This is a genomic window from Lentisalinibacter salinarum (genome assembly GCF_040706555.1).
In the GTDB taxonomy this organism is placed as follows: Bacteria; Pseudomonadota; Gammaproteobacteria; order Steroidobacterales; family Woeseiaceae; genus Lentisalinibacter; species Lentisalinibacter salinarum.
In genome coordinates, this window is the sequence record NZ_JAPDRH010000002.1 from 1524265 (window position 1) to 1581935 (window position 57671).

Consider the following 57671-nt stretch of genomic DNA (forward strand, 5'->3'; position numbering starts at 1 on the left):
TGGTTTCCGGTTTGCGCAACAACGCGGACCTCGCCATCGCGAACGTCATCGGCAGCAACATAGCGAACGTTTTGCTCGTTCTTGGGGTTGCGGCGATCGTGCGTCCGCTTCCCGTGCAAGATTCGACCGTGGTGTCGGAAATACCGTTCTCATTGACGGCAGCACTTCTGGTCGGATTTCTCGCCAATGCCGCCTTATTTTCTCCCATCCACGAATTGAGCATCAGCAGGCTGGATGGCGCGATACTGCTGTTTTTCTTCGTGCTGTTCATGCTCTACGTCTACAAAATGTCTCGCGAACAGGCAGCGGACACGGTCGAGGCAAGCGCCGCCGAGGGGACTACCCGTGCCTCGATCTATATCGCAGCCGGAATAGTCGGTTTGTATTTTGGCGGTGGCTGGGTCGTCGATGGCGCTGTCGGCATCGCACAGTGGCTGGGTGTCGATGACGCGCTGATCGGCCTGACCGTCATCGCGATAGGCACATCCAGTCCGGAGCTGGTGGCATCGGCGGTCGCCGCCTACAGAAACCAGTCCGATATCGCGGTGGGCAACGTCGTCGGGTCGAACATCTTCAATTTGCTATGGGTGCTGGGACTGACGTCCAGCGTCGTCGAATTGCCGTTCGAGGTCATCAGCAATACAGACCTGGTGATGGTAATTGCCTCGAGCGCGATGATTATCCTTGCCCTGGCGATCAGCCGTAACAGTACCATCCTGCGTTCCCACGGAATTGTGTTTGTCACGTTGTACGCGGCGTACCTCGTCTACGTCCTAAGCCGCTGAGGCGGAGCTTAATGCCCGGCAGCCGCGGAGATCTGTAGCAGCCCGACCTGAAGAGTATCGCCGCGACCGCTTGCTATACTGAGAACCTCTAGCGGCAGCCTACAGGCGAGCCTGAAATGTCGGCACCGGCAGATGACACGGAGCGCCTGGAGAAGGCGGCGCAGCAGCGGATCCTCGCCGCGATCGATGCTCGGCAAATAGCCGACTTCACGGCCCTGCCCAATCGGGAACGGCGTCTGTCCGCCGCGTTCCTGCAACGCCTGATCTCCGGTTCCCACGACACTGGCGGAGAGCTGTGCTGCCCGCTGCGGATCCGCGGTGCGGAGATCATCGGCCTGATGCGAGCGCCTGCCGCGGGTGGGAGCGGAGGCAGGGCCGCACTAGAGTTCCGGCAATGCACTTTCGATTCACCGGTGGATCTGAGCGGCGCCGAGTTTCTCGTCCTGCGTTTCGTCGATTGCCGACTGCCGGCCTTCATCGGTGCAAGCCTGAGTGTGAGAGCCGACCTCGATCTGTCGGGATCGCAGTTCACGGGCGTGAGTGACTATGAATCGGAATTGAGCCAGGTAGGAACCAGTGCGATTCACCTCAACAACGCGCGCATCGGCGGCAAGCTGGTCCTCTCGTCTACGCACCGGTCGCGCTCCAAGGCTTCCCGGACGATTCGGCTCGAGGGTGCGCGCATCGAGGGAGACGTGAGCTTTGCGGGCGCCTTGCTTGACGGCTCCGGCGACGCGGCGCTCAGCGCCCGTTCGATCATGGTGGGCGGTAACGTCGATCTGGGGTCGGCAGCGGGGCACCGCTGCGAGGCGAGGGGGGAGGTCGGGTTCGCCGCGGCCCAGATCACCGGCGACCTCAGGTGTGAAGGTGCGCGGTTCGAGAATCCCGACGGGCGCGCCCTGCACTGCGAAGACCTCAGGGTGGAGTCGGTATTCCTGACGTCGGGTGATGGGGGAGCCCTTCCGTTCGAGGCGCGGGGCCGGCTCAACTTCCTCACGGCGGTGATCGGCGGCAGTTTCTTCCTGACCAATGCGAGGCTGGTGCCGGGTCCGGACTACGGCGGGTTGCTTCGCACCGGTAGCCCGGTAGCGATAAATCTGCAGCAGGCAAGAGTCTCCAACGCCCTCGCGTTCAGCAACATCGGCGCACTCGGTGACGGGGCGGCGCCCGCATCACCGGATGAGAAACCCGTGCCGGTGAGCGGCTGCTTCCTGTTGGGCGGCATACAAGTTAGTACGATACTCGACGACACGGACACCGGCTGGCCGGCACCGGGTTATCTGATGCTGGACGGTGCGACCTACGAGCGTATCCGCCACGTCGGGGACGGTGACCTGACGGCCAAACGCATCGCGTGGCTCAGACGGCAGTATCCCCACGGCATCCCGAGTAAACGGAGGTTCCGGCCACAACCATACGAACAGCTGAGCCGCGTACTGCGGCAGCACGGGTTGACGCGGGAGGCCAATGCGATCGCGGTGGAGAAGATCCGTGTGCGGCTGCAGGCTCGTGTCGACCGCCCCTGGGCCCGGGCGTTCCCAAACCTGCTGATGCTGGTCAGTCAGCATGGCTACTCCTCGAGTCGCGCGGTATTGTCGTTCCTGGTGTTCGTGGTGCTCGGCTCAGCACTGTATGCCACCGCCCTGTTCGGTTTCGGGCAGCCGTTTGTTCCGGTCGAAAGCGATCCGGCGCCCGCCGTCTATGGCCTGCCGTTCGGTCTGGCCGAGGCTACCGCGGAACGCGGTTGCCCGGGGCTCGATGTACTGCACTATGCGCTCGATTCGGCGCTCCCCGTCATCGACCTCGCCCAGGACACGCGCTGTCGCTTCACGCCCGAAGGGCCGTTGCGCTGGTTCTGGCTGCTGCTTCACAGCCTCTATGTGATCGGTGGTGCGGCCCTGTCTGCGGTTGTCGTCCTGACGCTCACCGGCGTGTTGCGACAGGACTGACGTCCGGTGGAGAGTGCCAGCAAAGGCTCCCCGGCTCGATACATCAGCGTGTCTCACTGCCGCTTCCGCAGCCAGTCCACGATGATTTCTGCCTCTCCCTGCCAGGCCTTCGTTCCGTCCCGCCACGCGTAGGCGTCCTCGATGGTGGCGTAGCGGTTGCCGCTGTGGCCGATATTCTCGCGCTCGACGAAAGTTGCCGTGCCCGGTCGCTTACGGTTCACCGTATTGGCGATCAGCTCGTGCCCGTGGCGGCTTTCGAACTGGTCGAATGCGTTGAAGATCACCAGTACCGGAGCATCCAGCTCCGCCCATGCAGCGAGGAAGTTGTGTCCCGCTGCCTGTTGGTGCCAGGCGAACGGCCGCCCGTAGTGGTCCGTATCCCCCATGCCCAGGACGTCCTCGCGGACTGCGGCCATCTCGCTGCTGTCCCTGGCGACCTCGTCGGGATGACGCTTGTTCACGAGATACTCGTAATGGAATCCGGCCCGGCGCAGCATCTCGCCGTGGATGTCGGCCGGGGCCACGGCATCGGGGCGTCGCTCGAGATAGATGCGGTCGAAGTTCAGCATGCGTTCAAGATAGGTGACCGCCCCGCCTCCCTGGACCACGATGCCGGCGATATCGAACCCGGCCTCCTGCAGGCGGATTGCAACCAGAGGTGCCGTCGTCGAACCCAGGCTGGAGCCGTAGAGATAGACCTGGTCCGCGTCGATGAACTCGTCCTGTAGCAGACGCGTGAAGGCCTCGGTGTAATGTGCCAGCTCCGTATCGTAATCCAGCTCCCGGCAGGCCGGGCCGGTGCCATCCAGCGCCGATCGCTCGACGCGCACGAGGGCGAGGCCGGAATCACGAGCCAGAGCGGCGAGCAGCTCGGAGGAGTTCGAGCCGGGCCGGTACGCCACCGAATCGCAGGATACCCACTGGGTGAAAAGCAGCGGATGCCGCGGCTCGGTGTCCCCGGCCGGCCGGCTGATGATCGCCGTCAGGCGTGAGCCGTCGGCCACCTCGACCACGCGGTAGTGCGAGGCGACGCCCGGTATCGACTCTTCGGCCTGAGCGGTGAGTGCGGCGCCGGCGAGGGTCAGGTACAGGATCAGGATAAGTCGTGTCATGGCGGGTCTCCGGAAACAGTCAGGAGACCGAAGGCTAGCCGGCAGCCGGCTGGGCGGTCTTGCCGGATTCTCGAAGAATCCTTGCCGATTTCCGGATTCGGTGCCTTTCAGAACGTCTGCGAAGCGCCGCTGGCCGTATTCCGCCGGTATTCTGTCGGCGTCATGCCGATACGCGCCTTGAACGCACGGTTGAATGCGCCGATGGAGCCGTAGCCGACATTCATCGCGATGGTCAGCACCGGGAGTCGGGCCTGCTCGGGGCTTGCCAGTTCCTCGCAGGCCTCCCGGATGCGCTGTGCATGCAGGAAGTCATTGAAATTGCGAAAGCCCATGCCGCGGTTTATTACCTTGCGCAGCACGTGCTCCCGGGTGCCGAGATGCTCGGCCAGCCTGCCGATGGTGAGGCCTTCCTGCAGGAATACCCGGTCGGACTCCAGCGCCGCTTCGAGCCTTGCGAGAGCGGCGGATTCCGCCCGATTGAGCGCAACTGTCGCAGTCGTGCGCGCCGGGTCGAGCCAGCTCTCGTTGCGCGGCCGTACCAGGAACCCGGCAGCGGTCAGGCAGGCGGCGGCCACCAGCGTCATATTGGCCCACGCTGCCAGCAGCGGTGTGGAGACTCCCTGTAACAGGTTGTAGGACTGCACGCCCAGCGTCGCCGTGAGATAAGAGCCGGTCGCGATCATGAATCCGAGCCGCAGTCGCCGCCTGCGTTCGACGAGGTCGACGGCCAGGTCGCGCCAGGCCTCGCGGAGACCCAGGAGGATGAACAGCAGTAGGATCGCCTCGAAGCCGTAACCGGCGAGTATCTCCCATCCGTTCGCCGTACCCGCGCGAAAATCCGCGAGGAATACCGTCTGCTGCCACGTGCCGGCGACCGCGACGGCGCCGGCGATCGCGGCCTGCCGAATGCCGAGTCGTGCTTCGTCGTTGAACAAGGCCCGGGCAAAGAGCCAGAACCACACGGCTTTCGTGACGCAGAGTGCCGTCAGCAGGTAGCCCCAGCCGCCGAGCGCGGCGCCGCCGCCGGGCACCGAGGTCACGAAGAAAGCGGCTACGGCGAGGCAGAAGAACGCGGCCGGGAGCGCCGCCGGTCGTTGTCTGGCAGACGCGAACAGGAGCGAAGCCAGCAGGATCGCGGTCATAACAGCGACGGTTCTGAGAACGGTATCGAATGGATCAGGCATCGCGCTCACCGGTTAGAGGTGTCCGATGATAATTCGATCGTTCGACGCCGCAAGAGTTTCCGCCACGGACACGACAGTTTTCAGAGCACCCGGAAGTCTAAGGCTGATCGTTGAGGCAGCGGGCACAGATACCGCTTCACTCACTAACGCTACTGATCAGGCCCTCGTAGACCTGCTCTCCGAACGTATTGCGCAGTTCGCGGAGCGAGCGTCTCGGCGCCCCGTGAGCTGTGACGCCAAGTGAATTGGGGTCGTTGTAGTGCCACACCAAATTGCGATGGCACAGCTTGCGTCTCAGCGGCTGGTCTTGGTGCAAAGCGACCGTTAAGTTCGTCTGAGGTATGATTTCCGGGGTCGACCCAAAGCAACCGTTGGGCTATCGAGGCCTTTAGCGGCTGGAAATGATCCATTGCGGTCGTCTCCCTGACCTAAACCTAATGCCAACCGGTCCGCCGACAAATACTTGGCCAACTCTTCCGCGACAAACAATCCAACAGCTTAGCTTGAGTCTGCTTACAGTTTTTGAGCAAATATGTCCGCCTGCCAGATTGCGATCTGATCTGGAGTCAGGTCAGGATATCTCGCTGACAAATTCGACTTCACATATTCGACGTCTTCCGGCCAACATCTGAGGTTGTCTGTCTCGACGGTGAACCCCTCAAAAAGATCAACGAACTCTTGGAGTCTCAGGCGATTCTGGTAGTTCAGATATGTTGAGGTCATCAAGTTCCACGTCCTGTCACTGAGTGTAAGATAGTAAAAGCGAGGGACGCGCTTGTCGGTTATATGATGAAAGTCGTGCATATGTACGCGATGACAATTCATGCCACCAGTTCTCAACAGACGCCGCGACTGAGCCACGATCTTCTCCAGATTTTTTGGCGGAATCCGTTGAAGCGTTGAATAGCTGTAGAACAGATCGACGCTTTCTTCTGGCGCTTGTGTATAAGAAAAGTCCATAGTCACGCGATACTCTATAGACAGCGACTCCAGCAGCTTCTCAAATGGCTTATCAAGCGAGTTCTGAAGCTGTTCAGCACGACTCCTTAGCGTTTCAGAGCAGATTCCATTCCAGCCATTTAGAACGTCCAAATTCTGGAGAATTTCGATTGCTGCTTGGCGGAACAGTTCGCTTCTTAGCCAAGGCCGAGAATCATAAGTCAAGACTCTCTCGGCTCCGCCTAGATAAAATATGATTAGATCGCATCCCGACCAGCCGGTGCCTTGCTCGACTACAACCTTTGGTGGTTCAATACTGTGTGCGGTGAATCGCTCGATCTGACTTTGAAGACGCTCTAAGTAAACACCCTCTGGGCTCCTGCCGCTCCAATGTCCCAACCGCTTCTTGATGTTCTCCTGGGCTACGAAGCCATACGGTATCAGGCCGATGATTTTCTGCGTGACATGTTTTGCGAAGTACTTAGCTTTCGCTGGCCCGCTAAATCTGGTGTCCATGTTGGCGCCAAACTCCTCCTCGGAAACGCAGCCATTCCCATGACAACGCGTTGCGTATGTGAAATCCGCTATTCTAAGTGCTCATAATCTATCGTCCAACTGCTGGACAGTTGGATCACTCTCAATGCACGGCCGCTTCTGGCCGAATTCGGCAGTTCCAATCAGAAAGGTCGGCCTGGTCACCCGGTCCGTTATTGGGGAGATAGCGGACGCGCCCACGTAGGAGTGCCCGCGCTCGCTGGTTCTCGGAAATCGACCCTGCCAGGGATTGGATACGAAGGTGTATTCCGCACGCGTGCCTGAAGTCGGGTCCGGATCCGAAGGATCAACGCCGGGACGCCCGCTCCAGCAGATCTTCCGCCGCCGCCTTCGCGGCAGCATCCGTGCCTGCGACACTCATGGCCTTTCTTGCAGTGGCAGCGGCCTGCCGCAGATCGTCCCGGGCGAGGTGGGTCTCACCGAGTTCCAGCCACAGGTAGGGATTACGCGGTTCGATTCGAATGGCACGCTCGATGTCCGCGAGCGCACGCGAATAATCGCCGCCTGCCCGGGACGCCCGGCTGCTCGCCACGAGTTCCCGCACCGCCTCTCCGGAACCGCTCCCGGTATCAGGTTCCACCGGCTCCCGGGGGACGCTGGCAGGGTCGCCGGCCGCGGGGCTGGGCGAAGTATCGAACGGCAAGTCGGTACAGGCCGACAGACCGAAGAGCAGCACGACCAGCAGACGTCGCATGGTGATCAGTTCCCCAGTGATTCGAATACGTCGCGCATTCGGTCGCCGATCTCGCCGAGCACATTGCTGCAGCCGGGTTGCCGTCGCAGCCGCGTGCCTTCGGGTACGAGGATCTGCACGGCGTCTCCGCAGCGGCGACGGGACTTCAGGCCGGTATCGTAGTCGATCCAAACGGGCTGGAGGTCCGCCGAGTACGCCGGCTCGTAACTCGCCGTTGACGGCATGGCCGCCATCAGCGGTGCCCAGACGGACAATGCGCCGGATGCGCCGGTGAGTCCCGTCGGTTCGTTGTCATCGCGACCCACCCAGACGACGGCCAGGTGGTCGCCGCTGAAGCCCGCGAACCAGCTGTCGCGATACTCGTCCGATGTGCCGGTCTTGCCCGCAACCACGAGGTCTTCGGGGAGCGACGCCTTCGACGACCGCCCGGTGCCGCGCTGCATGACCTCGACCAGTCCCCGATTCAGCTGGTGCACGGCATTCGGGTCGGCGGCCTGCTCGACTTCGAGCGCGGTCCGGGTCACCGGCTGTCCCTTCGTATCGACTACCGAGCGCACTGCGGTCAGCGGTGTGCGGAAGCCGTCGTTCGCCAACGTGCTGTAAAGGGCGGCCACTTCGAACGGTGCGAGATCCACGGACCCCAGCAGCAACGACGGATAGGCGGGTGGTCGTTCCTCGATGCCGAATGCCGCGAGTGTCTCGACCACCGCGTCGACACCGGTCGCGATTCCGAGCCGCACCGTCGCCTGATTGTAGGACGCCGCGAGCGCCTGCAGCAGTGACACCTCACCATGCGACTCGCGAGAGAAATTCTCCGGCGACCACGTGCGCCCGTTCTCCATGACCACGTCGATCGGTGCATCCTGGACGGTGCTCGCGAGCGTGTACTCGCCCGACTGCAGCGCTGCGAGATAGACGAACGGTTTTATTAGCGAACCCACGGGTCTTCTGGCGTCGAGCGCGCGGTTGAAGCCGTCAGTGGCCACCTCGCGACCACCGACCATCGCGAGCACCGCACCGGTCGCCGGTTGCGTCACGACAACGGCGCCTTCGAGAACGGCAGCCTCTTCGTCCTCCGGCTGAAGGCTTTCGAGGCCCTCCACCAGCTGCTGCTCGGCGAGCCGCTGCACCCGGGGGTCCAGGCTGGTGAATACCCGCAAGCCGCTCGTCGCGATGCTCTCCTCCGAGTACTCTGTGGCGAGCTGGCGTCGAACCAGGTCCATGTACGCGGGCTGGTAGCGTGACCCCACGCGGGATCGCGCCGTAACACCCAGTTCCCGGTTGATCGCCTCGCCGGCGGTCTGACGTTCGACGATCCCGAGCTCGGCAAGCGTTCTCAATACCAGGGTACGACGCTCTAACGCACGCTCCGGGTGGCGCCTCGGGTCATAGTACGACGGTCCTTTGACCAGGGCTACGAGCAGCGCCGTCTCGTGCAGTTCGAGCTGCGACAGATACTTGCCGAAATAGAATTCGCTCGCGAGTCCGAATCCATGAATGGCGCGCGCACCCTGCTGTCCGAGATAGATCTCGTTTACGTAGGCGTGCAGCAGCGTCTCCTTGTCGTAGCGCAGCTCCAGCGCCATGGCCATCACGGCCTCCCGGTACTTGCGGCGGAAGGTTCTGCGGCTGTCCAGGAAATAGCTCTTCACCAGTTGCTGCGTCAACGTGCTGCCACCCTGGCGGATCTCGCCGCTGCGCAGGTTCACCCATGCGGCGCGAAGGATCGCACTGAGATCGAGGCCGAAGTGATGATCGAACTTGCGGTCCTCGACGGCTTTGAGCGCATCGACGAGGAGGGGCGGGATCGCGTCCGGTTCGACCAGCAACCGGTCCTCGTGATGGGTGGCGAAGATACTGCCGAGGCGCATCGGTTCGAGCCGCAGCAACGCAATGCGCCGGCCATCGGCGTTCTCCAGTGCGCGCACCCGACCATCACCGAAATCGACGGTGTAGCGTTCCGCCGGGTCGAGGCTGTCCCAGAAGCGGAAGGGCCGGGTCCAGAGCGTCACCCGGCCGGGCTCGACGCCGTACTGTCCGGGACGCGCCACGACCTCGACCTGCTGGAAGCCGAGGCGATCGAGCGCGGCGGCCAGGCCGGGGGCATCGAGGCGCAGGCCGGCATACAGCTCCAGCGGAGCGGCGTAGACGCCGGCGGGGATATCCCAGCGGCGATCCTCGAACTCGCGGATCGCGCCGATACCGATCACGAGCATGTGGATCACGAGCAGGCTCAGCAGGACGGCGGTGATCGACCGCCCGGGCGCCCGCAGGAAGACTCTCTTCAGCTGTTGCATATGCGACGGTCGTCGCCCTGGTCACGAACGGCGCCCAGCATGCCACTATTCGGGCAGCAATCAAGGGCGTTGTCGCGAAACCGCAGCCGGCGCAGTCGGGCTGACGGTAAAGGCAGGCAACTCAATGCCTTTTCCGGCCGGTTGCCCAGGCGTCAGCCACGCAACCCGGCGCTCACACTTTCGAGAAGGCCCTCGTACACCTGCTCGCCGAGGGTATTGCGCAATGCGCGCGGCGCATGCACTGCCTGCCCGTCATGCCTGGAGCCGAGCCGCCGCAGTTCTCCCCACTGCTTCCCCAGATGCGCCCGTACCTCGGCGGTCCGGCAATGGCAGAGAAACTCCTGAAGAGCATCGACACATCGCCGCGACGGGGGACGATTCGCGCTTGCCGTGTGCTGCTCGGTGATCAGCCGATAGTCGGTACCTCCGTACGCTGCGACTGCCCTGATCTCCGCCGTCGACAGGGCCTTGCCCGAAGTGACGTCGTAGAGCCCGACGATGAACACGGTTCCGATCGGTCCCTGACGAGCCACGGCCGAGGGAGACATGGAGCGCAGGCAGTTCCGCATCCTGGAGCCATGCGTGCGAAGCTCGCGATCGGTGGTCAGCGCGGTCACGCGCGTAGCGCCATCCGTGGAAACGTAATCCTCCGGGATCAGGGGCATCAGTATCTCGCGGGCCCGCATCTGCCGGACCCTGTCGCCGGCTCGTGTCCGCGTGAGCTCTTCTGCGAACAGCGTTGCAACATCCCGCAGACCCTGATCCGCCACCTGCAGAACGATCCTGTCGACCGCCTCGGTGATGACCTTGTCGTCACCGTCCCGGGTGGTAGCCCGCGCAGCGCTGATCTCCTCGCGCACGGTACCGGCGAGCGCCGCGCGGAATCGTGTGATCTGCTCGAGGTCATTCCATCGGGGTAGCCAGCGGTCGAGCGTCTGCCTGTCCCCGCGCCTCGACAGGCGAACGCATACCCGCAGCCACTTCAGTGCCGCCGCCGATTCCCAGACCGGCCGAAGAAACAGGCGCTGCCCGGTGGCAACGACCCGATTGAATTCCTCCCACTCTGCCGGATCGTCCCGGGGCAGATCCTGGGGATGCAGGGCATTGAGCGCCACCATCAATCCCCGGGCATCTCTCGCCCATTGCAGACCCACGATGCCCCAGTCCCTGCCGACGAGGTGCCGCACTACACCCGGTCGCACCTCCCAGCGTGCCGCCAAGCCCTTTATCAGCGGCGCACCCGTATCGACGAATGCACGCAGGTCTTCCCCGGAACTCGCCGGCTCCGCGACGACGGCCGTCAGCAGCAGGCTGGGAAACGTGCCGGCGAACTGCAGGCGGTATCGTTGATACTGGCTGTGCACGAGATAGTTGTAGACCCGCAGGTCGAAGCGCGGGCCGGTGGTCGCGATCGGAAGCGCCTCTGGGTCCATCAGCCTGTGGAAGTCCCGCAGCGCCTCGCCGAGACCGTGCCGCAACTGCGCCCGGGCGGTCCACTCGGCCTGCGCGAGCCCGGCCTCGGGGATGCGCCCGCCCGAACGTGTCGCGGCCGGCCCCCTGACCCAACAGAATGCGACCTTCTCGATCTCCCACAGCCGGTCGTCGATCCGACGGACGGGCGGAGGTGCCATGGAAAGCGATCGGACGCCGAGCTCTTTACGGAGCAGGGACTCGACCGATCTCTTCGTGAAAGCATGGTTCGAGACACGGGCGAGGCACGCGCCCGCCGCCCGCAGGCGCTCGTCCGTCCAGCCTTCTTTTTCGAGGACCAGCATCCAGATAGTCGCGTCCTCCAGCCTCATGAGCGCCGCGCTCTTGATGTGGTCGAGGGCCGGCGGCCCGATGAGAAATTCCGGCCTCGGGAATACGACGAGTTCGGTTATCGGACCCAACCCGTCCATGGATGTGTGAATGAGTTTGCTGATTGGTTCCACCGGTTCTCCCTCGAGGCTGACAGGACAAAGGGGTGCCTTGCGGCACACCCGTCCACGCGTGCAATGGACAACAGGAGGCCGTCGTCACGCGCGCATGCGGTGACGTATTTGAGGCAGTCCAGGGACTATCCGAAGTTACCCGAAAAGACGTCGGCGGCAAAAGGTATTTCCGCAGCTTCCGGCAACCCTTTGATTCCACGATCGCCGCCTCTCCATCCGGGCCGACCGGCGCCGGCTTCGTGCGCTGGGACCATGCCGGCACCGCTCACGTGCTGGTTGGGCTGCGAGAAACGGTTGCGTCAGCGCTCCGGCGGGAGTGTCGCGACAGCGGCGATGCGCGCCGCGCAGAACTTGAACTCCGGAATCTTGCCGAACGGGTCGAGCGCCGGATTCGTGAGCGCATTGGCCGGCGCTTCCGCATAGCAGAATGGCACGAATACGACGCCTTCGGGCACGGCGGGGTCTGCCCGGGCGGTCAGTTCGATATGCCCCCGACGGGTCTCGATGCGCACCCGGGCGCCCGGCGCCAGACCGAGACGCTGCAACGCGGCCGGCGACAGGCTGGCGACGGCTTCGGGCTCGAGCGCATCGAGCACGTACGAGCGGCGCGTCAGTGCACCCGTGTGCCAGTGCTCGAGCTGCCGCCCGGTGGTCAGGATGAGCGGATAGTCCTCGTCCGGCGTCTCATCGGGCGCTATGAGCTCCGTAGGCACGAGACGCGCACGGCCGCTCGCGGTCGGGAATGCATCCTCGAAGACCACCGCCCTGCCGGCCGCATCCGGCGCCGTGCAGGGATAGGTCACGGCGCTCTCGTCGGCGAGTCGCTGCCAGGAGATGTTATCGAGCGATCCCATGACCGACTGCATCTCGGCGTGTACCGCCGCCGGCCCGTCGTAGTCCCAGGCCAGGCCGATGCGGCGGGCTATATGCTGGATGATCCAGAGGTCCTGTCGCGCATCGCCGGGCGGGTCCAGTGCGCGCCGTCCCATCTGTATCTGGCGGTTGGTATTGGTGACGGTGCCGTCTTTCTCCGGCCAGGCGGAGGCGGGCAGTACCACGTCGGCGTGGAAGGCGGTCTCGGTGAGGAACAGGTCCTGCACCACCAGGTGCTCGAGTTCCGCGAGCGCCGCCCGTGCGCTGTCGGTATCGGGGTCCGACATGGCGGGATTCTCGCCCATGATGTACATGCCCCTCACCCGGCCGTCGTGGATGGCATGCATGATCTCGACCACCGTCAGCCCGGCCGCCGGTTCGAGCGGCGTGCCCCAGACGTCCTGGAATCGCCGGCGCACGTCCTCGTCGCCGACCGGCTGATAGTCGGGGTAGACCATGGGTATCAGGCCGGCGTCCGATGCGCCCTGTACGTTGTTCTGGCCCCGCAGGGGGTGGAGTCCGGTCCCCGGCCGGCCGACGTTACCGGTGATCATGGCCAGCGCGATCAGACAACGCGCGTTGTCGGTCCCGTGCACGTGCTGGGAGATGCCCATGCCCCAGAAGATGATGGCGCGTTCCGCCTTCGCATAGGTGCGCGCGACGAGCCGGATGGTGTCGGCGTCGATGCCGCAGACGGGGGCCATCGATTCCGGCGTGAACCCCTGGATACTCCGCCGCAGGTCGGCGAAGCCCTCGGTGCGGTTCTCGACGAAGGACCGGTCGTAGAGTCCTTCTTCGATGATGACGTTGAGCATCGCGTTCAGCAGCGCCACGTCGGTGCCGGGCAGGCACTGCAGCATGTGCGTGGCGTGACGCTTCAGCGCCTGGCCGCGGGGGTCCATGACGATCAGCGTGCGCTCTTTCGCCGCCTGCTTGAAGAAGGTGGCCGCGACGGGGTGGTTTTCCGTGGGATTCGCGCCGGTGACCAGAATCACGTCGGCATCGGCGCAGGCGTTGAAAGGGGCGGTCACCGCGGCCGAGCCGATGCCCTCCATGAGGGCTGCAACCGACGAGGCGTGGCACAGGCGGGTGCAGTGGTCGACATTGTTGGTGCCGAATCCGGTCCGCACCAGTTTCTGGAACAGGTAGGCCTCCTCGTTCGAGCACTTCGCCGAGCCGAAACCGGCCAGCGCGCCGCTGCCGTCCCGGTCGCGGATGCGGACGAAACCTGCGGCCGCCCGATCGAGCGCCTCTTCCCAGCTTGCCGTCCGGAAGTGAGTCCGGGGATCCGCCGGATCGACTTCGCAGTCTGCGGCTTTGGGCGCATCGTCACGGCGGATCAACGGCCGGGTCAGCCGGTGCGGATGGCTCACGTAATCGAAACCGAACCGGCCCTTCACACAGAGTCGGCTGGCATTGGCCGGGCCGTCGCGACCCCGCACCGCGCGGATGGAGTTATTCGCCACCTGGTAGGTGATCTGGCAGCCGACGCCGCAATAGGGGCAGACGCTGTGCACCTCCTCGACCGACTCGCGGCGGGCCACACCACGCTCGTCGACCAGCGACGCCTCGACCAGCGCGCCTGTCGGACAGGCCTGCACGCACTCTCCGCAGGCGACGCAGGTGCTGTCGCCCATGGGATCGTCGAAGTCGAACACGACCCTGGATGCGATGCCCCGATTGGCCATGCCGATGACGTCGTTGACCTGTACCTCCCGGCATGCGCGTACGCAGAGCGTGCAGTGTATGCAGGCATCGAGACCCACACGCATGGCGGGGTGGCTCGTGTCCGGCTCGGGCGCCCTGCGGCGCGGGTAACGACTGGCATGGACGCCCATGGAATCCGCCCAATGCCAGAAGCGGGAATCAGGATCCGGCGAGCGGTCCCGCGCCGGCTGATCGGCCAGCAACAATTCCAGTACGCCCTTGCGGGCGGCGCGGGCACGGGCGCTGTCCGTCGATACGTGCATGCCGTCCGACGCTAGCCTCGCGCACGAGGCGGAGAGCACGCGTTCTCCCTCCACCTCCACCATGCACAGACGGCAGTTGCCGTCGGGCCGGTAACCGGGCATGTCCGCGTGGCAGAGATGAGGGATCACGGTGCCGTGGCGTTTCGCGACCGACCAGATGGTCTCGCCGTCGCGTGCCTCGACCGGCATGCCGTCGAGAGTGAACCGGACAGGAGCACTCATTCGAGTTCCTCCGGAAAATACTCGAGCACGCAACGCAACGGATTGGGGGCCGCCTGGCCCAGGCCGCAGATGGACGCATCCGCCATGGTCTGGGCCAACGCGCCCAGCAGCGGCTCGTCCCATACCGGCCGGCTCATGAGTGCCGCCGCCTTTTCGGTGCCGACCCGGCACGGCGTGCACTGGCCGCAGCTCTCGTCCTCGAAGAAACGCATGAGGTTCAGCGCCGCGGCCCTGACGTCGTCGTGATCGGACAGGACGATCAGGGCATGGGAGCCGATGAAGCAGCCGTGCTCCTCCAGGCGGCCGAAATCGAGCGGCAGGTAATCCAGTCGCGCGGGCAGGATGCCGCCCGACGCGCCACCCGGCAGGTAGGCCTTCAGCGTGTGCCCTTCCTGCATGCCGCCGCAATACTCGTCAATGAGTTCGCGCACGCTGATGCCGGCCGGCGCCTGCTTGACGCCCGGTTCGCGCACCCGCCCCGATACGGAATAGCTGCGCAGCCCGACGCCGCCGTTGCGGCCGTGGCCGGCGGCCCACTCGCCGCCCTGTTCCAGGATGTCCCGCACCCAGTAGAGGGTCTCGACGTTCTGCACCAGCGTCGGGCGCCCGAACAGGCCGGTCTCGGCGACGTAGGGCGGGCGAAGCCTCGGCAGCCCGCGCTTGCCCTCGATGGACTCGATCATGGCGGACTCTTCGCCGCAGATGTAGGCGCCGGCACCGCGCCGCAGGTGCACGCTCGTGTGACGCGTCCACCCGGCGGTTTCCAGTTGCGGGAGTTCGGCGAGCAGGATCGTGCGGACCGCGGGATACTCGTCGCGCAGGTAGATGTAGACGGCCTCCGCCTCGACCGCCCATGCCCCGATCAGTACACCCTCCAGGAATCGCAGCGGGTCGCGCTCAAGATAATAGCGGTCTTTGAAAGTCCCCGGCTCGCCCTCGTCGGCGTTCACGGCCATGAGTCGCGGCGCCGGCGCGGAGTGCACGATGTGCCACTTCCGGGCGGTCGGGAAGCCGGCGCCGCCGAGACCGCGCAACGCGCCCCGCTCGAGTTCCGCGAGCACCGTCTCGCGCTCCATGTCGCCGTCCAGGCAGCGCTCCAGCAGGTCGAATCCGCCCGAGCGCCGATAGGCCGCGAGGCCCACGTAGTCGGGCAGGTCCGGCTCGGTCCGGCCGCTGCGCGCCGCCTCGAGCACGCTCCCGGCGTCGGCATCGTCGATCTGGCGCCGGCCGACTACGGCCACCGGCGCGTGATCGCAGCGTCCGACGCACGGGGCACGCAGCACGCGGACGTTCGCCGGCGCATCACGCTGCAGGGCCTCGTGCAGTGCGCTCGCTCCCATGATCTCGCAGGTCAGGCTGTCACAGACCCGGATGGTGACGGGGGGAGGCGGCTCCTGGCCGTCGTCCAGTACATCGAAATGGGCGTAGAACGTCGCCACTTCGTAGACCTCAGCCAGCGGCAGGTTCATGTGTTCGGCCAACGCCGCCAGGTGCGCGGGCGACAGACAGCCGTAACGATCCTGGACGCGGTGGAGATGCTCGATCAGCAGGTCGCGGCGACGGGACTGTCCGTCGAGCAGGGCGCGTATCTCGGCAAGGGCGTGCGCATCGACCTGCCGGCCTCGCGGTACGTGGCGGCCACGGCCCCGGCCGGAACCGGGGTGATGCCGACGGCTGCTCTTCGAGTCGTCTGAGCGCATTTATCCTCCCGGGAGGCGGGTCGCGGACGGCGCCTCTCGCTGCGGGTACCCGCCGGTGCCGTCACGGTTGCCGTCACCGATGCCGTCACCGATCGCGTCATCATAGCGCACGCTCGCCGCCGGAGCGGAGGCCGCCACGGGTCTGCGCGGCTGAAATCTCCGAGCGGTTCTGTCAAGCTGGTCGGCAAGCCACACGGAGACCGAACGACGCCAATGACCCGGCAAGGTAAACAGCTCGATATCGTCCTGTTGAGTGGCGATCCCGCCCTGCCCTACAGGCACGGCATCGATGGCCGGCTCAGCCCGGACGACGTCGCGGCGGCCGAGCGGGCGCTCGCGGCCGTGGACGGTCTCGACGGCTACAGCGCCAGGCACGTCTGTGACCACGAGGAGCTGATCGATCGCCTGCGGCGGGAGCCGCCCGATCTCGTGCTGAATTTCTGCGATACCGGCTACCGGAACGAGCTCGCCAACGAGGCCAATATCCCGGCCCTGCTGGAGCTGCTGGAGATCCCTTACACGGGTGCCGCCCCCGCTGCCATGCATCTGTGCGGCGACAAGGCCATCGTGCGGCTGCTCGCCGCTGCCAACGGCATCCCCGTGCCCAACGAGACGCTGGTCGATCTGCATGCCGACCCGCTGGTCCGGCCCGACCTGTACCCGGCGATCATCAAGCCCAACGGCGGTTGCGGCAGCATCGGCGTCACCCGCGATGCGGTGGTCAACGACGCCGCCGAGGCGGACGCCTATCTGCGCTGGCTGGCCGAGGAGACCGACTGGGGCCAGGCGTTGATCCAGGACTTTCTCACGGGCGCGGAGTATACGATCGGGCTGGTCGGCAATCCGGGGCAGGGATTCACCGTCCTGCCGCCGCTGGAAATCGACTACAGTGGTCTCGATCCGTCGCTGCCGCCGATCCTCACCTACGGCTCGAAGTCGGATCCGGACTCGCCCTACTGGCAGACGCTGCAGTTCAGACGCGCCGAGTTCGACGACGAGACCCTGGCCCGTCTGGTGGAATACAGCGCGTGGCTGTTCGAGCGCCTCGGTTTCCGTGACTACGCCCGCATCGACTTCCGCGCGGGCGCCGACGGCGTGCCGCGCCTGCTGGACCCCAACTTCAACCCGACCTGGGCCGACGACGGCAAGATGGCCCTGATGGCGAGCTGGGCGGGGTACGACTACCCTGAGCTGCTGCGCATGATTCTCACTGCGGCGCGGGGACGGTACGGGCTGTAGGCCACGGGTCTTTCCGGGTCTTTCCTTCGACGATCGCGGTCCGCGGGGAGTCGAATCACAGGAGTCCGCGCGGGATAACCTCGTCCCATTCACGGTGGAATATGATTTCGCCGCCCTCGTAGGCCTCCAGGACCGCCTCCATCCGGAAATTCTCCCGGTCGGCCGAGAGCGCGGTGCGGCATTCGATGCGGATCCGCCAGTCGGCGCGCCGGAAGATCGTCTTCTGCTCCAGTTCCGCTCGCGCGGTCAGCGGCTCGTATTCGTTGATGCGGAAGGTCTTGCGCACGGTGTAGCCGACGGTCAGGTCGATGTCCTCGATGCGGGCCAGGGCGGCACCGCCGAAGTCGCCGCCGTCGCCGAAGGTGGTATAGACGGTCTCCTCGTTGGTGAGGTCGAGCTCGATCATGCGCTGGGCCTCGGCCCATTCCAGCGGGGTGTGGTCCGCCCGGGGCCCTCGCTCCGGCGGCTCGAAGGCGGGCAGATCCTCGTCGCCGGGGCGCGGCGGGCGCACCGGCAGCTCGAGTTGGCTGGCGCCGGTGAACACCGTCAGTTCCACGGGCTCGGGCGCCGGCCAGATCATGGGCCAGTAGGTGCTGGATACGGCCACCCGCATGGTGTGACCGCGCGCGAAGGAATAGGCGATGTCGTTCAGCCGGATCGCCACCCGGTAGCGCCGACCCGGCTCCAGGGGCTCCGGGTGCTCGTGACCGTTGCGATGCGTCAGGTTGAGCACGCCGAAGCTGACGCGCCCGGAGGCCCCGTCCGGCGCCACGTCGTTCAGTCTCACGATGACGTTCGCGACCGGTCGGTCGACCGCGAGCTCCAGGGTGACCACCGGCGAGCCGAGGATCTCCAGGGTCTCGAGCAGCGGATCGGAATCGAATACCAGTGACTTGCCGTCGTCGGGGCGCTGGTCGAGGGGCGCGTCCCCGTCGGCGCCGAATCCGTAGAAGTCGCCGCCGCGCAGGCCGGTGGTCTGCGGCGAGATGAGTCGCACGCGGTCCTCGATGTCCGGATGCTCACCCAGCGACAGCACGTTGAGATACCAGTGGCGCGGCTCGATCCGTGGCGAGGGCCAGTCGTCCTCGGCCACCCAGCGGCCGGGACGCTCGTCGTGGAAGGGCGCAGGCGGCACCCACTCCTCCATCCAGGCCCGCACCGGCGGCTCGTCCATGATGCCGTTGTCTTCGTCCTTCAGCCAGTAGTCCCACCAGCGGACGGCTTCCTGGAAAAAGCCGATGCGCGGCCCCGGCGTCGCCGCGTGCGGGAAGGCGTGAGGCCAGGGGCCTATCAGCGCTTTCTTCGGCGCATTCAGGCCCGCCATCAGGCGCGGGATGGCGTTGACGTAGCCGTCAGCCCAGCCGCCCACCGCGTAGACGGCGCATTCGATGGCGTCGTAGTCCTCGCACACCGAGCCGTGCTTCCAGTAGTCGTCGCGGTTCGGGTGCTGCATCCAGACAGCGGGGAAGGGCCGGTTCTTCTCCAGCCGCTGCAGCCACTTGTCGCGCCAGCCCTCGCCGCTGACCTCGGGATCGGGCGGACAGGCGTTCAGGGAGAAAAAGGCCGAGCCCCAGGTGAGATTCTCGTTCAGCAGGCAACCGCCCTTGTAATGGGCGTCGTCCGCGTAGCGGTCGTCGGTGGAGCACATGGTGATGATGGCCTTCAGCGCCGGCGGGCGCCGGGCCGCCACCTGCAGCGAATTGAAGCCGGACCAGGACAGCCCGATCATGCCGACGTTGCCGCTGCACCAGGACTGGTTCGTTATCCACTCGATGGCGTCGACGGCGTCGTCCTGCTCCTGCTCGAGGTATTCGTCCCGGAGGATGCCGTCGGAGTCGCCGGTACCGCGCACATCCAGGCGGATGCCCGCGTAGCCGTGTCCGGCGAAATAGTGGTGCAGTGGCTCGTCGCGCAAGCGGGTGAAGTCGCGCTTGCGGTAGGGCATGTACTCGAGGATCGCCGGTACAGGCGCCTCCCCGGCGTCGCTCGGCATCCAGATGCGCGCCGCCAGGCGGACACCGTCACGCATGGGGATCCAGACGTTCTCGAAGACCCGGACCGACTCGGGGAATTCCTCGACGATTTTCAAAATGCGGCGATATCTGCTGCCCGGGACATCAGCCGGCGGCCCGGACCTGCTTGTGCGCCTGCAGTTCGTCGACGTGCATGTCGAGCAGTCGCTCCGTGGTCTTCACCAGGGTGCGCGCCACCTTGCAGGTGGCCTCCAGCGAGACGGACTCGTTCGGCGCGTGCGCCTGTTCGATCTCGCCCGGACCATAGACGACCGTGGGCACGTTGGCGTGGCGTACCCAGCCCGACATGTCGCAGCCGTAAGGGGCGGCGGCGATCGGGGTGGTCGTGCGGAATTCCTCCTCGGCCGCCTCGGCGAGCGCGGTCACCAGGGGGTGGTCCTGTTTCGTCTCCGCGGAACCGAAGCCCGACGCCAGTCGACTGATCCTGGGAGGGTTCTGGCTCAGCCAGGCGTCGTCCTTGATGTGCTCCATGATGGCCTTGCGGAAACGTTCCTCGGCCTCGTCGATGGTCTCGTCCAGAGCGACGCCCACGCGCACCTGCGCCTCGAGCGAGTCCATGACGCTCGACGACCACAGCCCGCCGTGGATGGTCCCGACGTTGGTTGCGTAGGGCAGCGGATGCACCTTCATCAGCGGGTGCTCGACGGCTTCGTTCAGCTTCCTCTCGTCCTCGCGCATGGCCTCGTAGACGGTGATGAAATGGTCCAGGGCGCTCTCGCCCTGCAGGCGCTTGCTCGCATGCGCCGACTTTCCGGGCACGTTGATTTTCAGCGACATGGCGCCGGCGTGAGCAATGACCAGCTCCGGCACCCCGTTGGCGCCGAGTGTCGGTTCCGGGATGATGCAGGCGTCGGCGTCCCAGCCACCGCGGATGGCGGCCAGCGTACCGAGCCCGCTGTCCTCCTCGGCCGGCACGGCGGCGAAGATGATCCGCCCCGGGAAATTGCGGCCGCTCTCGGCGAACGCCTCGAATACGGCCATGGCGGCGATCAGACCGGCCTTCATGTCGGAGGCGCCGCAGCCGTAGATGCGGTCGCCCCGCGCCACACCCGAGAACGGCTCGTCGTTCCAGTTGGCGTAATCGCCGGGCGGCACCACGTCCACGTGTCCGGTCAGGAGCACGGACGGTCCGGGCTGCTCCCCGCGCAGCACGCCGACCACCACGGGCGCCCACGCGCGCTCTACCTCGTGGCCCGGGTAGCGGGGATCACGCTGCAGCGAAGCGATGCCGTCGTTCCAGTAGTCGATCTCGGCATCGAATTGCTGCAGCCAGTTCGCGATGTGCGATACCACCGCATCCTCCTGGCCCGTGACGGAGGGAATGCGGATCAGGGAGACCAGATTCTCCCGGATACGGTCTTCGTCGATGAAAGAAGTGCGTCTGGCCATATCTATGCCTCACTGTATCTTCTTGATACGTCACAGTATCAGATCAGCCCAAGTACCGTCGCAAACGCCCCCCGGGCAGCGGGACGACTCGCACTGATCAGTCGCCGAGTCCGGCGTTCGCGATCTCCGCGCTCATCGCCGACAGATCCGGCGCCTGCGCCACCCGTATCAGCTCCGCACGCATGCCCTCACGCCGCTCCGGCGTCTGTCGGCGCCAGTCGACCAGGTTGCGCAGCAAACCGGCGGCCAGCGGCGGGTTGTCGTGATCGATGGCGAGGACGCAGTCGGCCAGCAGCCGGTAACCCGCGCCGTCCGGCCGATGAAAACGGAGCGTGTTCTCGGTACAGAATGTCTCGATCAGGGCGCGTACCCGGTTCGGCTGGCCCAGGGAGAAAACCGGATCGCACATCAGCCGCTGTACCCGTGACAGAGTGTCGGCACGCGAGGATCGCGCCTGCAGCGCGAGCCACTGGTCCATCACCAGCGGCTCGTGCCCCCAGCGCTCCCGGAACTCTGCCAGCCAGTCATCGACCTGCGGATCCTCGCCGTCGGCCAGCAGTGTCAGGGCGGCGAGCCGCTCGCTCATGTTCCCGGCCTCGCGCCATTGGCGCCGGCAGTGCCTCTGCGCCTCGGTGTCGCCGGTTGCAAGCCAGTACCCCAGGCAGACATCGCTGAGTCTGCGCCAGCCGGCTTCGCGCACGGTGGGCGGGCCGGGACGGCCGCTGCCGGGCGGCCGGACCATGGTCCGCCACGCATCGCCCTGGCGCTCGCCGAGCCAGCGCTGCAGCGCGTCGCGGGCGACGTGTATGGTTTCGTAATCCGGCTCGATCTCCGCCAGCGTCAGTGCCTTCTCGCCGGGCAATGCCAGCAGACCGGCCGCCAGACCCGGATCGTCCGGGGCCTGCGCGACGATACGCGAGAAAGCGCCGAGCAGCGCGGCGGGCTCCTCCGGCGTACCGCGGACGGCCGCCTGTACGTGCCGCGCGGTCAGACGCTCGATCGCGTCCCGGCGCGCACAGGCGTCATCGTCGAAACAGGCGATGGTCTCGAGGTCCGCTTCGGAGTAGTCGTACCCGATGCGCACGGGTGCAGAAAAGCCGCGCAGCAGGGAAGGCACGGGCGGCTCCCCGATGCCTTCGAAGCGGAACGTGTGAGTGATCTCGTGCAGCTCGAGCACCGTCGAGTCACGCTCCGCGCTCGGCTCGCCCTGCAGCCGCAGGGGCAGCCGTCGGCCTTCCCGGCTCAGCAGCGCCAGCGCGACCGGCAGGTGCAGTGCCCCGCCGGCGACCGCCGCGCCCGTCTGGGTCACGGTCAGGGCCGCGCAGGCAGACGCCGGATCATGGTCGAGGCGGACCCTGAGAACCGGCGTTCCGGCCCGGTCGTACCAGCTCGCGAACTGACTCAGGTCCCGGCCGGACACGGCTTCCATACAGGCCAGGAAGTCCTCGATGGTGGCGGCGGCGCCGTCGTGGCGCTCGAAAAAGCGGTCCGTGCCGCGGCGGAACACAGCCTCGCCGAGCAGCAGGACGAGCATTCGGATAACTTCGGCGCCCTTGCTGTAGACGGTATCGGTGTAGAAATTGTCGATGCGCCGGTAGGAGGAGGGACGCACCGGATGCGCCAGCGGGCCGGCGTCCTCTGCGAACTGCCGGGTGCGCATGATCGCCGCGTCCTCCAGGCGGCGCACCTCGCCCCAGCCCTGGTCGGCGACGAACTGCTGCTCCCGGAACACGGTGAAGCCTTCCTTGAGCGCGAGCTGGAACCAGTCGCGGCAAGTGACCCGGTTGCCGCTCCAGTTGTGCAGGTATTCATGGGCGACCAGCGCCTCGATGTCGCGATAGTCGCGGTCGGTCGCGGTCTCGGGATCGGCGAGTACATAGCGGTCGTTGAAGATGTTCAGTCCCTTGTTCTCCATGGCACCCATCGTGTAGGTGCTGACCGCCACCGCGTTGAACACCTCGAGGTCGTACTCGCGACCGTAGTGCGCCTCGTCCCAGGCCATGGCGCGGCCGAGCGTGTCGAGCGCATGCCCGCAGCGCTCGCGATTACCGGGCTCGACGTAGACGGTGACGGCGACCTCGCGTGCCGAGGCCGTCTCGACGCGCTCGCTCCGGCTCTGCAGGTCGCCTGCGACAAGCGCGAACAGATAGCTCGGCATCGGGTAGGGGTTGTGCCAGACGACGCGGTGGCGCCCGTCTGCGAGGTCTTCGTGCGCGACCGGATTGCCGTTCGCCAGCAGCACCGGATAGCGCCGGGCCTCCGCTATGAGGGTGGTCGTGAACACCGCCAGCACGTCGGGCCGGTCCGGGAAGAAAGTGATGCGGCGGAATGCCTCGGGTTCGCACTGGGTGCAGAGCATGTCGCCGGCGCAGTACAGGCCCATCAGCTCGGCGTTCCGGTCCGGGTGGATCACGACGGTCGTCGTGAGCTGCAGATGGTCCGCCGTGCCGGGGATCGTCAGGCCCGACGCGTCCTGACTGAACGCGCCCGCCGGCAGCCGCCTGCCGTCCAGTGTGACGGACTCCAGCGTGAGTTCCTCGCCGTCGAGCCGCAGCGGCGCGGCGCTATCGGTAGCGTCCGGATTACGCCGCAGCGACAGCGTGCTGGTGACCCGCGTCGCTGCCGGGTCCAGCTCGAGGACCAGATCGGCGCGATCCGCCAGGAAGGCCGGCGGGCGGTAGTCGTCGCGGCGCACGGTATCGCTCACCGGGCGCAGTCAACGAGCCGACGCTGCGGCGGTATCATGCATACACATGAGTGAGCGCGAAGACGATACTGTTCAGCCGCCGCAGCCCGTTCTGCGGCGCGGCCGGGTGACGCTGCGGCCGAGCACGCGGGCCGACTGCGAGTTCGTCGTGTCGGTGGAGTCGCACCCGGAGAACGCTCGCTTCGTCGGACAATGGCCGCCGCAACGCCACCTGGAATGCATGGCGAGCCCGGACAGCCTGCACTGGGTCGTCGAGTCCGACGGCCGCCCCATCGGCTACGCGGTGCTCGAGGATGCCGACGACCCCAATCGGAGTCTGCTGCTGCGCCGCATCGCCATAGCGGGCAAGGGGCGCGGCCACGGCAGCGCGGCGCTGCGGCTGGTAGCGCGCTACTGTTTCGAGGTGCTCCATTTTCACCGGCTGTGGCTCTATGTGGCCGTGGACAATCGGCGGGCCTACCGCTGGTACCTGAAGCACGGCTTCGTGGAGGAAGGCGTCGCGAGGGACTGCGAGCGCCGCGGCGACGACTACGTGTCGATGCACGTGCTCTCGATACTCGAGGATGAGTACCACGACACCCTCGGCCGGCGCCGCAGCCCGGCGGGTGATGCCCGGCCCTGATTCCACCGTGATCGTGATCACGGCATTCGGACGAATGAGATGCCGCGACGGTGTCCTGCCGACGCGCTGCGGGTCGGTTCCCGGGCGCTGCGCTCACACCAGGATGTTGCCCCAGCTGTTCGGCAGCACGTCCTCGAAACGCAGGTCCAGCACGTCCATGATATTGCGGAACTTCACGTGCAGCTCCTGCTGGTCTTCCGCGCCGATGAAGATATCTCCGATCTCGTAGCTGTAGCTGTCCTGGCCGCGCAGGTCGGAGAGCCGCGTGCCCTCGTCGACCCCGATGTGGATCAGCAGCTCCGGATAGATGCGTTGCAGGGCGGCGATCTGCGCTTTGGATGGCGCATGGGTCACCACCGTGTCTCCGAACACGCGCGGCATGAACTTGCCTGCCATCGGGTAGCGGCCCTCGTTGCGCGGGAAGTCCGGTTTCCTCCCCAGCGCGATGTCGATGGCCACCTCGTGGTGCGAGGCGCCGGTGGCGATCCGGAATATCGGGCAATGGGACTTCGAGATGCGGGGGTTGATCTCCAGCAGCCAGATCCTGTCTTCGTACTCGTCCCAGAAGAACTCCATGTTGAACGGCGTGTTGTCGAGCTCGATGCCTCTGAGGATCGTGTCGGCATGCTGTTTCATGCGCGACTGTACGCCCTCCGGCAATTGCGAGGGATACTGGTAGCTGAAGAAGCTCACCTGGTTCGAGGTCCTCAGCGAATCGACGACGGCGTAGACGTGGGTCTCGCCGTTGTAGACGTAACCCTCCAGTGTGCACAGTCGGCCGCCGATGATGGCCTCGGCGATGCAGGTGGAGCCGTCGCCGCGATCGGGCAGGGCCCCGCGATTGTTGCTGTACTGCAGGATGTTGTTGAACGGCTCCGAGAAGATCGAGATGTTGTCCCGTATGGTCTGCATGGCCACGCGATACTGGTCCTCGTTCTCGATGCGAAACCCGAGATAGGAAGAGAACGAGACGCTCGGCTTCAGCCAGAACGGGTATTCCATGTCCAGATCGCCCACCGGATCGTCGCTGAAGGGATCCAGACCCTGGTAGTCGGGCGTGCACTCCGGCAGCACCTCTTCGCCGGCGCGCCGGTTCCAGTACTTGTGCTCGCAGTAGAGCACGCTCTCCAGTGTCGGCGTCGGCAGGTCGTATTCGCGCCGGAGTATCGGCAGCATGGAGGTGGTGGGGAAATCCCAGTGGCCTATGATGCCGTCGACACCGGGCGCTTCCTTCAGCGTCTTGCGTGCCTCGGCCATGATCTCGTCCATAGGGTAGGACTCGGGCAAGACCATGGTGTCGTAATCGACGAGACCGTGGAACTCGTATTCGCTTGCGTCGCGCACCGTCTGCAGTTCCTTCAGATTGACGTCATCGAGTCCGATTACGAAGATGTGTTTGGTCATGCGCGCCTCCTCGCGTGGTGCGATTCCCGTCGTTTGTTTCCCTTATTCAGCATACATGGCCTGTGGCGCGCTCGCCGCCCGGCGGCCGCGCACCCGGAACAAGCCGGTTGCCGGCACTATTGCCAAAGGTCCGGTTCGGGGCGCAGAATCGCCCACCTTTTTCATTAGGGACAGGTGACGCTTCGGCGTGTATGTCGCATCCGTGTCTGTCGTGCGGCGCCTGCTGTGCCCACTTTCGAGCTTCCTTCCACTGGCTGGAGACCGACGCGGCCGCGGGCGGCCTGACGCCTGCCGAACTGACCGTTCCCGTCTCGAGGCACCTGGTGGCGATGCGCGGCATCGACCGCGATCCGCCGCGCTGCATCGCCCTGGAAGGGCGCATCGGCGAGGCGGTCCTGTGCGCCATCTACGAGCAGCGCGCCTCGCCATGCAGGGGGTTCCAGGCATCGTGGGCCGACGGGCGGCACAACGAGCGCTGCGACCGGGCGCGTGCCGTCCACGGATTGCTGCCGCTGCGGCCGCCATTACCGCCGCCGGCGTTGGGTGAGGCAGCCGCTTGCGACAGCGACATGGCCGTCCCCGCGGCGGCTGGCACCGCCGACGCGTCTGCGATGCCGGGTCTCCCGCCGTAACGACGATGAAACCGGCCGCGGCGTGAGCGCCGTACGGTACGTTCAGGCTGGAGAAGCCCGCAACGACCGCCGCAGACTGAGACCGGGAGGACGCGTCAGTCTCGTCCCACGAATATGTCCAGGGGCAGTATTGCGGTCACGCCGACGTTCGGCACGTCGACGAGCTGGCCGATACGCATGTCAACCGCGACGCTGGCGATCATGTAGGCCTGTGTCCGGTCATAACCGTACTCCGCGACGATGTAGTCGATCATGGCGGCAAGTGCGTTTCGCGCCGCCAGATTGAGATCGGCCGACAGATTGCTCAGATCCGCGATCTTCGGCGACTGCAGATAAACGAGGTCCGCAGGCACGCTGTCCGGCTCCTTGAGGGGGAAGCCGGTGACCGCGTAGAAGCGCTCCGAGGGTATCCCGAGTACCGCCGACGGCCCCTCGTAATGCGGGCCGCGGGACAGGTCCGGCGGGTCATCGACGATACGGGTCGTGACCGTCATCCTGCCGCCCATCTCGATGGCCGTGCCCGCCACCTCGCCATCGCCCTGGGCATAGTGGAAATCGCCCACCGCAAGGCCGCAGCCGTCGACGAGACACGGCAGATAAACCGTACTGCCCACGGTGATGTAGCGGATGTCCATGTTACCGCCGTGTTCCCGAGGCGGGATGGTGCGCAGGCACTCCGACGGCTTCGTTCCCTCGGGCCCGCACAGCGAGGCGGGCGCGGCCTCATCCGGGTCCGGATTCATCACGGCACCGCCGGATTGGAGCAGCTTTGTCTCGCGCGCCAGCGCCTCGGCGAGCAACGCCTCGCCGGGCAGCGTCGTCACGACGCCCGGAAAACTCGCGTTCGGAATACGCACGCCCGGCAGTGCATCGCTGAGGGCGTATTCATCGTTAATGCGCCAGATGATGAAACGCGGGTCCGTGCCGAACTGGTCGCCTGCGAAACCGAATGGTCCGGCCGTGGTCCAGCCGACGTCGTCGGGTTCGAGTGCCTCGATGGTCACCGCCAGCACGTCGCCGGCTTTGGCGCCTTTGATAGAAACCGGCCCGGTCAGCGCGTGGACGATGCCGACTCCCTCCCGGGGAGTGCCACCGGCGCTGGAAAACTCGTCCGGATCCAGCGTGAGATCGAAGGCGTCGCGGCTGTTGAATACGATACGTTCACCGGGCTCCGCGCTGGCAACCATCGGGATATCCGGATGCAGGCGGTTCATACACGCCGGATCCTCGGCGCAGCCCACGCTGCGATCGCCTACGTCGATCTCGGCGGCGACGTTCGTAACTGCTGCCAGGCTCGACAGCAGCCCGACGGACAAACAAAACGAAAGACCCGATTTCATAGGCACGCCCCCCGTCAGGCATCCTTCTGGCGTTCGATTTCCACTGCGAGCATGATGCGGTCGAGTTCGCTCTCTATCGACTCGATCCGCCGCTCCAGCGCCGCCAGATTTTCCGCGGCCGCCGCGTCCGGCCCGTCATCCGACAACGACGACCGGAGGGCAGCCGCCTCGTTGCGCAGTGCGGTCCGCTTCTGTTCCAGTTGGCGCAGCCGGGTGCTTCCTCCCGGTTGCGGATAGTCGTCGTCTTTCATCGAGCCCGGTCCCTCATTGAGCGATCATGCAACAGATTGCCGGCAGCGGCCTTTGTCAGTCGCTGGACGATCCGGCGGCATCGTCCAGTTCGGCTGCGCGGCGATAGGCATGACGATCGGTGATCCGGGCGGCATAGCGCTCGAAGCTCTCTCGCTTCGGAATGGTCCCGAATTGCATTCCCCACGCAATATGGGCGCCGACGTAGACGTCCGCCGCGGTGAAAGCCTCACCGGCAATGTAGGTGGTGCCGCTCACCGCCGTCTCCAGCGTTTCCAGCGTGTTCTGGAGATTCCCGTAGCCGGCCATCATCTGTTTCTCCGCCGGTACCTCGAAGCCGAGCGAGGCGTTCACGATCGCGGCTTCCAGCGGTCCTGCGGCGAAGAACAGCCAGCGATAATAGGGGCCGCGCTTGGAAACAGGCGGGGCCAGTCCCGCGTCCGGAAAGGTATCTGCAAGATAGGCGCAGATGGCTGCGCATTCGGTGACGATAGTGTCACCATGTCGGATCGCAGGTACCTTGCCCATCGGGTTGATCGCCAGATATTCCGCCGACTTCATCGTGGTGCCGTATTCGAGGATCTCGGTCGCGTAGTCGACACCGACCTCCTCGAGCATCCAGCGGACCATGCGGCCGCGTGACTGTGGGTTCGTGTAGAAGACGAGTTCGCTCATGGGAATCCCCCGCACGGATTGTCCGGACATCCTAACCCGTCCGTCCGGCCGCGGTCTCGGGCACTAAGAGGCCGGGAAAGGGGTTGCCGGCGGATTCAGGACGAGGCGGTCTGCACGCCGCCCGCCTCGAAATCCCGCTGCAATGCCAGTTTCAGACGCTCCGCGAGCGGTTCCCGTACCCGCTTCTTGGTGTTGCGATGCGCTTCCATGTTGAGCGTGGCGAGGGCTGCGGCCATGTCGGCGGCCCGGGTCGCGAGCTCGCCGGCCGGGACCGCCTCGTCCAGGAAACCGGCCTCGACGGCCCCTGCGGGGTCGTAGATCCTCGCCAGGTCCACGGCCTGGTCGAGGTGTACCTGCGCCAGTCTCGCGCGGGCGAGTTCCACGCCGAACCAGGGCAGCGTCATGCCGATGGCAACCTCGTTCAGACCGAGTTTGTAATCGCCTTCGGCGCCGATGCGGTAGTCGACCGACAGGCAGAGCAGCGCACCCATGGCGAGCGCATGACCGCTGACCGCCAGAACCACCGGAGTCTCGAAGGTCAGCAGGCGGCCGGCGACCTCGGCGCCCTGGTGCAGGAGTCTCGCGGCCTCCTCGCCGCCCTGACCCATGACGGAGAGATCGAAGCCCGCACAGAACTTGCCCGGCCGGCCGGTGATGATCACCACCTTGCCGGTGGCCGCCGCCCGGTCGAGGCCGGCGTTCAGGCTGTCGAGCATGTCGAAGGACAGGGCGTTGGCCTTGCCGTCGTCCATGGTCAGCAGGAAGTGGCTGTCGTTCTCGGTGGCCGTAACAAGCGCGGTCATCTTCCTCTCCCGGGGGTTGCCTCTTGGTTGCAGGTCTCAGGCATCCTGCTGCCGTTCCATCTCGGCCGCCAGGCCGATGCGCTCGAGTTTCTGCTCCGTCGCTTCGAGCCGATCCTCCAGTTCGGCGATGTCCCGCTCGACTCCCGCATCGCCCCCCTGTCGGACAGCGCCGCCCTGAGCGTGTCGATACGGGCGCGCAGCGCGGAGCGCTCGTCTTCCAGCCGCCGCCACTGGCTGCCGTCCGTCGGCAGCATCGGGTCGTGATCATCTTTCATCGGTCACTGGTCCGGTCTACGCTCTGCCAGTCGCCGAGCATACCGCTTTCGGGGATGGAGCGTGCCCCTGTTCCCGGGCAACCGGGCCCCGCGCGCCGCCGCGCTGCGAGGCAGCACGGGGACGAGGTGCGCTAGCGCTTGACACGACGCCTCCCTCGTTTAGTTTGGCGCCTGGCCACGGCTATCCGAGGTGAGCGAGATTTACCAGCGGTTCCTGCGCGTCTACATCGTGCCCGGCGCGGTGTTCCAGTCCGTGATGGTCGGCGGGGGCTATGGCACCGGCCGCGAGATTGTGGAGTTCTTCACGGCCTACGGCGCCATCGGCGGACTGCTCGGTCTCGGCGCCGCCTGGCTGCTGCTCGGCGCGGTGCTGGCGGTCACCTTCGAGCTGGCGCGACAGCATGCGGACTACGACTATCGCAGCTTCTTCAGGCGTCTCCTCGGACCCGGCTGGATCGCCTTCGAAGTGCTCATGGTCCTGCTGTTCCTGCTGGTGCTCGCCGTGCTCGCCTCCGCAGCGGGCAATATCCTCCGCGATAACCTCGGCATCCCGTACGGCGCCGGCCTCGCAGTCATGCTGGCGGCGGTCGGGCTGCTCACCTTTTTCGGCCGCGAGCTGATCGAGAAAGTACTGACGTTCTGGTCCGCGGTTCTGTACGCTGCCTTCATCGCCTTCTTCTTCCAGGTGTTCGGCGGCGAGGACGTGTCGCTCGCCGGGGAGCTCGTCGTGGGCGACATCCAGAGCGGATGGCTGACGAGCGGACTGAAGTACGCTCTCTACAACCTCGCCATCGCCCCGCTGCTGCTCTACGTCGTGCGCGGGATAGAGACCCGCGGCCAGGCGCTGCGCTCCGGCGCCGTCGCGGGGCTCATCGCGCTGGCTCCCGCGGTGCTGGCCCACCTCGCATTCCTGACCGCCCGGCCCGGAGTCCTGGACGAAGCGATACCGACCTACTGGATGCTGGCGCGGCTCGGCCTGCCGGCGATGACCGTCGTGTTCAGCTTCGTCCTGTTCGGCACCTTCATCGAAACCGGGGCCGGGCTCCTGCAGGGCATAAACGACCGTATAGACGCATACCTCGCCGAGAAGCGCGGCGAGGGACTGAGCCCGCCGGCACACGCTGCGATCGCCGTCGCGGCCATACTCTTGAGTGCCGCGCTCTCGCTGATCGGCATCACGAGCCTGATCGCGCAGGGATATGGCACCATGTCCTGGGGGTTCCTGTTCGTGTACGTGCTGCCGGTGCTGACCATCGGAATCTGGCGTCTCGCGCACAGCCGCCCCTCGCCCTGAACAGAAGGAAGACCCGATGCTGCAAAGACACCTCCTGCTCCTGTCCGCCGCGTTTCTGGCTGTCGCCTGCGGGGACACTCAGCCTCCCGCTGCGCCGGATGCGACCCGCTACGATCTCCTGATAACCGACGGTACGGTCTATGACGGGCTGGGCGGCGAGCCCTACGTGGCCGACGTCGCGATTGCGGACGACCGCATCGTGGCGATCGGCAGCGATCTCGGCACGGCTGAACGGGTCATCGACGCCGGCGGACTCGCCGTGGCGCCGGGCTTCATCAACATGCTCAGCTGGGCGACCGAGTCGCTGATCGAGGACGGGCGCTCCCAGAGCGACATCCGCCAGGGCGTGACGCTGGAGGTGATGGGCGAGGGCTGGACCATGGGCCCGATCAACGAGGCCATGCGGGCCGAGGCGCTGGAACGCCAGGGCGACATCAAATTCGAGATCCCCTGGACCACGCTCGGCGAGTACCTGCAGTACCTGGAGGACAAGGGCATATCGACGAACGTGGCGTCGTTCATCGGCGCCACGACGGTACGCATCCACGAGCTGGGCTACGAGGACCGGGCACCCACCGAGGCGGAGCTGGAGCGTATGCGCGGACTGGTCCGCACGGCCATGGAGGAGGGAGCGCTCGGTGTCGGCTCCTCCCTGATCTATCCGCCCGCCTTCTACGCGGATACGGACGAACTGATCGCCCTGGCCGAAGTGGCGGCGGACTATGGTGGCCGCTACATCTCCCACATGCGCAGCGAGGGCGCGCAACTGGTGGAGGCCGTCGACGAGCTGATCACCATCGCGCGGGAGGCCGGAATCGGCGCGGAGATCTACCACCTGAAGGCGGCGGGTGCGGCCAATTTCGACAAGCTGGAGACCGTGTTCGAGCGCATCGAGAAGGCGCGCGCCGATGGCCTCGACATCACCGCCGACATGTACACGTACACCGCCGGCGCCACCGGCCTGGGCGCGTCGATGCCGCCCTGGGTGCAGGAGGGCGGCTACGAGGCCTGGGCCGAACGGCTGCAGGACCCGGAGATACGGGCCAGGCTCGTGGAGGAGATCTCCACACCGTCGGACGACTGGGAGAATCTCTATCTCATGGCGGGCGGGCCCGGGAACATGGTGCTCGCCGGCTTCAAGAACCCGGAGCTGAAGCCGCTGACCGGCAAGACGCTGGCGGAGGTGGCGGAGATGCGTGGCACGCCGCCGATCGAGACGATGATGGACCTGGTGGTCGAGGACGGCAGCCGGGTCGGCACCATCTACTTCATCATGTCCGAGGAGAACGTGAAGAAGAAGATCGCGAAGCCCTGGATGAGCTTCGGTTCGGATGCCGAGTCGCTCGCGCCGGAAGGTGCGTTCCTGCTATCCAGCACGCACCCGCGAGCGTACGGAACCTTCGCACGCCTGCTGGGCAAATACGTGCGCGAGGAGCAGGTGATTCCGCTGCGTGAGGCCATCCGGCGGCTGACCAGCCTGCCGGCGGAGAACCTGAAGATCGAGGATCGCGGCGTTCTGCAAGTGGGATACTTCGCCGACGTGGTGGTCTTCGATCCCGAAACCATCCAGGACCATGCGACCTTCGAGGAGCCGCACCAGTACTCCACCGGGGTCTCGCACGTCATCGTGAACGGTGTGCCGGTGCTGCTGGACGGCGAGCATACGGGCGCGACTCCCGGCCGCTTCGTCAAGGGGCCGGGCTACGCGGCGGCCAACTGAGGCCGTGACGAGCGGCGGCGTGTGCCGCGTCCGCTACCTCAGTGGTGATGATGGCGGTGGGTGAGATAACAGGTCACGGCAATCGCCGCGCAGAGTACCGCCAGAGAAACCGCGTTGAAGGTGAAATAGACGTCTGTGTAGTCCATGCCATGCCTCCTGCACCATCGTGGTGCCAGCGGAGCCGGCGCCGTCTTCCCGGGGGAATGGGGCAGGCCGGCTTCCGCTGATATTAGACCGCGGCCGGCCGCACGGATTCCGTGAGTTGCATCACAACGCGGCCCGGCTGATCACGGAAGGGTTCCGGGCGGCGCAGGGACCCTGCGGCCCGGCCAGGCCGCCCCGTTCATCGAGCCCTGCCTGCCCTGCTACGACCCGATCCGGATCGATCCGCGATTCGTCGAGTTCGTCGCGACGCTCAGACGTTGAGCAGCAGGTGCTCGCGCTCCCACGGGCTGATCTCGCGGTGGAACTGCCGCATCTCGGCGCGTTTGACCGCATCGAAGACCATGCAGAACTGCTCGCCCAGCACCTCGTGGATCTCGGTGGCCGCCTCGAACCGGGTCAGCGCCTCGTCGAGGGTGGTGGGGATCGGCCAGGCGTCTTCGTCCGGCTCGCCCGGCTCGGGCTCGCCGGGCTCCGTCGAGTGCAGCATTCCCAGATAGCCGCAGGCAAGGCCGACCGCAATGGCGAGGTACGGGTTGGCGTCGACGCCAACCACTCGATTCTCCATTCGGCGATTGTCGGGGCTCGAGTTCGGCACGCGCAGGCCGGTGGCCCGGTTGTCGTAGCCCCAGGCGAAATTGGTGGGCGCGCTGGATTCCTCGTCGTGGAAGCGGCGATAGCTGTTCACGTACGGTGCCATCAGCGGCATGGTCTGCGGCAGGTAGTGCTGGCTGCCGCCGATGAAGTGCCGGAACGCCGAGCTCTCGCTGCCGTCGGTGCGGCTGAACAGGTTGTTGCCGTCCGCGTCCAGGACGCTCTGGTGCACGTGCATCGCGGAGCCCGGCTCGTCGCGCATGGGTTTGGCCATGAACGTGGCGAACATGTCGTGGTTGAGGGCGGCCTCGCGGATGATGCGCTTGAAGTAGAACACCTGGTCGGCGAGCAGCAGCGGCTCGCCGTGGGTGAGGTTGATCTCCACCTGGCCGGCGCCGTCTTCCTGTATCACCGTGTCGATGGCGAGCCCCGCGTCCTCGGCGAAGCGATAGATGGTGTCGATGACCGGACCGTAGTCGTCCACGGCGGACATCGAATAGGACTGCCGGCTGGTGCGGCGGCGGCCGGTGCGGCCGAGCGGCGCCTCGATGGGCTCGTTCGGGTCCGTATTGGGCTTGATCAGGTAGAACTCGAGTTCCGGCGCCACCACCGGCGCCCAGCTCCGGTCGGCGTAGCGCTGCACCACGTTTTTCAGTACCTGCCGCGGCGCGATGGCGACCGGCACGCCGTCGCGGCTGTACAGATCGTGGATGATCTGCAGCGTCGGTTCCTTCGCCCACGGTACGGCCCGTGCCGTCGCCATGTCCGGCCGCAGCATCAGGTCGCCTTCGGCCCACTGGTTGGCGATGTCCATCTGCACGTCCAGGCCCGAGATGGTCTGGTAGAAGATGGATACCGGCAGGTAGGTGACGTAGTCGGGGCTGAACTTCTTGGCGGGCATGGCCTTGCCGCGCGACATGCCGGCGAGGTCCGGCACGATGCACTCCACCTCGTCGATGTCGCGGCCGCTGCGGTAGGCCTTGAACGCGTCGGGGAGCGCATCCCGCCAGTCAGCCTCTCTGTTGCTCATCCCGGGGTTCCTGTTGTGAGCCTTTGACAGGGTCGAAGCCTACACGAACCGCGTCGAGCAGTGCCTGCGTTCGTTCCGCGGCGTGCATGCGCGGCTCCCGCAGCGTCGGGTCGCGAGCGTCGGCGGCGAAGTTCCGGAACATGAGTCCAGGGCCGGATTGCGACGAGTCCACACGGACCGTGGTCCCCGCGTTCTCGCAGGCGCCATCGGTCCAATAGCCATCGGTCCAATAGCGATAGCTCGCCGTGCCGCCTTCCTCCTCGCCGACGAAGTTCTCCATGTGGATACGTCCGCGGCTGCCGGACAGCGTCAGGCCGATGGAGACCCTATCGGCATCGAAGCCGCAGCGCCACGTCGAGACCGTATCGTTGGCAAAATCGATCGAGCCCTCGCCGGCGATGATGACCCCGGTTGGCTCGTCGTGCCGGAGCCGGGCGCTGACCGAACGCACGGCGCTGTCCGGGGCCAGGTATTCCAGCGCGGCGCGCATGTTGTACCAGCCGAGGTCGCCGAGCGCCCCCAGGGGCTCCAGGGCCGGGTCGTAGCGGATGTCGCCGCGGTCGGTGAGGCTGATCAGGAAAGACGAGTCCAGCGATCGCGGCCGGCCCGTCAGCTCCTCCGCGCGTGCCAGTACCCGCGCCGTACGCGGATGATGGACGAAGTGAGTCGCGTCCATGAATGCCACGCCGTTCTCGCGGCATGCGGCCGTGATCCGTTGCAGCGAGCGCAGGCTCGCGAATGGCTTCTCGCCGAGCACGTGCTTGCCTGCCGCGGCGGCCGCCACGCAGATCTCTTCGCGCAGGGCCGTGGGCGTCGCGACGTAGACGGCGTCGATGCCGTCCCGCGCGAGCATCCGTTCCCAGGAATCGAAGGCCTCGCCGGCGCCGTGAGCCGTGGCGAACGCCGCGGCGGTTTCCATGCGGCGGCTGGCAACCGCGGCCAGCTCTGCCCACGGCGATCTTCCGACCACGTCGGCCATCCAGCCGGCGATATTGCCGGTGCCGACGAAACCCCAGCGCAGCGGCGGCGGATCCGCAGGCGTCGCGCGAGAGTTCATCCGAATCACTCCTGTGCTGGCCGAGGCGCTCGGCGCTGGGTCAGCCGACCCGTGCCACTACCACGGGGAAGTGGCCGTCGGCGTCCGTCCTGAGCATCGCATGGATCGCAAACGTATTCGTTATTCTCCCGCCGGCCGGCTCCTGTTCGGCCAGCCTTGCTACCGCCGCTCGTCGAGCAGGATCGCGCGATACCGATCGGCGAATTCCCCAGCTGCCGCAGCGTCGAACACCGCCCGGCGGTAACGCAGCGTCAGAGTCATGCGGTCCTCCAGAGAAACGGCGCCCACCGACACACCCATCGGCATGTGCGCCGGCGGTGAGAAATAGATGGCGCTCACCGGGCCCGCATCGCCCATGACGGGCGCCGCCGCCAGGCGACCCAGATTCGACAGCCAGCTCGTCTGCACGTGTCCCCGGCCGAGGGTCGGCGCGACCTCCCGCAGGCGGGCCTTCAGGACGGCGGGCAGGAATCGCGGGATGGAGAGCAGGTCGATCAGGGTGCCTGCCGCTCCCGCTTCCTTGAGCCTCGTCGTCTGCCGGCAGACGGTGCTCACGGCGGAATCGAAATCCCTCTGGCCGGCTTCGTCGAGTATGACGTTCACGTATGAGGAGAAGTTCGAGACCACCTCGAACCACCATTTCCGCGGCCGCAGGTTTACCGGCATCATTATCGAGATCTTGCCTGCCCTGCCGCCGGTCTCCCGGTTCCATGCCCGTATCGTAAGGGCGAGCCCCGCCAGCAGCATGTCGTTGACCGTCGCCGGCTTCCGGCGGGCCGCCAGGAATCGTGCCGTCTCTTCCGCGTTGAACGGCAGCAGGTGTACGCCGTAGCCCGGCGCATCGTCCGGATCGCCCGGCGGCGCGCCGCGGCCGTTGACGCGTACGGGCGCCGTCGTCGAGCGCATCAGGTATTCGGCGAACAGCCCGAGCCGTTCCAGGCGCTCACGCAGGCTCTGCGTCGCGGCCAGCGATCTCAGGTCGCGAACGGCGAACGGGTCCACGTCGGGCACCGGATCTTCCTCCCCGGCGTAATGGCGCACGATGGACGCCATGATCCGGAACGCGGAGAGGCCGTCCGCCACGGCGTGATTCAGGTTGATCATCAGGCGGTCGCTGCCAGACGCGCGGACCAGCAGCAGGCGGAAACCGGGCGAGACATCGAGCGGCACGCTGGTGCTCAGCAACCCGGCCCGCAGGACGGCGAGTTCCTGCTCGGTTTCTGCCTCCACAGCGCGCAGCGGCTCGACGTCCGTTTGCTCGCGGATCTCCCAGCTGTAGCTCAGCGAACCGCCGTGATAGGGCCGCAGCCGGGCGCGAGCGAGCGGATGGAGCCGCTGTGCATGCCCGATCGCCGCCAGCAGGCGCTCCTCGTCGATACGCTTCTCCAGCTGCAGCTCGAGGTGGATGCTCCAGGGGTCCTGCGGGCGCTCGATGTTGAGGAACGCGGCATCCAGGAGATTCAGTTCGGTTGTTATCATTGCTGGCCGGTGCCCCGGGGCCGGGCACGCCCGGCTCATCGATGGCGTACCATCCTGTAGCGGGATCATAACCGCTACATCCTGCAATCGCTTCCGCAACAGAAGGTCTGCTCATGTCGATCACACACAGACGACTCGGAAAACACGGCGTCCTGGTCAGTAATCTCTGTCTGGGCACGATGAATTTCGGCTGGCACACCTCGGAGAAGGACAGCTTCCGCATCATGGACCGGGCGCTCGAGCTCGGCATCAACTTCTTCGATACGGCGGACGTCTACGGCTGGGCGGTGGAGAACGGCCACACCGAGGAGATCATCGGCCGCTGGCTCGCCCAGGGCGGCGGGCGTCGGGATGCGATCGTCCTGGCCACCAAGGTCTACAACCCGGTGGACCGCAAGGCCAACCTGCCGGAGGTGAACAGCGACGGCTCCAGCCTCAGCGCCTACAAGATACGCAAGCACTGCGAGGGCAGCCTGCGGCGCCTGCAGACGGAGCACATCGATCTCTATCAGATGCACCACATCGACCGCGCCTGCCCCTGGGACGAGATCTGGCAGAGCTTCGACGCGCTGGTGGGGCAGGGCAAGGTGGTCTATGTCGGCTCCAGCAACTTCGCCGGCTGGGACATCGCCACCGCCTGCCAGGAGGCCTCGCGGCGCGGCTTCATGGGCCTGGTGAGCGAGCAGAGTACCTATCATCTGGATAACCGCATGGTGGAGCTCGAGGTGATACCCGCCTGCCGCCACTACGGGCTCGGGCTGATACCGTGGAGCCCCCTCGGCGGCGGGCTGCTCGGCGGCGCGCTGGAGAAGCACGATGCCGGCCGGCGCACCGACGAGGACTTCGCGAAGTACATCGAGAAGAAGCGCGGCCAGCTGGAACAATACGAGGGACTCTGCCGCGACATCGGCCATCCGCCCGGCGAGGTGGCGATTGCGTGGCTGCTGCACAACCCGGTGGTGACCGCACCCATCATCGGGCCGAGGACCATGGAGCAGCTGGAGAGCGCCGTGCGCGCGGCTTCCATCGAGCTGGACCAGGAGACGCTGGACAGGCTGGACGAGATCTTCCCCGGGCCGGGCGGCGAGGCGCCGGTGGCCTACGCCTGGTGAGCACCATGCTCAGCCCCGTGGCGCCGCCGCCCTCCTCAGCCGGTCGTTGATGGCCTCGCCGAGACCTTCGGCGGGTATCGGCATTACCGCTATGGTGTCCGCGCCCCCGGCGTCGAGTTCCCGCAGCATGCGATAGAGGTTGGCCGCCGCCTCCACGGGATCTCCCGCCGGCGATAGATTGAGGGTGTCCGGCGGGGTTGCCGGCCCGAAACCCAGCAGCACTTCGCCCGCCCGCGCCTCGGCCGCTTCCAGCCGGATGGAGGCTCTCGGCGCGTAGTGAGAGGCCAGCTGGCCGGGCGCGGTGACCGCCTCCCCGGCGGCTCCCGCCAGGGGCCCCGCGACCGCCTCGATGCGCTCCCGCTCGATGGCGCCCGGACGCAGCAGCCGCGGCGGCTCGCCCGGCAGCAGCGAGACGATGGCGGACTCGATACCGGCGCTGCAGGGTCCACCGTCCAGCACCAGCGTCACTCCGTCGCCGAGTTCCCGGGCGACGTCTTCCGGCCGGGTGGGACTCAGCCTGCCGGACGGGTTCGCCGACGGTGCCGAAACCGGTCCGCCGAAGGCTTCGAGCAGTGCCTGCGCCGCCGGATGGGCCGGCACCCGCAGGGCGATGGTGCCGAGACCGGCGCGGGCGAGGTCGCAGGTGCGCCCGGTCGCGGCCGCCGGCACCACCAGCGTCAGCGGGCCGGGCCAGAACGCTTCCACCAGCGCGAGCGCGCGTTCGTCCAGCTCGCCTTCCCGCGCGGCGATTCCGGCGGAGGCGACATGAGAGATGAGCGGATTGAAGCGGGGCCGGCCCTTGGCGGCGAAGATCCTGGCCACGGCCGCGGGATTGCCCGCATCGCCCGCCAGCCCGTACACCGTCTCGGTGGGCATGCCGACGAGGCCGCCGTCACGAAGTACCTGTGCCGCCCGCTCCACGGCGGCGGCGCCTCGGACGATGGGGGCTGACTGGCTCATCGGCAGGAAACTCGGCGCTTGGCACGATGCGTTGGCGGGATTCTAGCCTGCGGGCGCCTGCTGCTGCGCGCTCAGCGTGACCTCGAACTCCACGACGACCTCATTGCGTACGAAATCGGGATCCGCGAACTCGCCGGTGCCGACGTCGAAGCGCTGCCGGTCGATACGGGTACCGCCGGCCATCGTGAACCGTCCCCGTGCGATGATCGCTTCGCCGGCGGGCGTAAGCTCGTAGCGGATGGATTGTGGCGCGGTGATGCCTTTCAGCGAGAGTTCGCCATCCGCCACGTAGTCCTCGCCTTCACGGCGCACGCCGGTGCTCTGCCAGACCGCCGTCGGGTGGCGCTCGACGGCGAAGAACTCGGGGCCTTTCAGTGTCTCGTCCCGGTCCCGGTTGTCGCTGTCGGCGGACGCGAGACTGACCGTCACACGGATCTCGTGATCCGCCGTTGTGTCGCCGGCCAGGCAGTAGCGCACCGAGAATTCGCCGAAGCGGCCGGTGAAGCCGGTGTCCTCGACGGCGCCCGAGAAGGTGAGCTCGCACGAGGCCGCGTCGCCGGCGTAGCAACGAGGCTGCGCCGGAGCCGGTGCAGCCAGCAGCAGGAATGCTGCCAGGGCGGATGCCGTAAGAAACATCTTCTTCATGATGCGGCATCCTCGCCCGTTTCCTCGTCCGGATGCAAAGACTGCCGGCGCGTGACGGCAGCGTCCGGCCGAGGCTATCCGAGAGACTCGCGTACGAATCGGACCAGCGACTCGCAGCCGTCGATGAGCGGGTCCACGGCGGGTACGCCGTGCCGGCTGCGCAGCGTCTCGAGATAGCCGTCCCGCTCCCCGGGCGCCAGCCCCGAGGTGTTGACGGAGATGCCGACGCAGCGTGCCGCCGGGTTGGTCCGGCGCGCGAGGCGCTCGTGCAGGGCGATTGCCTCGTCGAGTTCAGGCAGGCGGAAGTCGGGCCAGCCGCTGACGGTCTGCCGGCCCGCCTCGTGGCAGAGCACGAAGCCGTCCGGCTGGGACCCGTGCAGCAGCCCGAGGCTCACGCCGGAGTAGGCCGGGTGGAACAGCGAGCCCTGGCCCTCGATGACGTCCCAGTGATCCGGCTCGTTATCGGGGGACAGCACCTCCGCGGCACCCGCGATGAAGTCCGCGCCGACGCAGTCGATGGGCATGCCTTCGCCGGCGATGATGATGCCGGTCTGCCCCGTGGCCCGGAATGTCGACTCGAGGCCGGCGGCCCGAAACGCCTCGTCCAGCGCGAGCGCGGTGTACTTCTTGCCGATGGCGCAGTCCGTGCCGACCGTGAGGATACGCCTGCCGCTCCGCCTGCGGCCGCTGCCCACGGGCAGGTTCGGCGGCGGCGTGCGCACGTCGATCAGGCGCGCGCCGGAGGCCTCGGCGGCGAGGACCAGGCCCTCGTTCCCCGCGAGGCGCGTATGCAGCCCGCTGACGACGTCCAGTCCCGCGGTTGCCGCCGCCTGCATCACGGCCCACCAGGAATCGGGTATCGCGCCGCCCGGCGGCGCCACGCCGATCACCAGGCTGCCGGCACCGGCGTCAGCTGCCGCATGGACGTCCATGTCCGGCACGCCGAGGTCCACGGCATCCGGCGACAGCCGCAGCTGTCCCACGACCCGGCCGCGCCGCCACTGCACTATGCCGAGGCCGGTCTTGGCGAACGTGGGCTGCTTCTCCTCCCCCACCAGTATCAGGTAGGGACTTCTCAGTTCGATCCTGCTGATCAGAGACATGGCGACTTACCTTACGCGAGTGCGGTGGCGCGCGCCGGGCCGGACTACAGCCCGAGCAGCGCGGCGAGTCCTACGCCGATGAACGTGCCGACGGCGTAGCCGAGCATGCCCACGAGGATGCCGGGAGCGACGAGGGCCTGCCAACCCTTGCTCGCGGCCAGGGCCGCGGCCGGCGCCGGGCCCAGGATGCAGGCGTTGGATGCGATCATGACTTCTGCCAGATCGAGGCGCAGCAATCGGCCGGCCACGACGAGCACGACCAGATGCACGGCCACCATCACCAGGATGAAAAGCAGTATCGGGAAGGCGGCGCCGACCACGTCGGCCAGGTTGGCGCCGGCACCGATGCAGGCGAAGAAGACATACATGAACAAAGTGCCGAGCTCGAAATCCGCGCTGACCCGGCGGACTAGCGGCTTCGCGAAGTTCGCGACGACCAGCGCGAGCACCGTCACCACCAGGATGAACAGGGATTCGATGCCGAGCAGGCTGGCGAGCCCGCCGCCGACCGCGCAGATGGCGAGGCTGAGCGCGAGTCCGGTGGCGGCGCCGGTGAGGTCGAACGGCCCGGTGTCGTGGGGGGCGGCAATCGCAGCGGACTCCGGCGGCGCGGAGGCGGTCCCGTCCATGTGCCGCGACGGCATGGCCGCGCGCACGAAGCGCAGCGCCGGCAGCAGCATGAGCGCGAGCAGGAAGAACACGGCACCGGCCGCATCCGCCGACAGGCCTGCCACGTAGATGGCGGAGTCCTTGATGCCGAGCGCCTCGGCGGTGGCGACGAAGTTGAGCGAGCCGCCGATGTAGCTAGCCGCGACGGTGCCCGCGATGCGCGGCTCGAGCTCGCCCATGTCGATCACGGCGGCGCCGACGAACGCGCCGGCCAGCGTGGCGCCGACGGCGACGCCGAAGGCCAGCAGCATGGCGCCGGATTCCGCGTAGATCGTGCGGAAGTCCGCGCGCAGCAACAGCAGCGGGATGGCGAACGGCACCAGGTAGCCGGCCACGGTGCCGTACAGCGGGGCGGAGTGGGGGATGACGCCGAGGTTGGCCAGAGCCATGGCGGCGGCGAGCAGGACCAGCGGTCCGCCCAGGTTCCGGCCCCAGGCGGTGCGCTCTGCCCACATGCCGAACGCCACCACCGCCATGATCGCGGCGCTCAGCGCGAACGTGCTGTCAGCCGCGATCAGCGGCATCACGTCCGCCCGATCGGCGTCAGGGTCGCCCGGCGCCGCCGGGCCGGCGTCACGAGTCGATCAGAAGCGCGCGCCAACGGAGATCCCGATGGTCCGCGGCCGGATCAGCGCCAGGCCGACCAGACCATTCGGCAGTGCGCCGGGCGTGTTGATGTCGTTGATGCCGTCCTCGTCGCCGAGATTGTTGCCGTAGAGCTCCACCGACCACGAGCCGAAGTCGATGCCGGCGCGGGCGTTCAGCGTGGTGTAGGCATCCGCCTCGCGCAGGGTGCCGTCGGGCAGGCGGTTACCGAAACCGGCCGTGCGGTCGCCCACGTAGCCGAGGTTGCCGCCGACGTACGCCATGGCATCGCCCAGCACCGCCCAGGTGTACTCGCCGTTCAGGCCGAAGCTCCACTCGGGTACGAACGGCAGGGGATCGCCGTCGCTGCCGCCGACCACGGGGTCGGTGTCCTGGGTGAGATAGGCGTCCGTGTAGGCGCTGTTGAAGGACACGGTGAGGCCGTCCGCCGGTCTGAGGGTGGCCGACACCTCGACGCCCTTGCTCTCCGCGGTGCCGCCGTTGGCATTCAGGCCGACGCCGTTGACGACGGCGAGCAGCTGCACGTCCTCCCAGTCCAGGAAGAAGGCGGCGGCGTCGAAGGAGAGGATGCCGCCCATCGCGTCGGCCTTGATGCCGACCTCGTAGTTGGTCAGCGTGTCCGAATCGTAGGAGCCCGGCGTCCCCGGGGGCGCGCCGGTGGGAATGATGTTGGGTCCGCCGGGCCGGTAGCCGGTGGCCACCCGGCCGTACACGGATACGATTTCGCTCACCTCGTAACGCGGCGAGAAGGACCAGGTGAACGGGCTCTCCGACGAGCTGGCGTCCTCGAAATTCACCGCTCCGCCCAGCAACGCGCCCTGCAGCGTCTGGCTGGCCTCCTGATCGTTCTCGCTGGCGCGGGCGCCGAACGAGAGCTCGAAACGCGGCGTGACGTACCAGGTGGCGTTGGCGAACACGGCGTACTCCTCGTAGTTGGAGACCACGGCGGCCTCGACCAGCGTCGGGATATCGCTGGCGGGCGTGTCCGTGCCGGCCTCCACGGCGAAGATCCGCTGTGGATCGATGCCGGAGTCCTCGTCGGTGTAATAGAAGCCGGCCAGCCACTCGAACGTATCGCTCTCGGCGGATACCAGGCGGAACTCCTGGGTGAACTTGTCGGTGCTGGTATTCTGGTCCTGAATGGCACTGAGCGGGCGGGTCGCCGCGTCACCGAAGAAAAACGTGGCTGCAGCTGCCACCGGTGCGCCCAGCAGCGCGGTGTTGGCGGCCACGTCCAGCTGGAAGTCCTGATCGAAGGTGCTGTAGCTGGTGACCGACTGCAGGGCCATGCCGCCGAGGTCCCAGTCCAGCGTCGCGCTGTAGACCCGGTACTCGATGTCGGTGAAGTCCTCGTGGTAACGGGAGCGCACGAAGTCACCGCCGACCGGCTCCAGCGTCACGGGATCCGCGTCGATGACGTTCGACGCATCGCTCTCGATGTTCTGGGCGAAGGCGGTGAGGTTCAGGGACACGTCTTCGTTGATGTTGAATAGCGCGGAGATACGTCCGCCGAAGACGTCGACGGAATTGATGTCTTCCTCGACCCGGGTCCCTTCGACCACGTTCACGGAGGGGTCGGTGAGACTGGGGATGGGGTTGTTGCCGATGGAATCGATGTAGCCGTCGTCGTGGCGGAAGAAGCCGCTGGCGCGCACGGCCACGCGGTCGGACACCGGCACGTTCACCAGGCCGGTAAAGTTGTAGCCGGTACCGCCGTCCTCGACGCTCTCCACCGACACCTCGCCGCGTGCCTCCAAGGCTTCCGGGTTCGGGTCGTTGGTCACGTACTTCATGACCCCGCCGAGCGAGCTGGCGCCGTAGAGCGTGCCCTGCGGTCCGCGCAGCACCTCGATGCGGGCCACGTCGAAGGTGTCGAAGTTGCCCGACAGGATGGCGGCATTGGCGAGCCCGCTGCTCGAGCCGAACGGCACGTCATTCACGTAGACGCCGACGGTGGTGGCGACGCCGCCGGTATTGATGCCGCGCAGGGTGATTCGGTTTACGCCGGCCGTGCTGCTCTCGAGGCTGAAGCCGGGGATCAGGGCCACGAAGTCCTCGAAGCTGTCGGCCCGTACTCGCTCCAGGAAGTCGCCGGAAAGTACCGTCACCGACATCGGGATATCCGTCAGCGCTTCGTCGCGCTTCTGGGCGGTCACGATGATCTCCTCGACCGCGCGTTCGTTCTCCTGGGCCTGTGCCGCAGGAACCGGCGCGAGCGTGGTCAGGACGGCGGCGCCGCTGATGGCCGCAATGATGGAATCGAATGTGCGCATGATGGTGTCACCCGTCGGTGTGCTGAGCCGGAACGCTCCCCCCGCGTCCGTATCAGTGGGGGCTCTTCGATGGTAACCACAGCGCTGCGCAAAGCATTAGTCAGAGACGGTCGGAAAAATGTGCAGAAACGGCGGGCCGATCAGGGCGGATTGGAGCTGCGCCACTGCCGGGGCGTGCAGCCGCACGCGCGGCGAAACGCCCGCGAGAACGCCGACGGGTCCTCGTAGCCGACGATGCTGCCGATCTCGGCGATGCTGTGCCGGTTGTCCTTCAGCAAGAAGCGGGCGGCCTCGATGCGTTTCTCGATGCAGTACTGCATGAGCGTGGTGCCGTGCATGGCCTTGAAACCGGTCTTCAGCCGCGTCTCCGAGATGCCCAGCTGCCGGGCGAGTTCCGGGATGGGCGGCGGGTTGGCGTATTCCATGCCCAGTATCCGGCGGGCCTGGCGGATCTTCTCCGCGAAAGGACGATCCAGGTCCAGGGCCCGGCGGTCGGACAGCGTGCGGCTGGTCTTCAGTATCTGCATGCCGATGCACAGGAGTTCGTCGAACTTCGCGCTGATCCACTTGCCGAGCAGCGAGCCGTTGACGGGCAGGTGGAAGCAGGACCAGATCGCCTCACGGTGCCGGTCTTCGAGGAAGAACACCCGTTGACGGGGCTTGCTGTGCTGGCCATCCAGTATTTCACGGAGCCAGCGCGGGTACTCTTCCCCCGATTCCGACAGGCGTTCCATGAGCGTGGACAGGGTGCTGTGGACCGCCACGTGGCGTATCTGCACCCCGGTCTTCGGCACGCGGTAGGTGGTCTCCTGCTGCGGTATCGCCGACACCACGAGCGCGGGGCCGAGGTCGTGGACGTTCTTGCGCTTGCCGAGAAACTCCGAGCGCTTCACCGAGGAGACGAACTGGAAGGTGATGAGGTCGCAGACCGTATTGCGTATCGCGACCGGCCGGTCCAGCACCGCCTCGTTGATCTCGATCATGCGGTCGGCGTCGATGCGGTAGCACAGCAGGCCCTCGATCCCCAGCGTGTGCGGGACGTGGATGAAATTGCCGTCGGGGGTCGATTCGAACGCCGTCAGCCGTTGTGCATCGAGGAACAGCGAGCCGAGCTGCGCATGCGACAGCTCCGCGAGGTCGAACTCCTCGCCGACTTCAACCATCTGCTCATCGCCGTAGTGCATGGGGCTCCGCAGGCAGCGGCCGGCGGGGAGCTGCCGACTCTGCATATTATGGTGGCGAAACTGCCTAACCCGCAAATGACCCTGCAGGCTATGATGCCGGGCCATACCGTATTCAGGGGGAGAGACCGATGACGATATTTGCCCGGGGTTTCGCTGCGAGCCTGCTGCTGATGGTGGCCGGCACCTGCGTCGCGGCCGAATCGCTCGCGCCAGTCGACCCGGAGGACCGGCGGCATTTCGACGCACTGGAGAAGTTCGTCGACGGTATGGTCAAGCCGTTGATGCAGGACAACAAGAGTCCATCGGGCACGGTGGCCGTCCGGCACCGGGGAGAGCTGATCTTCGCCAAGGGCTATGGTTACCAGGACGTGGAGCAGCAGATCCCCGTCGATCCGGCGACCACCCTGTTCCGTCCGGGCTCCACCTCCAAGCTGTTCACCTGGGTGGCCGTGATGCAGCTCGTCGAGCAGGGCAGGCTCGACCTCGATGCTGACGTGAACACCTATCTGGAAACTTTCCAGATCGAGGATACGTTCGACGAGCCGATCACGCTCCGCCACATCCTCACTCACACCGCCGGCTTCGAGGACGGCGGCTTCGGCTACCTGATCATCGACGACCCCGACCGCATCATGCCGCTCGCTGAATCGATGAAGCGCTACCAGCCCGAGCGGGTGAACCCGCCGGGCGCCCAGACCGCCTACTCCAACTACGCGACGGCCCTGGCCGGCCTGATCGTGGCGAACGTGTCCGGCACTTCGTTCAACGACTACGTGCGCGAGAACATCTTCGAGCCCCTCGGCATGACCCGCTCCAGCTTCGAGGAGCCGCTGCCGGAGGATCTGGCCGACGACATGGCGATCAGCTACGGCCTGGAGGCCGGCCGCTTCGTCGAGAAGCCGTTCGAGATCATCTCCAATTTCGGCCCCGCCGGCGCGATGTCCGCGACGGCGACGGACATGGTGCGCTTCGGCCAGGCGCTGCTGAACGGCGGCGAGCTGGACGGTGCACGCATACTGGAGGCCGAGACCGTCGCGCAGATGCTGGCCCCGGCCTTCAGCCACGACGACCGGCTGATGGGAATGGCCCTCGGCTTCTATGCCACGGACTACAACGGCTTTCGCGTGGTGGGACACGGCGGCGACACCCGCTGGTTCCACTCCTATCTCGGCATCGATCCGGAGAACGAACTCACCTTCTTCGTCAGTTTCGGCGCCGGCGGCGGCAGCCCAGTGCGCTCGGCGTTCGCCCCTGCGCTCTATAACGAATACTTCCCGCAGGAACACGAGAGACCCGAGCCTCCCGAGGACTTCGCCGAGCGCGCGGCGCGCTACGCGGGCACCTACGGCTTCTGGCGTACCAACTTCTCCACCATCGAGAAGGCATTCCGCATGACCAGCGTCGTGCAGGTCGCGCCGACGGAGGAAGGTACCCTCGTGGTCGCCCTCGGCGACGGCGCCAAGCAGTACGTGGAAGTGGAAGAGAACCTGTTCCGCCAGCTCAATCCCGACATCGCCCTGCTGGGAGGTGTGAGCCCGGCATTGATGGCTTTCCAGGAGAACGAGGAGGGCGAGATCACGGGTTTCGTGCTCGACGGACTGCCGTTCATGTCGCTGCGCCGGCTCTCCCTCGCCGCCACGCCGTCGTTCAACTTCACCCTGCTGGGGCTGTCGGTGCTGTTATTCCTGGGAGTCGTGGCGCGGCGCTGGTACGCCCGCTCGGTGCTACGCTCGTGGTCGCCGGAGGACCGCTCGGCCTACCTGGCGGCCTTCCGCGTCAGCGCCGTTAACCTCCTGACGCTGGTCGCGGGGGGCATCGTCCTCGCGGCGGTCGGTGACAGCCTCTTCAGCGGTATCCCGTTCCTGTTCAAGGCATGGCTGGTGCTGCCGCTCCTGGCGACGCTGGCGGGCCTGTACCTGCTGTATCGCACGGTGCAGGTCTGGTCGGGCGGCACCCTCGCGGGGGTGTGGGCCCGCATCCGTTACACGGTGGTGGCGGTGTGCGCGCTGTTCATGTGCTGGTTCTACTGGTACTGGAACATCCTCGGCTTCCAGTACTACTGAGGGCCGCGGCATGGCACACCGTACGATCTCGCGCAGCATGAACGTCACCGCGGAAGCGTGGGAATTCCGCAAACCGTTCCGCATTACCGGTCATACCTTCCGCAGCGCGGATATCGTCCATGTGACGTTGAGCGAGGGCGGGCATTCCGGTCAGGGCGAGGCTGCAGGCGTCTACTATCTGAACGAGACCGGCGAAGGCATGCGCCTGCAGATCGAGTCCGTGCGTGCCGAGATCGAGGCCGGCTGCGGTCGGCAGCGGCTGCGTGAATTGCTGCCGCCGGGCGGCGCCCGCAACGCCGTCGACTGCGCCCTCTGGGACCTGGAGGCGAAGAAGGCGGAGACGAGCATCTGGGACCTGACCGGCATCGAGCCGGGACCGACGTGCACGGTGCTCACCATCGGCATCGAAACGCCGGAGGAGATGGCGGAGTCGGCCCGGGAGCTGGACAGCCCGCGCCTGAAGGTCAAGCTGAACGACGAGATGCCGCTGGAGCGCATCCGGGCGGTGCGCGAAGCCCGGCCGGATGCCGAGATCATCGTGGACATCAACCAGGGCTGGAGCTTCGAACAACTGGTCGAGCTGGCACCCCGGTTCGGCGAGCTGGATATCGCCATGATCGAACAGCCCCTGCCCCGTGGCGGCGACGAGGCGCTGGAAGGCTACGACCCGCCGGTGCCGCTCGCCGCCGACGAGTCCTGCCTGTGCGTCAGCGAGTTCGAGCAGGCCGCGCGGCGCTACCAGATCATCAACATCAAGCTGGACAAGACCGGCGGCCTGACCGAGGCGCTGGAACTCGCGCGGCTGGCCGAGGCGCGGGACATCGACCTCATGATCGGCAACATGATGGGCACCTCGCTCGCGATCGCGCCGGCCTACGTGGTGGCGCAGCTGTGCCGCTTCATCGACCTGGACGGCGCGCTGTTCCTGACCAACGACCGGCCGCACGCCCTGTCCTACGAGCACGGCATGGTGTCGGTGCCTACGCCGGAGCTGTGGGGGTGAGGCTCGGGGTGCGGAGTCTCGCGGCCGTTGCGACGATCGTCGCGGCCGTGACGCTGGCGCTTGCGGTCCCGGCCGCAGCGCAGACCGCGGCGGAATCCGCCACGTCGGTGCTGGAGCACGCGACCCGCAGCTTCGAGGTGCCCGGCATGGCGGTCGCGGTCGTATACGACGGGGACATCCATGCCGCTGGCGAGGGCGTCACGGAGATCGGCGGTGACGAACCCGTGGATGCGGAGACCCTGTTCCGCATCGGCTCGGTCTCGAAGGCATTCACCGCCGCCGCGCTGGCAGTGCTCGCGGACGAGGGGCGTCTCGGCTGGGACGATCCCGTGATCGACCACCTGCCCGAGTTCCGCATGCACGATGCCTGGGTCACGCGGGAGTTCACCATCCGCGACCTGCTGACCCACCGCAGCGGCCTGCCCCTCGGCGCCGGCGACCTCCTCATTTTCCCCGACGGCAACGCCACGGTGGCCGAGATCGTGGGGGCGTTACGCCACTTCGAGCCTTCCAGCAGCTTCCGTTCTCAGTTCGACTACGACAACCTGCTCTACGTGGTGGCCGGCGAGGTCGTCGCCCGGGTCGCCGGCACCAGCTTCCCTGAGTTCCTGGAGAGCCGCGTGCTGGGGCCGCTGGGCATGGACGACTGCGTGGCCGCGGACGACCGCATACCGGCGGATGCCGACACGGCGACACCACACATGCAGGTGGACGGCGAGATCGTGACGACGCCGACACGCCTGACGCCGGTGGTCGCGGCGGCCGGCGGCATCGTCTGCAGCGCCCGGAGCATGGCGAACTGGATGTCTTTCCTGCTGAGCGGCGGCGAGACCCGGGACGGCGAAAGACTCGTCAGCGAAGCGCAGTTCCGCGAACTGACCGGCCCGGTGACGCTGCTGGGCGTCCCGCCCTACCTCGCGGAACACGCCGGCAGCTACCTCAATGCCTATGCCCTGGGCTGGGGCGTCTCCACCTTCCATGGGGAGCCGATGCTCTCCCACGGCGGCGGCGTCTGGGGCATGACCAGTTTCATCGCGATCCTTCCGGAGCGCGACCTCGCCGTGTTCGCCACCGGCAACCTGATGTCCGCCGCACCCCGTGCGGTGGTCTTTCAGATCATCGAGGAGCAGCTCGGCGAGTCTGCGCCGGGCAACGACTGGATCGAAATCATCGAGGCGCTGGCCGGCGACCGCCGGTCGGCCGCCGAAGAGGCCGTGGCCGCCGCCTGGGAGGCGAGGGACGCCGACAGCACTCCGAGCCTGCCGCCGGACCGCTACACGGGCACCTACCGGGATGACTGGTACGGCGACGTCCGCATCTACCGGGCGGAGGACGGGACGCTCTGGTTCGAGTCGCAGCGGAACGCACCGCTGCGAGGGCCGCTCGAACACTTCCAGTACGACACTTTCGTCGCGCGCTGGACCGACCGCCGCCTGATGGCCGACGCCTACGTCACTTTCACCATCGGCCCCGAAGGTGAAGTGGAGCGCATCCGCATGAAGGCGGTCTCGCCCGCCACGGATTTCTCCTACGACTTCCACGACCTCGACTTGAGACCCGTCGACGACGAGTAACGACCGGGCCGCCGGCCGACGGCTCACTTGCGGAACGGCAGCATCCTCCTCAACACGTCGTCGCGCAGCAGGAAGTGGTGACGCAGGGCCGCCCCGGCATGCACGGCGGTCACCGCCAGGAGTGCCTGGCCGAGGAACTCGTGCGCGTCCTCGAACAGGTCCTCCAGATCCTCGTCGCTCGGAGCCAGGTCCGGGATGTCGATCAGCCCGAAGAACTCCGCGCCGTAACCGGCCGCCGAGGTATAGGCCCAGCCGGTGAGTGGTATCGCCAGGATGAGCGCATACAGGGTCCAGTGGGAGGCGCCGGCCGCGATCCGCTCCCAGCGGGGCATCGTCGGCGGATGGTCCGGCGTTCTGCTGACCAGTCGCCACCCCAGCCGTATGACGGCGAGGGCCAGTACGGTCATGCCGATCGACTTGTGCTGGTTCACCAGCGCGAACTCCACGCGGACGGAATCGGTTTCGTCGATGCGCCAGGCCCAGACGAATTGCAGCAGGACGCCCGCGACCACCAGCCAGTGCAGGAGCTGGGCGACCAGTCCCCAGGCCGTCGCGGTGTTGCGCAGTGGAACTCGCATGGCAGGGACTCTACCGCAGGGCGGCGCGGAGCGGTACACCGGACTCGACTCAGCCGGCGCGCGCCGCCGGCTTCCGGCCGACAGCGCGGATTGCTACTCTGCGCGTCTTTCCCCAGGCAGTATCGAGGCAACATGTCGGACTCAGAGACTTACACGCCACCCCGCGTCTGGACGTGGGACCAGGAGAGCGGCGGCCGCTTCGCGAAGATCAACCGGCCCGTCGCAGGCCCCACCCACGAGCAGGAACTGCCGGTGGGCGAGCACCCGCTGCAGCTCTACTCGCTGGCGACGCCGAACGGCGTGAAGGTCACGGTCATGCTGGAGGAACTGCTGGCGGCCGGGCACAGCGGCGCCGAGTACGACGCTTGGCTGATCCGCATCGACGAGGGGCAGCAGTTCGGCAGCGGTTTCGTCGCGGTGAACCCCAACTCGAAGATCCCGGCGATGATGGATCACGGCACGTCGCCGCCGACCCGCGTGTTCGAGTCCGCCGCTATGCTGCTCTACCTGGCGGAGAAGTTCGGCGCCTTCCTGCCGACGGATCACCAGAAGCGCACGGAGTGCCTGAACTGGCTGTTCTGGCAGGCGGGATCCGCGCCGTTCCTGGGCGGCGGATTCGGCCATTTCTATGCCTATGCCCCGGAGAAGTACGAGTACCCCATCAACCGCTATGCGATGGAGGTGAAGCGCCAGCTGGACGTGCTGAACCGCCGGCTCGCGGACAACCGCTACCTCGCCGGCGACGAATACACCATCGCCGACATGGCGGTCTGGCCCTGGTACGGCGCGCTGGCGGCCGGCAAGCTCTACGAGGCGGGCGAGTTCCTCGACGTGCAGTCCTACGAGCACGTGCAGCGCTGGACCAGCGAGATCTACGACCGCGAGCCGGTGAAGCGGGGGCGCATGGTGAATCGGGCGTGGGGCGACCCGGCCTCTCAGCTGCACGAGCGCCACAGTGCGGAAGACTTCGAGACCCGCACCCAGGACAAGATCGGGGACCCGGACGGTGACTGAGACGACGAACCCGGCCGCCGACCTGGATATCCGCGTCATCCCGGTGACGCCGCTGCAGCAGAATACCTCCCTCCTCTGGTCGCGCCGGACGAAGGAGGGCGTGTTCGTCGATCCGGGCGGCGAGACGGAGCGGCTGCTGGCCGCGGCCGCCGAGTTCGGCGTGAAGATCGTCGCGGTCTGGCTGACTCACGGCCACATGGATCATGCCGGCGCCGCGGCGGAGATCGCCGAGCGCGAGGGCGTGCCGGTGATCGGGCCCCACGAGGACGACCAGTGGCTGCTGGACGAGATCGAGGCCCAGGGGGCACGCTACGGCATCAGCGACGGCCGCAACGTGAAGCCGGATCGCTACCTGGACGATGGCGATACGCTGGAGCTGGCCGGCGTGGAGTTCCGGGTGGTGCACTGCCCCGGCCACACGCCTGGGCACGTGGTCATCTACCAGCCCGAGGCGAAGATCGCGTTCGTGGGCGACGTTCTGTTCCGGGGTTCTATAGGGCGCACCGACTTCCCGCGCGGCGATCACGCGCAGCTCATCGCCTCCATCACGCAGAAGCTCTGGCCCCTGGGCGAGGACATGCGTTTCGTGCCCGGGCACGGGCCGGCGAGTACCTTCGGGCAGGAGCGCCGTGACAACAGTTTCGTCGCCGACCGGGTGCTGGCGGCGGGAAGCTGAGCGCCACGAATCCCACCGGCCCCGCTGCCCGCACTGTCGGACGGCTCAGTCGACCGGCTGCACCCGGATGCCCGCCGTAAGAAGCACACCGTCGACCGGCTCGCCGTCGACGCGCAATCCCGTGAACCGTACCGGCAGTCCCATGCCGTTGAACAGGTCCGCCGAGTCCTGCAGGTGGAAGTGCAGGTGGGGCTCCGTGCTGTGGCCGGTGTGTCCGCAGCGCCCGATGACCTGACCGCGGCACACCTGGTCTCCCGCCGACACCGTGATGCTGCCGCGGATCAGGTGCGCGTACAGGCCGTATTCGCCCTCGGCGTGTTCGATGAGCACGTGGTTGCCGACGAAGTTCCGCGCCAGGAAGTCGCAGATGCCCCAGCCGAGGAACGGCGCGGTGCGGACCCTGCCCTCGACCGCGACCACCCGGCCGTCGGCCGCGGCCAGGATCTCCTGCCCGTAGCAGTAGTAGTCCCCGGACCGGGTGCCGCGGCCGGTGTGGCGGCGGTACTCCTCGTCCGCCTGCACGAAGTCGAGTGCGTAGCGCTGGCCGAGCACGTCCCAGGAATGGGAGGTGGCGGGCGTCGTGCCGCCGTTGTACAGGAGCCATTCGCCGCGGAACGGCAGGCTGTAGTCCACCTTCGTCCGGTAGCCGCGGCCGTCGTCGCCGCTGCGGCGCTCGCGCGCCTGCAGCCCCAGGTTGCCGACGAGCTGGCGCACGATCTGCGCGAGCTGGAACGGGTTCAGCAGACAGAACAGATTGGATACCGTCCAGACGGCGACGAGGCCCGGCTGGCCCAGCCTGCCGACGGGGCCGGAGGTCGGGAGTTCGGTCGGATCGATCGCGGGTTCCGCCTCGTCCTCGCCGCTTTTGCCGCTCTCGCCGCGACGGCGCCAGCGATTCACCAGCCAGTAGAAGACCAGGTAGAGCCCGATGACGGCGAGCCCGGGCACCCGGTAGCCGGCGCCGTATTCGGTGACCAGCGCGACGGCCAGGGTCAGCGCAAGTGCGGTGACGATGGTCATGGTGTCAGGTCGGATACTCCCTGATCCACTGCGAGAACAGCCATTTCTCGCCGGCGGTCGGCGGCAGCCCGGCGTGCCGGGTGGCCGGGTCGGGCCGGCCGTTCCCGTCGACGTTCGAGAACAGTATGGCGTCGCCCTTCCCGCCGCGATAGGAATACCCGATCTCGGGGAAGTGGGTCTCCCCGCCCTCGAATTCCTGATTCAGATAGATGAGGAAGGTCTCCGCGCGCTGGCCCCGCTGGGCCAGCTCCAGGAGGTAGGCGGGCTCGTCCGGGTCCAGCCAGTCGTAGTGGTCGGCGAAGGTCTGGCCGGGCGCATAATGCAGCACCTTCGGTACCTCCATCGCCCGGTCGGGCCGGCCCGTGGCGGCGGCGATGCGCGCGCGCAGCACGAAGGTCAGTACGCCCGAGATCTCGATGTCGAGGTCGCACTGGGAGTTGGTGCGGCGGGAGTCCTCGGTGGTGCCGCCGGTGGTGCTGTCGTAGATGGTCGCCCGCTCGAGCCGCCGGCGGGCCCGCTCGACGAGCCAGTCGCCGACCGCGGGGGAGACGAAGGACTCGATGGTGCGGATGCGCGGCGCCTCGCGGACGGTCGTGCCCGTCGGCGGCGAGAGCCAGTCGTCCAGATCGATGGCGGCGCGCAGCGCGGCCCAGTCGTCCGTCTCCGCCGGAGTCCCGGCGGGCCCGGCGGCCAGAATGCCGAGCGAACTGCGTGCCGCGGCGGAGCCGAGTTCCGCCGCGCGCCGGAGGCGGTCGAAGGCGATGTCCCAGTTGCGTGCGCGCCAGAAGCCGGAAGCGGCGATGGTTGCGGCGAGCCAGGCGGCGTCCGGGTCGCCGGCCTCGGCGGCCTGCTCGATCAGTGCGACGCCGCGGGACGGATCTGCCGGACGGCCGCGGCCGGTGAGAAGCTCCAGGCCCACGCGGGCCGTGGCACGGGCATCGTCGCCGGATGCTGCGCTCTCGTTGCCGTCGGTATCGGGCATGGTCCGGTCGGGCCTCTCGCAGGGCTCCCCAGTCTAGGCGCGGAAAGAGATCATACGCCAGCGCCGGAACTGGGCGAAAAGACGGATCAGGAGGGTATCCGTCATGGGGCCGAGTGTGCGCCGCAGCCGGTCGAACACCACGTCGGCCGGCGTCCCGCCGTCCATGGCGCCGGCCAGCAGCACGTCGAGCACCCGGACGACGGTCTCATCCTGCAGGCCGAAGGTGTGCGGCCCCCAGGGTGTCTGCACCTCGAAGATCACGGCCACCCCCGACCCGCGCCGCTGCACCGCTTTCGGGCGGGTGAGGAAATACGGCCGCAGGTCGCCCAGCGCGCGGTAGCCGGGCTTCTTCGTCACCACGGCCTCGTCGAACACGCACGCGTCCAGGTCGGTGAGCAGCAGGCACCACAGGGCGTCTTCCGGCGTCTCCACGATGGGCTCGCCCATGACGTTGAAGGAGGTGTTGAGCAGTACCGGCACGCCCGTGCGCTCGCCGAAGCGGCGCACGAGGTCGTAATAGCGGCCGTTCGCCTCGCGGGTGACCGTCTGCACCCGGCCCGTGCCGTCGACGTGGACCACGGCCGGCACCTCGGTGCGCCGCTCCTCGCGGAATGCCATCACCCGCAGCATGAACGGACTCGCCGGGTCGGTGCCGTCGAGCTCGAACCAGTTACCGGCTTCCTCCAGCGGCAGCACCGGCGCGAACGGGCGGAAGGCCTCGCGATGCTTCACCCGGGCGTTGAGTGTCTCCTTGGCGTCGGGGCAGCGCGGGTCGCAGAGGATGCTGCGCTGGCCGAGCGCCCGGGGGCCCAGTTCAGAGGGGCCGGTGAACCAGCCGATGATGCTGCCGCCGGCGAGCAGGTCGACCGCTTCTTCCACGGCATCGGTCGTCTCGCGTTTGATGATGGCGGGCGTGTCCTCGATGGCGCGCGCGACCTCGGCTGCGCCGTAGACCGCGCCGAAGCCGTCCCGCTCCAGCGCCCGCGGCGTGTATTCGCCGGTGAGATGCCAGAGGCCATGATAGGCGGCGCCGACGGCGGGTCCCGAGTCTTCGGCAGCCGGCATGACGTAGACCCGCTCGAAACCACCTTCGCGGATCATGCGCTCGTTGGCGACGCTGTTCAGCGCGACGCCGCCGGAGTAAACCAGATTGCGGCTGCCGCAGAGATCGCGGGCCCGGGCGACGAGGTGCAGCAATGCCACCTCCAGCGCGTTCTGCACGGAAGCGGCCAGGTCTGCGCAGGCCTCCCGGTCGTCCGGCCAGCGCTGGCCGGCGGTAAACAGGCGGGGGACGTCGTCGGAAAAAAGGAAGCGGCCGTCCCGGATCTCGAAGAACTCGGCGGCGGGGATGGTCGGCTTGCCGTAGGGAGCGAGCCCCATCACCTTGCCGGCCTCCATGGGGTCGCCGAAGATCTGCTGCGCCGCTGCGGAGAAGAGACCGCCGAGGCTCGCGAAGCCCGGCATCGAGGCGCCAGCCGGCGCGGGCTTCAACCAGCGGCCGCCCTCGGCCAGGTGCTTTTCCACGGCGGTGAGCGACGTGCCCTCGGATCGATACAGCGAGGTGGTCTCGCCGCCGCTCACGCCGATGTCGACGATTGCCGCCCGCTCGTCCGCGGAGAGATCGCTGTCCGGCGATCCCATGCCGTCGACCACGAGGTTGGCGGCGTCCCCGAACCCGGACGTGGCGAAGGCGCTCGCCGCATGGCCCGCGTGGTGGGAGAGGGTGAGAACCGGGGTGCCGCGGGTATTCACGGCGAGGTCCGGATTGGCGCTGACGTCGTTCTCCGCCAGTCGGGTGTCGCTCTGCGCGCAGAGGACGACGAGGTCGAGGTCCGCCGCAGTGATGCCGCCCTGGTCGAGGCAATAACGGATGGCCAGCGACGGCCGTGCGCCCTGCAGGCGGGCCCGCTTCTTGCCGGCGAGCCGCTCCTCCTGCATGGCCGCCACGATGCGGTCCCCGTGCAGCAGACAGGCGGCGCCGTTGTGCGAGGCGCTGAGACCCAGTACCCAGGGCGAGTCCGTGTTGCGATCCCGCGCCATCGATCCCCTCAGCCGCCCGCGTTGGGCGTCCTGCGCAGCCGTTCCCGCCAGAACTCCGCGTTACGGATGCCGAGCTTCTCCGGGTCGAAGGTGTAGCGCTCGACCCCGGCCCGGCGCTGGCGTTCGTAGTCCCACAGGGCGGTCATGGCGGGGTGTGCCCGGAAAAACAGGATCAGGATGGCGACGATGTTCAGCCACGCCATGAGCCCGACGCCGATCTCGCCGAGCCCCCAGGCGAGGCTCGCCGTACGTACCGCGCCGTAGAACACCGAGGCCATCAGGGCGAGTTTCAGGATGGTGAGCTCGTAGGGAATGCGGAAGAAACGCCGCAGGTAGGCGACGTTGGTCTCCGCGATGTAGTAGTAGGCCAGCAGCGTCGTGAAGGCGAAGAAGAAGAGCGCGATGGCCACGAAGGGTTTGCCGAAGCCCGGCAGCGCACTCTCCACCGCGAGTTGCGTGAAGGTGGGCGTGTTCGGGTCGATGGCGGCGTCCACGAAATGGAAGCCGGCCAGGGGCGTGCCGTTGCCGTCGACGACGTTGTAGGAGTTGGTGATCAGGATCATGAAGGCGGTGGCCGTGCACACCAACAGGGTGTCGACGTACACGGAGAATGCCTGCACCAGCCCCTGCTGCGCCGGGTGGTCAACCTCGGAGGCAGCGGCGGCATGAGGGCCGGTTCCCTGACCCGCCTCGTTGGAGAAGATGCCGCGCTTCACGCCCCAGAATACCGCGCCGCCGGTGACGGCCTCGATGGTGAAGGCATTCTCGACGATGAGGCCCACGATGCCCGGCAGTGCCGAAGCATTCATGATCACGATGCCCACCGCGGTCACGATGTAACCGAGCGCCATGAAGGGCACCACCACCTGGGTGAAGTGGGCGATGCGCTTGACGCCGCCGAAGATGATGAAGCCCAGCACGGAGACCACGGCGACTGCGGCGCCCAGCTTCGCGTAGCTGACGGTGCCGAGCCCGGTGGTGAGTGCGGCGCCATTGCCGAAGGCCAGTTCCACGGCGTTGCCGATGGCATTCGACTGCACGCCCGGCAGCAGAAGGCCGGTGGCGATGATGGTGGTGACGGCGAACACCCAGGCATAGGACTTCAGGCCCATCGCCTTCTCGATGTAGAAGGCCGGGCCGCCGCGGTACTCGCCCTCTTCCTCTTCCTTGTAGATCTGGCCGAGCGCGGACTCGATGTACGCCGTCGCCGAACCGAGGAAGGCGACGATCCACATCCAGAGCACGGCGCCG

The 57671-nt window shown here is 67.0% G+C and carries 43 protein-coding genes and 1 pseudogene (2 of these 44 only partly in view); 14 read left to right on the forward strand and 30 right to left on the reverse strand.

The genetic code is table 11. From position 1 onward, the window contains the following. Both ACJMKZ_RS10185 and ACJMKZ_RS10190 read left to right on the forward strand, forming a co-directional pair. Positions 1 to 785, forward strand: partial view of a calcium/sodium antiporter gene (locus ACJMKZ_RS10185; RefSeq protein ID WP_405233074.1) — the 3' portion only. 169 nt of this gene lie to the left of the window's left edge; the window shows 785 of its 954 coding nt (coding positions 170-954); its start codon lies off the left edge, out of view; it ends in the stop codon at positions 783 to 785. A gap of 116 nt (positions 786 to 901) precedes the next feature. Further along, positions 902 to 2734 carry a bactofilin family protein gene (locus ACJMKZ_RS10190; protein WP_405233075.1) on the forward strand — a complete coding sequence of 611 codons (1833 nt, stop codon included), beginning with the start codon at positions 902 to 904 and terminating at the stop codon, positions 2732 to 2734. A 53-nt stretch (positions 2735 to 2787) separates the two neighbouring features. On the opposite strand, the gene ACJMKZ_RS10195 is transcribed toward ACJMKZ_RS10190, so the two are convergent. The 8 genes from ACJMKZ_RS10195 to ACJMKZ_RS10230 all read right to left on the reverse strand — a co-directional run bounded on the left by ACJMKZ_RS10195 (position 2788) and on the right by ACJMKZ_RS10230 (position 16214). Then, positions 2788 to 3846: a hypothetical protein gene (locus ACJMKZ_RS10195; RefSeq protein ID WP_405233076.1), complete on the reverse strand. Its 1059-nt coding sequence runs from the start codon at positions 3844 to 3846 to the stop codon at positions 2788 to 2790. 107 nt (positions 3847 to 3953) lie between these two features. Then, complete coding sequence (locus ACJMKZ_RS10200; protein ID WP_405233077.1) at positions 3954 to 4988, reverse strand: helix-turn-helix transcriptional regulator; 1035 nt, start codon at positions 4986 to 4988, stop codon at positions 3954 to 3956. Positions 4989 to 5543: 555 nt separating this feature from the next. Then, the gene (locus ACJMKZ_RS10205; RefSeq protein ID WP_405233078.1) at positions 5544 to 6485 is read right to left on the reverse strand and encodes a class I SAM-dependent methyltransferase; all 942 of its coding nucleotides are present in this window, start codon (positions 6483 to 6485) and stop codon (positions 5544 to 5546) included. Positions 6486 to 6810: 325 nt separating this feature from the next. Further along, the gene (locus ACJMKZ_RS10210) at positions 6811 to 7218 is read right to left on the reverse strand and encodes a tetratricopeptide repeat protein (RefSeq protein ID WP_405233079.1); all 408 of its coding nucleotides are present in this window, start codon (positions 7216 to 7218) and stop codon (positions 6811 to 6813) included. Between the two features lie 5 nt (positions 7219 to 7223). After that, complete coding sequence (mrcB, locus tag ACJMKZ_RS10215) at positions 7224 to 9515, reverse strand: penicillin-binding protein 1B (RefSeq protein WP_405233080.1); 2292 nt, start codon at positions 9513 to 9515, stop codon at positions 7224 to 7226. A 152-nt stretch (positions 9516 to 9667) separates the two neighbouring features. Further along, the gene (locus tag ACJMKZ_RS10220; protein ID WP_405233081.1) at positions 9668 to 11449 is read right to left on the reverse strand and encodes a hypothetical protein; all 1782 of its coding nucleotides are present in this window, start codon (positions 11447 to 11449) and stop codon (positions 9668 to 9670) included. 299 nt (positions 11450 to 11748) lie between these two features. Then, entirely contained in the window at positions 11749 to 14514 is a 2766-nt protein-coding gene (gene fdhF, locus ACJMKZ_RS10225) for a formate dehydrogenase subunit alpha (protein WP_405233082.1), read from the reverse strand. After that, positions 14511 to 16214, reverse strand: coding sequence for an NAD(P)H-dependent oxidoreductase subunit E (locus ACJMKZ_RS10230; RefSeq protein ID WP_405233083.1), 1704 nt, complete (start codon positions 16212 to 16214; stop codon positions 14511 to 14513). Before ACJMKZ_RS10230 ends, fdhF begins: the two co-directional genes overlap by 4 nt. A 213-nt stretch (positions 16215 to 16427) precedes the next feature. Between ACJMKZ_RS10230 and ACJMKZ_RS10235 the strand changes: the two genes are divergently transcribed. Continuing rightward, on the forward strand, positions 16428 to 17453 hold the full coding sequence (locus tag ACJMKZ_RS10235) for a D-alanine--D-alanine ligase family protein (RefSeq protein ID WP_405233084.1): 1026 nt from the start codon (positions 16428 to 16430) through the stop codon (positions 17451 to 17453). 55 nt (positions 17454 to 17508) lie between these two features. Here ACJMKZ_RS10235 and ACJMKZ_RS10240 read toward each other — a convergent pair whose 3' ends face one another. The 3 genes from ACJMKZ_RS10240 to pepN all read right to left on the reverse strand — a co-directional run bounded on the left by ACJMKZ_RS10240 (position 17509) and on the right by pepN (position 23582). Then, positions 17509 to 19542 (reverse strand): CocE/NonD family hydrolase, encoded by a 2034-nt coding sequence (locus ACJMKZ_RS10240; RefSeq protein ID WP_405233085.1) that lies wholly within the window; start codon positions 19540 to 19542, stop codon positions 17509 to 17511. Between the two features lie 28 nt (positions 19543 to 19570). Further along, entirely contained in the window at positions 19571 to 20875 is a 1305-nt protein-coding gene (locus ACJMKZ_RS10245; RefSeq protein ID WP_405233086.1) for an ArgE/DapE family deacylase, read from the reverse strand. Positions 20876 to 20972: 97 nt separating this feature from the next. Then, the gene (pepN, locus tag ACJMKZ_RS10250; protein ID WP_405233087.1) at positions 20973 to 23582 is read right to left on the reverse strand and encodes an aminopeptidase N; all 2610 of its coding nucleotides are present in this window, start codon (positions 23580 to 23582) and stop codon (positions 20973 to 20975) included. A gap of 46 nt (positions 23583 to 23628) precedes the next feature. Between pepN and ACJMKZ_RS10255 the strand changes: the two genes are divergently transcribed. Beyond that, on the forward strand, positions 23629 to 24204 hold the full coding sequence (locus tag ACJMKZ_RS10255; protein WP_405233088.1) for a GNAT family N-acetyltransferase: 576 nt from the start codon (positions 23629 to 23631) through the stop codon (positions 24202 to 24204). Positions 24205 to 24297: 93 nt separating this feature from the next. Here ACJMKZ_RS10255 and ACJMKZ_RS10260 read toward each other — a convergent pair whose 3' ends face one another. After that, the gene (locus ACJMKZ_RS10260; protein ID WP_405233089.1) at positions 24298 to 25608 is read right to left on the reverse strand and encodes an ATP-grasp domain-containing protein; all 1311 of its coding nucleotides are present in this window, start codon (positions 25606 to 25608) and stop codon (positions 24298 to 24300) included. A 191-nt stretch (positions 25609 to 25799) separates the two neighbouring features. On the opposite strand from ACJMKZ_RS10260, the pseudogene ACJMKZ_RS10265 reads away from it, so the two are divergent. Continuing rightward, positions 25800 to 26141 (forward strand): annotated as a pseudogene (locus ACJMKZ_RS10265) (YkgJ family cysteine cluster protein); the annotation flags it as partial. 194 nt (positions 26142 to 26335) lie between these two features. On the opposite strand, the gene ACJMKZ_RS10270 reads toward ACJMKZ_RS10265, so the two are convergent. The 4 genes from ACJMKZ_RS10270 to ACJMKZ_RS10285 form a co-directional block, all read right to left on the reverse strand. Beyond that, positions 26336 to 27580 (reverse strand): acetamidase/formamidase family protein, encoded by a 1245-nt coding sequence (locus ACJMKZ_RS10270; protein WP_405233090.1) that lies wholly within the window; start codon positions 27578 to 27580, stop codon positions 26336 to 26338. A 14-nt stretch (positions 27581 to 27594) separates the two neighbouring features. After that, the gene (locus ACJMKZ_RS10275) at positions 27595 to 27831 is read right to left on the reverse strand and encodes a hypothetical protein (protein WP_405233091.1); all 237 of its coding nucleotides are present in this window, start codon (positions 27829 to 27831) and stop codon (positions 27595 to 27597) included. 55 nt (positions 27832 to 27886) lie between these two features. Beyond that, the gene (locus ACJMKZ_RS10280) at positions 27887 to 28504 is read right to left on the reverse strand and encodes a glutathione S-transferase family protein (RefSeq protein ID WP_405233092.1); all 618 of its coding nucleotides are present in this window, start codon (positions 28502 to 28504) and stop codon (positions 27887 to 27889) included. Positions 28505 to 28599: 95 nt separating this feature from the next. Continuing rightward, a complete protein-coding gene (locus ACJMKZ_RS10285) occupies positions 28600 to 29307 on the reverse strand; it encodes a crotonase/enoyl-CoA hydratase family protein (protein WP_405233093.1) in 708 nt (235 codons plus the stop codon). Between the two features lie 27 nt (positions 29308 to 29334). Between ACJMKZ_RS10285 and ACJMKZ_RS10290 the strand changes: the two genes are divergently transcribed. The 3 genes from ACJMKZ_RS10290 (at position 29335) to ACJMKZ_RS10300 (ending at position 32596) form a co-directional block, all read left to right on the forward strand. Beyond that, positions 29335 to 29571: a hypothetical protein gene (locus tag ACJMKZ_RS10290; protein WP_405233094.1), complete on the forward strand. Its 237-nt coding sequence runs from the start codon at positions 29335 to 29337 to the stop codon at positions 29569 to 29571. A gap of 201 nt (positions 29572 to 29772) precedes the next feature. Continuing rightward, positions 29773 to 30876: a hypothetical protein gene (locus ACJMKZ_RS10295; RefSeq protein ID WP_405233095.1), complete on the forward strand. Its 1104-nt coding sequence runs from the start codon at positions 29773 to 29775 to the stop codon at positions 30874 to 30876. 16 nt (positions 30877 to 30892) lie between these two features. After that, positions 30893 to 32596 (forward strand): N-acyl-D-amino-acid deacylase family protein, encoded by a 1704-nt coding sequence (locus tag ACJMKZ_RS10300; protein ID WP_405233096.1) that lies wholly within the window; start codon positions 30893 to 30895, stop codon positions 32594 to 32596. Between the two features lie 415 nt (positions 32597 to 33011). Here the strand turns inward: ACJMKZ_RS10300 and ACJMKZ_RS10305 are convergent, their stop codons facing one another. From ACJMKZ_RS10305 to ACJMKZ_RS10315, 3 genes are all read right to left on the reverse strand, one after another. Further along, positions 33012 to 34382, reverse strand: a complete 1371-nt coding sequence (locus ACJMKZ_RS10305; protein WP_405233097.1) for a glutamine synthetase family protein — start codon at positions 34380 to 34382, stop codon at positions 33012 to 33014. Next, positions 34363 to 35439, reverse strand: a complete 1077-nt coding sequence (locus ACJMKZ_RS10310) for a Gfo/Idh/MocA family protein (RefSeq protein WP_405233098.1) — start codon at positions 35437 to 35439, stop codon at positions 34363 to 34365. Before ACJMKZ_RS10310 ends, ACJMKZ_RS10305 begins: the two co-directional genes overlap by 20 nt. A 159-nt stretch (positions 35440 to 35598) precedes the next feature. Then, entirely contained in the window at positions 35599 to 36918 is a 1320-nt protein-coding gene (locus ACJMKZ_RS10315; RefSeq protein ID WP_405233099.1) for a condensation domain-containing protein, read from the reverse strand. Between the two features lie 113 nt (positions 36919 to 37031). On the opposite strand from ACJMKZ_RS10315, the gene ACJMKZ_RS10320 reads away from it, so the two are divergent. After that, entirely contained in the window at positions 37032 to 38030 is a 999-nt protein-coding gene (locus tag ACJMKZ_RS10320; protein WP_405233100.1) for an aldo/keto reductase, read from the forward strand. A 9-nt stretch (positions 38031 to 38039) separates the two neighbouring features. Here the strand turns inward: ACJMKZ_RS10320 and ACJMKZ_RS10325 are convergent, their stop codons facing one another. The 6 genes from ACJMKZ_RS10325 to ACJMKZ_RS10350 form a co-directional block, all read right to left on the reverse strand. Continuing rightward, positions 38040 to 38990 carry an L-threonylcarbamoyladenylate synthase gene (locus ACJMKZ_RS10325; RefSeq protein ID WP_405233101.1) on the reverse strand — a complete coding sequence of 317 codons (951 nt, stop codon included), beginning with the start codon at positions 38988 to 38990 and terminating at the stop codon, positions 38040 to 38042. Positions 38991 to 39032: 42 nt separating this feature from the next. Further along, a complete protein-coding gene (locus ACJMKZ_RS10330) occupies positions 39033 to 39635 on the reverse strand; it encodes a YceI family protein (protein WP_405233102.1) in 603 nt (200 codons plus the stop codon). A gap of 74 nt (positions 39636 to 39709) precedes the next feature. Beyond that, a complete protein-coding gene (locus tag ACJMKZ_RS10335; protein WP_405233103.1) occupies positions 39710 to 40738 on the reverse strand; it encodes a DUF1611 domain-containing protein in 1029 nt (342 codons plus the stop codon). A gap of 44 nt (positions 40739 to 40782) precedes the next feature. After that, positions 40783 to 41931, reverse strand: a complete 1149-nt coding sequence (locus ACJMKZ_RS10340) for a DUF819 family protein (RefSeq protein WP_405233104.1) — start codon at positions 41929 to 41931, stop codon at positions 40783 to 40785. 60 nt (positions 41932 to 41991) lie between these two features. After that, the gene (locus tag ACJMKZ_RS10345; protein WP_405233105.1) at positions 41992 to 44286 is read right to left on the reverse strand and encodes a TonB-dependent receptor; all 2295 of its coding nucleotides are present in this window, start codon (positions 44284 to 44286) and stop codon (positions 41992 to 41994) included. Positions 44287 to 44426: 140 nt separating this feature from the next. After that, complete coding sequence (locus tag ACJMKZ_RS10350) at positions 44427 to 45470, reverse strand: helix-turn-helix domain-containing protein (RefSeq protein ID WP_405233106.1); 1044 nt, start codon at positions 45468 to 45470, stop codon at positions 44427 to 44429. 128 nt (positions 45471 to 45598) lie between these two features. Here ACJMKZ_RS10350 and ACJMKZ_RS10355 point away from each other — a divergent pair, with 128 nt between their 5' ends. From ACJMKZ_RS10355 to ACJMKZ_RS10365, 3 genes are read left to right on the forward strand one after another with little or no spacing between them, the layout of a single operon-like run. Further along, positions 45599 to 47533, forward strand: a complete 1935-nt coding sequence (locus ACJMKZ_RS10355) for a serine hydrolase domain-containing protein (RefSeq protein WP_405233107.1) — start codon at positions 45599 to 45601, stop codon at positions 47531 to 47533. Positions 47534 to 47543: 10 nt separating this feature from the next. Further along, positions 47544 to 48536 carry an N-acetyl-D-Glu racemase DgcA gene (dgcA, locus tag ACJMKZ_RS10360; RefSeq protein ID WP_405233108.1) on the forward strand — a complete coding sequence of 331 codons (993 nt, stop codon included), beginning with the start codon at positions 47544 to 47546 and terminating at the stop codon, positions 48534 to 48536. Continuing rightward, a complete protein-coding gene (locus ACJMKZ_RS10365) occupies positions 48533 to 50110 on the forward strand; it encodes a serine hydrolase (protein WP_405233109.1) in 1578 nt (525 codons plus the stop codon). Before dgcA ends, ACJMKZ_RS10365 begins: the two co-directional genes overlap by 4 nt. A gap of 23 nt (positions 50111 to 50133) precedes the next feature. Here ACJMKZ_RS10365 and ACJMKZ_RS10370 read toward each other — a convergent pair whose 3' ends face one another. Then, a complete protein-coding gene (locus ACJMKZ_RS10370; RefSeq protein WP_405233110.1) occupies positions 50134 to 50688 on the reverse strand; it encodes a cytochrome b in 555 nt (184 codons plus the stop codon). 132 nt (positions 50689 to 50820) lie between these two features. Between ACJMKZ_RS10370 and yghU the strand changes: the two genes are divergently transcribed. Both yghU and ACJMKZ_RS10380 read left to right on the forward strand, forming a co-directional pair. Then, positions 50821 to 51702: a glutathione-dependent disulfide-bond oxidoreductase gene (gene yghU, locus ACJMKZ_RS10375; RefSeq protein ID WP_405233111.1), complete on the forward strand. Its 882-nt coding sequence runs from the start codon at positions 50821 to 50823 to the stop codon at positions 51700 to 51702. Next, positions 51695 to 52378: an MBL fold metallo-hydrolase gene (locus ACJMKZ_RS10380; protein ID WP_405233112.1), complete on the forward strand. Its 684-nt coding sequence runs from the start codon at positions 51695 to 51697 to the stop codon at positions 52376 to 52378. Before yghU ends, ACJMKZ_RS10380 begins: the two co-directional genes overlap by 8 nt. Positions 52379 to 52423: 45 nt before the next feature. On the opposite strand, the gene ACJMKZ_RS10385 is transcribed toward ACJMKZ_RS10380, so the two are convergent. The 4 genes in view from ACJMKZ_RS10385 to ACJMKZ_RS10400 are tightly spaced (at most 33 nt apart) and all read right to left on the reverse strand, a layout consistent with a single transcriptional unit that may run on beyond the window. Then, positions 52424 to 53398, reverse strand: coding sequence for a M23 family metallopeptidase (locus ACJMKZ_RS10385; RefSeq protein WP_405233113.1), 975 nt, complete (start codon positions 53396 to 53398; stop codon positions 52424 to 52426). A 4-nt stretch (positions 53399 to 53402) separates the two neighbouring features. Next, on the reverse strand, positions 53403 to 54380 hold the full coding sequence (locus ACJMKZ_RS10390; RefSeq protein ID WP_405233114.1) for a 2OG-Fe(II) oxygenase: 978 nt from the start codon (positions 54378 to 54380) through the stop codon (positions 53403 to 53405). Positions 54381 to 54413: 33 nt separating this feature from the next. Next, the gene (locus tag ACJMKZ_RS10395; protein WP_405233115.1) at positions 54414 to 56420 is read right to left on the reverse strand and encodes a carbamoyltransferase family protein; all 2007 of its coding nucleotides are present in this window, start codon (positions 56418 to 56420) and stop codon (positions 54414 to 54416) included. 8 nt (positions 56421 to 56428) lie between these two features. Further along, on the reverse strand, positions 56429 to 57671 hold the 3' portion of the coding sequence (locus ACJMKZ_RS10400; protein ID WP_405233116.1) for an alanine/glycine:cation symporter family protein. The gene runs 263 nt beyond the window's last position; only the last 1243 of its 1506 coding nucleotides appear in the window; the start codon falls outside the window, past its right edge; it ends in the stop codon at positions 56429 to 56431.

Excerpts from the sequence above, each read along its gene's own strand:
- ACJMKZ_RS10285 (WP_405233093.1), bottom strand. The coding sequence starts at position 29,307 with ATGACCGCGCTTGTTACGGCCACCGAGAACGACAGCCACTTCCTGCTG.
- yghU (WP_405233111.1), top strand. The coding sequence starts at position 50,821 with ATGTCGGACTCAGAGACTTACACGCCACCCCGCGTCTGGACGTGGGAC.
- ACJMKZ_RS10310 (WP_405233098.1), bottom strand. The coding sequence starts at position 35,439 with ATGAACTCTCGCGCGACGCCTGCGGATCCGCCGCCGCTGCGCTGGGGT.
- ACJMKZ_RS10335 (WP_405233103.1), bottom strand. The coding sequence starts at position 40,738 with ATGTCTCTGATCAGCAGGATCGAACTGAGAAGTCCCTACCTGATACTG.
- fdhF (WP_405233082.1), bottom strand. The coding sequence starts at position 14,514 with ATGAGTGCTCCTGTCCGGTTCACTCTCGACGGCATGCCGGTCGAGGCA.
- ACJMKZ_RS10260 (WP_405233089.1), bottom strand. The coding sequence starts at position 25,608 with ATGACCAAACACATCTTCGTAATCGGACTCGATGACGTCAATCTGAAG.
- ACJMKZ_RS10255 (WP_405233088.1), top strand. The coding sequence starts at position 23,629 with ATGAGTGAGCGCGAAGACGATACTGTTCAGCCGCCGCAGCCCGTTCTG.
- ACJMKZ_RS10270 (WP_405233090.1), bottom strand. The coding sequence starts at position 27,580 with ATGAAATCGGGTCTTTCGTTTTGTTTGTCCGTCGGGCTGCTGTCGAGC.
- ACJMKZ_RS10200 (WP_405233077.1), bottom strand. The coding sequence starts at position 4,988 with ATGACCGCGATCCTGCTGGCTTCGCTCCTGTTCGCGTCTGCCAGACAA.
- ACJMKZ_RS10235 (WP_405233084.1), top strand. The coding sequence starts at position 16,428 with ATGACCCGGCAAGGTAAACAGCTCGATATCGTCCTGTTGAGTGGCGAT.
- ACJMKZ_RS10210 (WP_405233079.1), bottom strand. The coding sequence starts at position 7,218 with ATGCGACGTCTGCTGGTCGTGCTGCTCTTCGGTCTGTCGGCCTGTACC.
- ACJMKZ_RS10345 (WP_405233105.1), bottom strand. The coding sequence starts at position 44,286 with ATGCGCACATTCGATTCCATCATTGCGGCCATCAGCGGCGCCGCCGTC.
- ACJMKZ_RS10355 (WP_405233107.1), top strand. The coding sequence starts at position 45,599 with ATGACGATATTTGCCCGGGGTTTCGCTGCGAGCCTGCTGCTGATGGTG.
- ACJMKZ_RS10315 (WP_405233099.1), bottom strand. The coding sequence starts at position 36,918 with ATGATAACAACCGAACTGAATCTCCTGGATGCCGCGTTCCTCAACATC.
- ACJMKZ_RS10325 (WP_405233101.1), bottom strand. The coding sequence starts at position 38,990 with ATGAGCCAGTCAGCCCCCATCGTCCGAGGCGCCGCCGCCGTGGAGCGG.
- ACJMKZ_RS10205 (WP_405233078.1), bottom strand. The coding sequence starts at position 6,485 with ATGGACACCAGATTTAGCGGGCCAGCGAAAGCTAAGTACTTCGCAAAA.
- ACJMKZ_RS10305 (WP_405233097.1), bottom strand. The coding sequence starts at position 34,382 with ATGAGCAACAGAGAGGCTGACTGGCGGGATGCGCTCCCCGACGCGTTC.
- ACJMKZ_RS10190 (WP_405233075.1), top strand. The coding sequence starts at position 902 with ATGTCGGCACCGGCAGATGACACGGAGCGCCTGGAGAAGGCGGCGCAG.
- ACJMKZ_RS10330 (WP_405233102.1), bottom strand. The coding sequence starts at position 39,635 with ATGAAGAAGATGTTTCTTACGGCATCCGCCCTGGCAGCATTCCTGCTG.
- ACJMKZ_RS10350 (WP_405233106.1), bottom strand. The coding sequence starts at position 45,470 with ATGCACTACGGCGATGAGCAGATGGTTGAAGTCGGCGAGGAGTTCGAC.
- ACJMKZ_RS10320 (WP_405233100.1), top strand. The coding sequence starts at position 37,032 with ATGTCGATCACACACAGACGACTCGGAAAACACGGCGTCCTGGTCAGT.
- ACJMKZ_RS10395 (WP_405233115.1), bottom strand. The coding sequence starts at position 56,420 with ATGGCGCGGGATCGCAACACGGACTCGCCCTGGGTACTGGGTCTCAGC.
- dgcA (WP_405233108.1), top strand. The coding sequence starts at position 47,544 with ATGGCACACCGTACGATCTCGCGCAGCATGAACGTCACCGCGGAAGCG.
- ACJMKZ_RS10230 (WP_405233083.1), bottom strand. The coding sequence starts at position 16,214 with ATGCGCTCAGACGACTCGAAGAGCAGCCGTCGGCATCACCCCGGTTCC.
- ACJMKZ_RS10390 (WP_405233114.1), bottom strand. The coding sequence starts at position 54,380 with ATGCCCGATACCGACGGCAACGAGAGCGCAGCATCCGGCGACGATGCC.
- ACJMKZ_RS10370 (WP_405233110.1), bottom strand. The coding sequence starts at position 50,688 with ATGCGAGTTCCACTGCGCAACACCGCGACGGCCTGGGGACTGGTCGCC.
- ACJMKZ_RS10385 (WP_405233113.1), bottom strand. The coding sequence starts at position 53,398 with ATGACCATCGTCACCGCACTTGCGCTGACCCTGGCCGTCGCGCTGGTC.
- ACJMKZ_RS10195 (WP_405233076.1), bottom strand. The coding sequence starts at position 3,846 with ATGACACGACTTATCCTGATCCTGTACCTGACCCTCGCCGGCGCCGCA.
- ACJMKZ_RS10340 (WP_405233104.1), bottom strand. The coding sequence starts at position 41,931 with ATGCCGCTGATCGCGGCTGACAGCACGTTCGCGCTGAGCGCCGCGATC.
- mrcB (WP_405233080.1), bottom strand. The coding sequence starts at position 9,515 with ATGCAACAGCTGAAGAGAGTCTTCCTGCGGGCGCCCGGGCGGTCGATC.
- ACJMKZ_RS10245 (WP_405233086.1), bottom strand. The coding sequence starts at position 20,875 with ATGGCCAGACGCACTTCTTTCATCGACGAAGACCGTATCCGGGAGAAT.
- ACJMKZ_RS10300 (WP_405233096.1), top strand. The coding sequence starts at position 30,893 with ATGCTGCAAAGACACCTCCTGCTCCTGTCCGCCGCGTTTCTGGCTGTC.
- ACJMKZ_RS10280 (WP_405233092.1), bottom strand. The coding sequence starts at position 28,504 with ATGAGCGAACTCGTCTTCTACACGAACCCACAGTCACGCGGCCGCATG.
- ACJMKZ_RS10275 (WP_405233091.1), bottom strand. The coding sequence starts at position 27,831 with ATGAAAGACGACGACTATCCGCAACCGGGAGGAAGCACCCGGCTGCGC.